Raw genomic sequence first — 57,478 nt, 5'->3', positions numbered from 1 at the left:
ACATACAAATTTCAAAATAACACCCATAATAAGCGCGACAATCGCATGCTTTTGCTGATTAATCCCTTGAAGAATTGCCGCTGTTACTGTAAATAAAGCAAATAACAATGCAACTGGTGCATACCACATTAATACTTGTCCACCTAATGGATCTGAGTCATAGAAAGCAGTGTAAATTGGATATGCAAGTGTTGAAATACCGATAACTGCTGGCAATGTTAAAAACATATTTGCTTGGAATGTTTGTGTAATTTGTAATTTCAAATAGCGGTATTGTTTTTCAGTAAATGATTTTGTAATTGCTGGTACAAGCGTTAAACTAAACGCTGTTGCAAGTGATACAGGAATCATAATTAACTTATGCGTCCACATTGTGAAAATACCAAGCGCTCGCTCTGCGATATCACCTTGACCAATCGCCTGCATAATTGAGTTAAATGTCAATGTATCAATTTGTTGATATAAAGGAATTGTTAACCCAATTACAACGTAAGGAATCGCATATGCGAATAACTCTTTAAACAATTGAACAGTACTTACTGTTGATTCTGGTACAGTTTGTTCAATTAAATATTGATCCAAATATTTTTTACGTTTTAACCAGTACCAAATTAACACACCGAGTGCTCCAACCGCTGAAACGAACGCAGCAAATGTCGCTACTCCAACTGCTGTTGCAACTGTACCGCCAAGTACTTTAATAACGATAAAACTACCAGCTAATAAAAAGACGATACGAATAATTTGTTCAATAATTTGTGAAACGGTAGTTGGTCCCATAGACTGGTGACCTTGGAAATAACCACGAATTAAACTCGCTGCTGGTACAACAATAAGTGCGAAACTTACAAGACGAATGATCGTCGTAACTTCTCCTACATTATTGTGTATACTTTGTTTACCAAGCATCGCTTCTGCAAACAGTGGCGCCGTCATGTACAGTACTAGGAACGAAAGAACTCCTGTTACTATCATCATAACCATTCCCGAGCGGAACATTCTCCGGCTCGTTTTATAATCGCCAAGCGCATTATATTTGGAAACAAATTTTGAAACAGCAAGCGGCACACCTGCCGTTGCGATACTTAAAAAGATCGTATATGGAATGTATCCATATGTATAGAGCGTTCCGCCTTCTGTGCCTACTAATGCATGAAACGGAAAGACGTAAATCATGCCTAAGAACTTTACTAAAAATGTCCCTAGCGTAACAATAAGCGTTCCGCGCAGAAATTTCGAATCGGACATACAAAAATCCTCCTACATCTACATAAAGTGAAACTATAATTAGTTGGAGACTTCTCTCCTACTCCTTATTAGTTGAACCATTCGAGCATTTACAGGCTAACAGACTCCCTATTTACTTCTCCTAAATCTTGAGGTTTTAGTCTTATCGCCTACAAATAGCAGGATAGTGCTGAACTCTAACTTTTGTATTGTACCACAATTCTCTCATTAAGCAGTACTTCACTCTATTTTTCTTTTAAGGGAAAACATGCTATTCTTTTAGGCAGGAAATGTAGAAAATGAGGTCGATATATTATGCATTATGATGTTATTGTCATCGGCGGCGGTCCTTCTGGGCTAATGGCTGCAATTGGTGCTGCAGAAGAAGGCGCAAATGTCTTACTTCTTGATAAAGGAAATAAACTTGGGCGTAAACTTGCGATTTCTGGTGGCGGACGCTGCAACGTAACAAACCGTCTACCACTTGATGAAATTGTTAAACATATACCAGGAAACGGTCGCTTCTTATACAGCGCTTTTTCTATTTTTAATAATGAAGATATTATTACATTCTTCGAAAATCTCGGTGTTAAATTGAAAGAAGAAGACCACGGTCGCATGTTCCCTGTGTCAAACAAAGCGCAATCTGTTGTAGACGCACTTTTAACACGATTAAAAAACTTAGGTGTAAAAATCCGTACAAATACGCCTGTTGAAACGATTGAATATGAAAATGGTCAAACGAAAGCAGTTGTACTGCAAACAGGCGAAGTGTTAGAAACAAATCACGTCGTTATCGCTGTTGGCGGAAAATCTGTTCCTCAAACTGGTTCCACTGGAGACGGATACGCTTGGGCTGAAAAAGCAGGTCATACAATTACAGAATTATTCCCAACAGAAGTACCTATCCTGTCAAACGAGCCGTTTATACGTGATCGCTCATTACAAGGTCTTGCTTTACGTGATATAAACTTAAGCGTATTAAACCCGAAAGGAAAAGCTATCATTTCTCACAAAATGGACATGCTCTTCACTCATTTTGGCCTATCTGGTCCTGCTGCTCTTCGTTGTAGTCAATTCGTCGTGAAAGCACTGAAAAAGTTTAAAACGAACACAATACAAATGAGTATTGATGCATTGCCAGAGGAAAATAGTGAGCAATTATTTCAGCGCATGCTGAAACAAATGAAAGAAGATCCGAAAAAAGGAATTAAAAACGTTTTAAAAGGTTATGTCCCTGAACGTTACTTCCTATTCTTATTAGAAAAAAATGAAATTGACGGTAGTGAACAAGCTGGACAAGTTTCTCACGAAAAGATTCGTGCACTTGTGAAAGACTTTAAAGAGTTTACTGTGAATGTAAATGGTACGCAGTCAATTGAAAAAGCATTCGTTACTGGCGGAGGTGTATCCGTGAAAGAAATTAATCCGAAAGAAATGTCTTCTAAATTCACGAACGGCTTATATTTCTGCGGAGAAGTTCTTGATATCCACGGTTATACTGGTGGCTATAATATTACATCAGCCCTTGTTACTGGTAGAATTGCTGGAACGACAGCTGGAGAAAACGCGAAAATGCAATATTAAAAAAAGAAACAGGGATTCCTGTTTCTTTTTTAATATTGCCATGAAATCATTATCGGCAATTCCACAGATATATCAGCGATTCTGTAATTATATCGGCGATTTTCCAAATTTATCAGCGATTCTACAACTTATATCGGCGATTTCTCAAATATATCGACTTACCGACAAGAAGCGACAAACATCTGCTCCATGTAACTTTCCATTGCTTTTTTGTTGCTTTATATACCTTAGTACCTTTATATTTTATATTGTTGAATATTTAAAAAAGGGTAAGGGGAAAACAAATGAGAAAAAAAGTCATGATGTCTTTAATGTTAATGACGTTTCTTTCTGCAGTAGAAGGAACGATTGTTAGTACAGCAATCCCTCGTATAACGAGTGATTTGTCAGGCGTCGAACTTGTTAGTTGGGTATATGCAATTTATATGCTTGCAACAGCTGTTTCGACTCCAATATACGGAAAGCTCGCTGATTTATTTGGTCGTAAAAAGGTTTTACTGATCGGGGCTACAATCTTTTTAGTCGGTTCTGCACTTTGCGGAGTCGTTACATCGATGGAACAATTAATTTTCTTCCGCGCGCTTCAAGGTATCGGTGCTGGTGCTGTTATGCCAATCACAATGACGATTATTGGAGACTTATATAGCGAAGCGAAAGACCGCGCGAAAGCACAAGGTTGGATGAGTGCCGTTTGGGGTGTATCCGGTGTTATCGGACCGTTAGTAGGTGGATTTTTAGTTGATTCCCTTTCTTGGCGTTATATCTTCTTCTTAAACGTTCCATTCGGAATTATCGCTTGCTTAATGATTGTAATTTACTACAAAGAATCTATTAAGCCCGCTAAACACCATATCGACTATCTTGGTGCGACAGTCTTCTCATTAAGTACAATCGCTCTACTATATGCATTATTAACAGGTAGCAGTAAGCAAAACTGGGGAGACATAACAATTATCGGCCTATTAATCTTCGCCGTCGTTTCATTTATTATTTTCTTATTCATCGAGAAAAAATCTCCGGAACCATTAATTCCGCTAGCACTTTTCTCTAACCGTACATTATCTACGATAAATATATTAACTCTTATTGCTGGCGCAATGATTATTAGTATTACTGTGTATCTTCCAATTTGGAGCCAGGGTGTTTTAGGAAAAAATGCAACAGAAGCTGGACTCATTTTAATGCCAATTCCTGTTATGTGGACATTTGGGGCTATGTTCTCGGGTAACTTAGTTGGTAAGTTAAAAACGAAACAAATTATTTTACTTGGAGCTAGCATCTTATCAGTTGCTACGTTCTTATTATTTACACTATCAACAAATTCACCATCGTTCCTTATTTATGTAGCAGTCGGATTATTCGGCTTAGGAATGGGGCTTGTGACACCGATTTACATGGTAACAATTCAAGCAGCCGTGCCAGCTCATACACGCGGGACAGCTGTTGGTTTAAATACATTTATTAATACATTTAGTCAAACGTTAGGTGCTGCAATATTCGGTACAATCTTTAATACGATGATTCACGCACGTGGTATTAAAAATCTTGATCTTGTATCTGGTGGACATGGCGGTACTACAGCAAACGTAGTAACCGAATCACAATCCGCATTAGCATCAAGCGTACATGTCATTTATATGAGCACTTTCGTATTAGCAGTATTTACATTAATTATTGCTTGGCTTTTATTAAAGCCAGCTACACAAACAAGTGAGCAACAATAAAAAGGATGACCATTTTGGTCATCCTTTTTTTATTCTTCATTCTCCACAATATGTTTCAGCATGGATAATTTATTATCCCAAAAACGTTCATAATACGAGAGCCACTGTTGTAATTCTTCTAATGGTTCTGGATGCAAACGATATATCTTCTCTCTTCCGCTTTTTCTTCCACTTACTAAATTCGCTTCCGAAAGAATATGAAGGTGCTTTACAACCGCAGTACGACTCATCGGAAAATAATCCGTTATTTTGGAAATCGGTAACTCTTTGTCACTTAATAACCGTATTACTTCTCGGCGGGTTGGATCAGCAATTGCTTGAAATACATCATATTTCGCTGCTGACGAGGACACTTAGCCTTCGACAACCTTTTTCAGTTTTTCATTTACAATCGCTACCCAACCACCGCTCATTCTATCGCGAATAATAGAGCTCTTCGCATTCGCTTTCGGAAGAATTTCATCAGGATGTTTCCAGCCGCCGTGAATTAACGTAAATTCTGTTTTGTTATCTCCTAAGTCTTTCAAATTAAATGAAACAACCCAGCCATCTGTATCCCATGAGAAAGATAAATGGTTTGGCTCATCAATTTCTAACACTTTACATGGTGATGGCCCAAATGGCGATTGCACATGAAATTCATGCCCTACCTCTAATACAAAATCATTTGGCATAAACCATGACGCAATCCCTTCTGCAGTTGATACTACACTCCATACCTTTTGAAGAGACGCGTTAAAAATGATTGTTTGTTTAATATCATTTAATGTATTTTGTTGTTCCATTTTCATTCTCCTTTACTCGGCGTTATAACATAACACCTTTTGGTTTCACTTCGATAATATAACACCTTTTGGTTTCATGTCAACGCTAATTCTTTTACTGTTGAGAAATTCTCAACATTTTTTCAACAGGACAAACACCCTCTTAGCATTTCCTCATAATATACTCACAAAGGCAATACAAAATAAAAACTTCTCTCAACATGAAACTCCATCATTCATATTGAAAGAAACGCCTTACTTATATCATGCGTACTTCGTCTCTCCTCCTTCCCTCAGGGACAATACGCGAGATATGACAAATCAGAAGGAATATGCCCACCATTTGAGTAGGTAGTTATTTCTCTTCTCCTCAACATTTCCTTAGGAGCGAAATGACTACCGACTCACTTTTTTCAAACAAAATAAAAAGGGGTTGAACGCTATGTTCTATTGCATTAACTGCTCTGATATTCACCATGAAAAACATCCGAATGATAAAGTATTTAAAAACGGTTTTTATATTGATCCATTTTTAGGTGATCGTTATCACCTTGGTATGTGTAAAGATGCCCAAAATCATGAAACAGGGGAGCCTCTTTTAACGACAAAGAAATTAGGCACACCCCAATCTATTATGAACGTATTACCGACACATGTTGTCCCAACATAAAGCATAAAAAAGAGCTGGGTGAGCCAGCTCTTTTTTATGCTTTATAAACGATCATTGCTGAAAAACAATAAATTTGGTTTTCATCGTCGTTAATGGAAACACCAACTTGATACTTAATATCTACAAAGTTGCTATCATCAATCTTTTTCAAAAAAACATTTACAGCGTCTTCTAAGTCTTTTTCGTGACTTTCATCAAATACTTTCACACGAATCATGTTAACACCGTCCTAGATCGCAGCCCTCCGCCGCTTGATTATTGCCACGGTGCGTATCTATGATGCGATAAAACTTTCCATTCTCATATATATATCCGTCTTCTAACACATATTCTTTATCTTCAGTATAGACATAAAACTTACCTATCATAAATTTACTCGTATATAATTCCAAATAATTTTGTCTAAATTTAGCTACAACTTTATTTGTAATATCAATTTTTATTGTGCGCCCCACCTTCTCTCCCTCCTTTGCAAAGAACGGATTTAGGTATATTGTATTAGCGCTTTTACATTTTATGCTTAAAAATAAGTGGATATGCCTTCTTTCTTCACCTGTACTATTTTTCTAAAAAAATCACTATAAATAAGGTCCCAAAAAAAACATAAAAAAGCACTTTATCTTATTGACTCGAATATAAATATTATGTTATTATATAAAATTTGACATCTTTACATACGTATGCTATCATTAAAAGTGGTTACCACATATGGAGGTGGATGATTTGTTTCAAATTGGTGATAAAATCGTTTATCCAATGCACGGTGCAGGAATCATTGAAGCAATTGAAGAGAAAGAAATATTAGGTACTTCACGTCAATATTGTGTGATACGCATCATTAGTAAAGATATGCAAGTAATGCTTCCGATGGAACAATTAAAAAAATCAGGTATTCGTTATATCGTTGATCGAGGTACGTTAGATGATATACTTCTTGAATTTCAAAACGGGGAGTCAGACCCATCACTCTCATGGAAACAAAGATATACAATGAATATGGAAAAAATGAAAAACGGCAATCTGCAAGATAGCGCAGAAGTTGTTCGGGATTTACTTCGCCGCAATAAAGAGAGAGCATTAAATGCGAGCGAAAAACAAATGCTAGATAATGCACGAAAAATGATGATTAGCGAAGTCGCGCTCGTACAAAATGTTACTGAACATCAAGCAACAGAATTTCTTCAAGATACAATTAATCACTAAATTTAAAATAGCTGGCCGCTATTTTTTTTGTAAAAAAAGGACGAAGAGTTTTATCTCTTCGTCCTTTTATATTACCCACGCCCAGCTTGAAACGATGGATATAACGTCATTCCACCATCTGCAAATAGCGTAATGCCCGTTACATAACTCGCCTCTGAAGAAGCGAGCCAAGTTGCTACTGCTGCAATTTCTTCAGGGTTTCCAATGTAGCCCATCGGTATCATACTTTCTACATCAGCACGTTTTTTAGGATCAGCAAATTTTTCTGCATTGATCGGCGTATTAATTGCACCTGGTCCTATATTATTTACTCGAATACCTTTTGGCGCATATTCTAGCGCTAACGTTTCTGTCATCAGTTTAATGCCACCCTTACTCGCTGCATAGTGCACAAATAGTGGCCACGGAATTTTCTCATGAACACTAGACATATTAATGACAGACCCTTTAATGTCATGTTCTACAAAATATTTAATCGCTTCTCTACTTCCTAAGAAAGCACCTGTTAAATTTGTATTAATTACCTTATTCCAATCTTCAAGTGGCATTTCATGCGATGGTACTGCATTTTCTATCCCTGCATTATTAATCATAACGTCAAGCGTACCAAATTCTTTCACAGCAGATTGAATGAGATTCACAACATCTGATTCGACGGTTACATCACCTTTTACAGCAATCGCTTCTCCGCCTACCTTTTTAATTTCTTCTAACACATCATTTGCTTCTGATTCTCGTGAGCGATAATTAATAACCACTTTCGCTTTTTCCTTAGCAAACCTTACTCCCATCGCCCTACCAAGACCTGTTGCTGATCCTGTAATAACGACCACTTTTCCTTCTAAATCACTATACATTTCAATACCTCCTTTAACTTTTTGCTATACCTAACATAATTCCGGCTGCAATAATAAAAACGATACCGACAACGATACCCGTTAATTGGCGTTTCGTTTTCTTTTCACCTAATATAAGGATCCCACCAAGCGTGGAAATAATAATCCCCATTTGCGATAGCGAGAAACTTGTTGCGACTCCAACACGCGGCTGCGAAATGAATAAAAACATATTTCCAGCTGCCCAAATTAATCCTGGAATAATATTTCGGATTGCATATTTATTAAATGGATGATGTTTAAAGGTAAGCAAAATCCCTCCTAATACCATACCAACTGCTTGTGGTAATAAAGCTGACCAACCATCTACGTTAAATAGTCTAATCACTACTACGTAAACTAAATAACCGACTGTTGAAATTAATAAAATTATGATACCTCTTTTAAAATTTGCTGCTTGCTCTGCATTCTTTTCTTCTTCACTTTGAAGTGACGTTAAAATAACACCGACAATAATACAAACGAGCGCTAAAATCCCAAGGACGACCGATATTGTCGTGGACCATTCATGAAATACGATAACGCCAAATAAAGTCGTCGCAACTAATTGAAGTCCTGTTGAAATTGGCATCGTCCTCGAAACGCCCATTAAATCAATACTTTTCAATTGATTCGCCTGACCAAGCGCCCAAAATAAGCCTGACACAACTCCAACCCCAATCACGGTAGGTGTTAATACTGGCTTCATAAAAATATAAACAACAATTGAGAAAATAAGTGCTCCAAACGTTGTTCCAAGCGTTTGACTATACGGTCCCCCGCCCAGTTTTACGTTAAATAACACAATACTCCCCCAAAATATAGCTGGTAAAATTGCTAAAAATATATCCATCGCCCATTACCTTTCTCTGTAAAATGTCATAAATTTAAACTTTAATCATCCCGCAAATAGCGGAATAAGTTACCGCTCTCAATCATTAGAATGAGCTTTCATTTTTTCTTTTTTGCGAGCACAAATCTTTTCTACAATATCATTAGAAACATTTTTTTCTCGCTCCACATTTTTTACCTTTATATGATCTAAATAATCCTCCAAAGTAAGTGTAACTTTGTCATTTGGCGGATTATGCGCCCCTTGAAATGTAAGAAATTGTAGCGTCACTTCAAATCTAGGAACAAATTCATCTTTCCTGCCGAGACGCTTTATATTTATAACTGCATCACATTCATATTGATCTTCTGTCACTTGTCTAATAACCGAATAGTACCTATTCAATAACGCACTCTCTAAAAGCTGTTCTCTTGATTCTTTCGCGAAAGAATCGCTTGGAGAAGAGAAAAAGATAGAACATATCGCTGTAATAATTACACATATTTTTTTCATAACGTCCTCCTTATCCTATAAGTTAGTGTTCTCAAAAACGCCATAAAAAAACGACTTCCCCTACTTAGGAAAGTCGTTTTAATGAATCCAATATTAACCACCACTCACTGGTGGTATAAGTGCAACCACATCACCATCTTGGACCCTGTCATCTTCATTTGCGTATTCTTCATTAATCGCAACCATAATTGGCTCTGAAACTGGTACATTATATTCTTTCGCAACAACATCTTTTAACTCTGCAACCGTAATATTTTCTTTCTCTATTTGTAATTCACTTGTCCCTGCTTCTTCTTGCAAGTGCGCAAATAACAATACTCTAATCATACTTATAGCTCCTTCCCAGGCTCTCCCGCCGGATATGGTGTTTTTTCTAATTGATCACCAATCCATGAGTCACCATCTTCCCAAAACTCCTTTTTCCAAATCGGAACAATTTGTTTTATGCGTTCCATAATATATTCATTTGCTTCATAAGCCGCTTTACGGTGTGGTGTTGAAACAGCAACAACAACCGCTATATCAGAAATTTGCAACGTACCGATGCGATGTGTAATCGCAACATATGTACCCGGCCATTTCTCTTTCACTTCCAGACCAATTTTCTCTAGCATCTTTTCTGCCATCGTCTTATAAGCAACATACTCTAAGTATAATGTACGACGCCCTTTCGTAAACTCTCTAACCGTTCCAATAAATGTTGTAACAGCACCGCATTCACGTCGAATCACTTTCTTCGTTACCTCTTCAATCGAGATTTCTGTATCAATTACTTCATAATATGTATTTGTCATTTCGCACTCCTAACCATTTGTAAAAACCAGTCTATGTACAACTCTTCTTCTGTTATATGAAATACTTTATATTCTTCTCGTATATTTGCCGGGACATCATACCACGTAATAATCGCCACTATATTTTCTACTTCATGTAAAAGTTCAACGTCTTCCGCAGAACGAAGTAACACTACTTTCGGGTAGTTCTCTTTTTTATAGCCCTCTATTAAAATTGTATCCACTTCAAAAAACTCATATAAGCGAATAATTTCTTGCAAGGACCATTTCTTTCTTAGTGAAGAAAGTGAAAGCAATCCAGCACCTTCTACACTACTTACGACAGCACCAGCTTTACGGTGCCTTTCGCTATCTTTTTGCGCTACTTCTGGAAAACCTCCGTGCCCGTGATGTTTAATTGTAGCAACTTTCATTTCACTTTCAGCTAACACATGCACAATTTTCTCTACAAGTGTCGTTTTTCCGCTATTTTGATATCCTACTATTTGTAAGATTGAAGGGGCTTTGCCCATGGCCAATCACATCCCTCAGAGTGCTCTAACAATAATACGGATACTTTCATTCCGGTCTCAAATCCTCTCGTTCCTCCAGGTAACACGATAAAAGCATTCGCATCTGCAAGTGAAGATACCGCACTCGATTTATCTAAACCAACCGGCATCGCTTGTAACGCTCCGTCCACAATTGTTACGTTCGCTCTTACGAAACGAGTAAATGGATTTGGCTTTGGAAAATCTTTTTGTAAAATAGCATCCGCTCTATATACGTGAGGTTCCTTCGCATACAAATATGTTTTTATAATTGGATGCACAAATAATTCAAAGCCTACATAACAAGCAGACGGATTTCCTGATAAACCGAAGAGTAACTTCCCATCAACTTCAGCTACTGTCGTTACACTTCCCGGTCTCATCGCTATTTTATTAAAGAGTACATTCGCCTGTAACCTTTCATAAATAGCTGGTAAATAGTCATAATCTCCTACTGATACACCGCCTGTTGTAATTAAAATATCGACCTCATCCATCGCTAATTGAACAGCTGTAAAACATGCATCTAGCTCATCGGCGAGTTGACCATAATAACGAACTTTCCCGCCAGCTTTCATAATTTGAGCTGCGATCATATACGAGTTACTATTTCTAATTTTCCCCGGCTGTAACGGCTCATGTACTTCTAGTAATTCACTTCCTGTTGTTACAATACCGACAACAGGCTGTTTTACAACTTTCACAGTGCTATATCCAAACGTTGCTAATAAGGCCGCAACACCTGGATTAATTGCAACACCTTTCTTAACGAGAACTTGATTTTGTTTTATGTCTTCTCCTTTAAACGACACATTGTCACCGTTATTAAAAGGGCGTTTTAACTTCATATATGTTTTCCCGTTCTTCTCAAACCCTTCTGTCAGCTCGAGCATTACGACTGCATTACATTCTTCTGGAATAGCTGCTCCTGTCATAATACGAATCGCTTTAAAAGCTCCTACTTCTTCTAAAAAAACAGACCCCGCCCCGATTTCTCCTATTACTTCAAATTCAATTGGATTCTCTTGGGTTGCTCCTTTCGTATCTTCTGCTCGAATGGCGAAACCATCGTAAGGGGAACGATCAAAATGAGGAACGTCATGATCTGAGACAACATCTTCCCCGAGAATTCTCCCGTAACTTTCCGTAATAGAAATTTCTTCTACTTCACCATGCTTCGCATATTTCATTACCCGTTCTACTGCCTCAGCAACTTGAATTGGAATTCGTTTTTCTACCATCGTTTCTCACCTCATATTTGCAATTTTTTTTATCTCGATTAAACTTTATGTATTCAATAGAAATTACTTCAAGGAGGAATTCCATGTCTTCATTTACACATTTTAATGACCAAGGACGCGCAAAAATGGTTGATATAAGCGACAAAAAAACAACCGTTCGAACAGCAATTGCGTGCTCTAGCATTGTCGTTACGAAAGAAATTTACGATAAAATCTCTCACAATGAAATTGGGAAAGGTGACGTATTAGCAGTTGCGCAAATCGCAGGCATTATGGCTGCGAAACGAACTTCTGATATTATCCCAATGTGCCATCCTTTATTATTAAAAGGTGTTGACGTTTCTTTCGATTGGAAACAATCAGAAGAACAATATCGTTTACTCATTGAAGTAAAAGTTAAAACAGAAGGTAGCACCGGTGTTGAAATGGAAGCTTTAACAGCTGCTTCCGCTACCGCTCTTACTGTGTATGATATGTGTAAAGCTATCGATAAAGGTATGATTATCGGCGAAACGTACTTACTTGAAAAAACAGGTGGAAAAAGTGGAGATTATACGAGAAATTCATAATCCTCTCTCCGTTGAACCTAAAGGATTTCCTTTAGGTTCAACCTATATATCTTGCATATAAACTTTTCGCTACATTCATATCATTCGTCCCATGAATAAACGCCCTGCCATCTGTAAATAAAACAAAACGATATTCTTCTACCGGAAATGATAATAAATAAGGTGTCGCCTTTATCTCTACGCTTCTTTGTAAGCGCTTTTTAATTTCTTCTAAATTAAAATTCTTCCGCACACCCGGGCGAATTTGTACTGTATTTCGCCCACATAACACTTCTGTTTTTGTTTGTGCTTCAAATGTTAAACTCGGATATGTACGTAACCTTCCGCAAGATAAACAAGTATCTTTTTTCTGCCTATTCACTTTAAATGCCATCTGTTGATTATTCCAAAGATCAAACGATAACATCGTTTCACGAAGCGCCCCAAAGTCTTCTACTAATATTTTCAGCGCTTCCGTAATTTGATGCGCAACTACTAATTGTACTGCCGGTTGTATAATACCAGCTGTGTCACATGTTGCTCCGCTCGCCGGATGCTCCATTAAACAGCGAAAACACGGTGTTTTCCCTGGTAAAATTGTATACGTTACTCCGTAACTCCCGACGCAACCACCATATATCCATGGAATATTATACTTTTGTGAAATATCATTAATGAGAAGACGCGTTTCAAAATTATCTGTCGCATCTAATATTAAATCTACATCACGCACTAACTCTTCCATTTCTTGCACCGTTACATCCGTCACAACCGGATTTATTTCCACCTCAGAATTAATCGATTGTAAATGTTCTGCAGCCGCTATCGCCTTCGGTTTATACTGCTTTGCATCTTCTTCCGTATATAGTTGTTGTCTTTGTAAATTACTCCATTCTACATAATCCCGATCAGCAATCGTTACTTTTCCAACCCCTGCTCTAACAATCGCTTCTGCATTTGCCGCACCGAGAGCACCAGCACCAATAATAAGCACATGCTTCTCTCTTATTTTTCTCTGTCCTTCTTCTCCAACACCAGAAAATAATATTTGTCTTGAATATCGCTCCTGCATGCGATAGCCCCCTTTCTTATCCTCCTATATAAGACATTTCGATTTTCGGACGATTTTTTGCACTTTCTTCTGTCCGTTCATCCGAATACCTATCTTTTCTATTCATCCATACATCTTGTATAACACTTAATAACTCCTCATCCGAAAGATTTCCTCTAAGAAGTTCTCTTACATTCAAACCCTCTGTCGCAAATAAGCACGTATAAAACTTTCCATCTGCCGAAATTCTCGCCCTCGTACAAGAGGCACAAAATGACTCAGAAACAGATGTAATAAAACCAACTTCAACATTTGTTCCAACGTACCGATATCGCTTTGCAACTTCACCAAAGTAATGGGCTTCAGCTGGCTCAAGCGGATACACCTTATGAATCATCTCAATCAATTCTCGTTTTGTAACGACTTGATCAAAATTCCACCCATTTGTACTACCAACATCCATAAACTCAATAAACCTAAGCGTGATTCCTTGCTCTTTAAAATACGCAGCCATCGGTAGTACTTGATGATCGTTCATCCCTTTTTTCACAACCATATTTACCTTTACTTCCAAGCCCGCCTCTTTAGCTGCTATAATTCCCTTAATTACCGGTTTCGTATTAATATTTCGACCATTAATATTCTTAAATATGTCATCATCTATCGCATCTAAACTAACATTCACTCTATGTAATCCAGCTTCTTTTAATGCCTTCGCTTGTTTCGTTAAATGAATAGCATTTGTCGTTAACCCTATATCTATTAGCCCATCAATTTTCACAAGACGTGCAATAAGTTTTGTTAAATCTTTACGAAGCAGTGGCTCACCGCCAGTAAGTCTAATTTTCCGTACACCGATGCTAACAAATAATTTTGCCAAACGCTCAATTTCATCAAAAGTTAGTAAAAACTCGTCTTTCAAAAAAGCATATTCTGGCCCAAATATTTCCGCTGGCATACAATATGTACATCTAAAATTGCAACGATCAATGACAGATATACGTAAATCTTGAAGTGGGCGTCCAAAAAAATCTTTAACCATCTCCTGCATCGCCACCCTCCCTTTCTGCCAAATTTCTTTCTTTTCATTCTATTATAATATATTTTCGAACTGCGATGTTTTTGCTCAAGTGAATAAAGTGAAACTTTAAATAATTAGAGGGTATCCACTCCCCCTGGTTAACGAGGTTTACTTACAAATACAAGGATAAAAAACCTTGAAACATAAAAGTTTCAAGGTTTTCTGCTTATTAACTTAATCTAATAATAGTTAGAGTAGCCCCTGGCGTTGCCGTAGATAATGTAGCTACTGCAACTACTCCAAATAACTGTAAGCTAACAGCAGCTCCAGCAGGCAAGTTAGTGATTATTGTTGCACTAAATGAACCAGTAGCGACTGTCGGGGCATTTATCGTTCCCGCAAGCGGACTGCCATTTACAGTTATACGAGAACTTACAAGTAAACCTGCCGTTAAATTAATTGTATAGGCTATATAATAGTTTCCTGCATTCGCAACTGTAAATACAGTATTTCCCCCACTAACGGTTATTCCTGGGCCAATATTTTGATTGTTCGGTAATGGTACGTTCGTACCACCTAATAAAACGGAAATAGCGGTTCCTGATGTATTATTCGCAAACGCATACGTTGCAGTTGTACTAACTCCAGTCGCCCCGGTCGCTCCAGTGGCTCCAGCTCCGGTTGGACCTGTATCTCCAGTTGGACCTTGTGAACCGGTTGCTCCTGTAGCCCCCGTTGGACCTTGAATTCCTTGTGGGCCTTGGATTCCTTGTGGGCCTTGAATTCCTTGGAGACCTGTAGCTCCGGTTGCTCCTGTAGCTCCCGTTGGACCTTGAATTCCTTGCGGGCCTTGAATTCCTTGGGGGCCTTGTGGGCCGGTCGGGCCTATGTCACCTTGCGGACCTTGGATTCCCTGTGGGCCTTGTGCCCCGGTTGCCCCCGTCGCTCCTTGGATTCCTTGAGGACCTTGTGGACCTTGAATTCCTTGTGGGCCGGTTGGACCTATGTCGCCTTGTGGGCCTTGAATTCCTTGGGGACCTTGTGCTCCAGTTGCCCCCGTTACTCCTTGGATTCCTTGCGGACCTTGAATACCTTGGGGACCGGTTGGACCTATCTCTCCTTGAACACCTTGGATTCCTTGCGGACCCTGTAAACCCGTCACTCCGGTTGCTCCCGTTGCTCCTGTCGCTCCTGTCACTCCAGTTGAGCCTGTCGCCCCGGTATCTCCTGTTACTCCTGTCGTACCTGTTGCTCCTGTCGGGCCAGGTGGTCCACCTGATGGACCTGTCACTCCTGCCGGACCTGATGGCCCCGTTGGGCCGGTCGGTCCTGCTGGTCCTCCTGACGGGCCAGTCACCCCTGTTGGACCGGTTACTCCTGTTGGACCGGTAGTTCCTTCTCCCGTCGCTCCGGTTGCCCCCGTATCTCCTGTTGCTCCCGTCGGACCTTGTATCCCTTGAATCCCTTGTGGGCCTTGCACTCCTTGTGCACCTGTTGCTCCTTGAATCCCTTGTATTCCTTGCACTCCTTGTGCGCCCATCGGACCTGTTGGACCAATCGCCCCTTGTATTCCTTGCACTCCTTGGGGGCCCTCTGGACCCGTTGCTCCTATTTCCCCTTGTATCCCTTGAATTCCAGTTGCTCCTTGTGCTCCAGTTGCTCCCGTTATCCCTTGCACACCTTGTATTCCCTGTATTCCTTGTGGACCTTGTGGGCCTGTTGCTCCTACCGGTCCTTGAATGCCTTGTATCCCCTGAGGACCCTCTGGACCCGTTGCTCCAACTGGCCCTGGCACACCTTGGATTCCTTGCGGGCCCTGAAGTCCCTCTGGGCCTTCTGGACCTGTTGGACCTATCTCTCCTTGTATCCCTTGGATTCCAGTTGGACCTTGTGGCCCAGTCGGACCTATGTCACCTTGCGGACCTTGGATTCCCTGTGGACCTTGTGCTCCTGTTCCCCCTGTCGCTCCTTGGATTCCTTGAGAACCTTGTGGGCCTTGAATTCCTTGTGGGCCGGTTGGACCTATCTCTCCTTGTGGGCCTTGAATCCCTTGCGGACCTTGATCTCCAGTGGCCCCCGTTATTCCTTGAATTCCTTGGGGACCTTGAACACCTTGGGGACCCGTCGGACCTATCTCTCCCTGCACACCTTGGATTCCTTGCGGACCTTGCAAACCCGTCACTCCGGTTGCTCCCGTTTCTCCTGTCGCTCCTGTCACTCCAGTTGAGCCTGTCGCCCCAGTATCTCCTGTTACTCCTGTCGCACCTGTTGCTCCTGTCGGGCCAGGTGGTCCACCAGATGGACCAGTTACTCCCGCCGGACCTGATGGCCCCGTTGGGCCGGTCGGTCCTGCTGGTCCTCCAGATGGGCCTGTTACCCCTGTTGGACCGGTTACTCCTGTTGGGCCTGTAGTGCCTTCCCCTGTCGCACCTGTTGCTCCTGTATCTCCTGTTGCCCCCGTCGGACCTTGGATTCCTTGAATTCCCTGTGGACCTTGCACTCCTTGTGCGCCCGTCGCTCCTTGAATTCCTTGTACTCCTTGCACACCTTGGGGACCCATCGGACCTGTTGGACCAATCTCCCCTTGAGCACCTTGCACTCCTTGGGGACCCTCTGGACCCGTTGCTCCTATTTCCCCTTGTATCCCTTGAATTCCAGTTGCTCCTTGTACTCCAGTTGCTCCCGTTATCCCTTGCACACCTTGTATTCCCTGTATTCCTTGTGGACCTTGTGGGCCTGTTGTTCCTACCGGTCCTTGAATACCTTGTATCCCCTGAGGACCCTCTGGACCCGTTGCTCCAACTGGCCCTGGCACACCTTGGATTCCTTGCGGGCCCTGAAGTCCCTCTGGGCCTTCTGGACCTGTTGGTCCTATATCACCCATCGGACCTTGTATCCCTTGAACTCCCTGTGGGCCTGTTGCTCCTGATGGCCCTGGTACTCCTTGGATTCCTTGTGGACCTTGATCTCCTGTTGCTCCTGTGGCCCCTTGAGGCCCTATAGCCCCCTGTATTCCTTGTTGCTCCCGTTGCCCCTTGAATACCTTGAACTCCTTGTATTCCTTGTTCACCAGTTACTCCCGTCGGACCAGGAATACCTTGAATACCCTGCGGACCTTCTGGACCTGTTGGCCCAATTGGCCCTTGAATCCCTTGGATTCCTTGCAAGCCCTGTGCTCCCGTGCTTCCAGTCGGACCTGTACTTCCCGTTGCTCCTGTTACCCCTGTACTTCCTGTAGCCCCAGTATTCCCCGTTGCTCCAGTCGCACCTGTACTTCCACTTGGTCCACCACCCGGACCTGTCGCACCAGTCGGCCCCGTCGGACCAGGAGGTCCTCCTGACGGGCCAGTGATCCCTGTTGGACCGGTTACTCCCGTCGGACCTGTTATCCCCTGACCAGTCGCTCCGGTTGCACCTGTATTTCCACTCGGTCCTTGTGTTCCTTGTATCCCTTGTGCTCCTTGTATTCCTTGTGGACCAGTTGCACCCGGTAACCCTTGGACGCCTTGAATTCCTTGAGGTCCCTCAGGTCCCGTCGCTCCAATTGGCCCCTGTAATCCCTGTATCCCTTGTATACCTTGTGCCCCAGTCGCTCCCGTTGGACCAATCGGACCTTGTAACCCTTGCACCCCTTGAGGTCCTGTCGCTCCAGTTTCTCCTTGTGGTCCTCTCAATCCTTGTGGCCCCTGCTGTCCTTCTGGTCCAGTTGCACCTATTGGCCCAACTGATCCTTGTATCCCTTGCACACCTTGAGGTCCTGTCGGGCCCATCTCCCCCATCGGACCTTGTAACCCTCTCGGTCCTTGAGGACCAGTTGGACCCCGTGGACCTGTTGGGCCAGTAATCCCTATACCTGTAAATCCAGTTGGAACAGGAGGGAAAGTAGGCCCAATAAGTTCGGGGGGAATTCTAAAATTAGAGCTTAACGAATTTTGCCCCCCATTATTATCACGTTTCTTCACACTTTCACCACCTACAAACCGTCTTTTTCATAATAAATAAACCTCTTCTTAATCTATTTACAAAAATAATTTCCAAGACTATTTTTATTTTAAATAATAAAAACTCCCTTAATTCCTTAAGGGAGTCCAGCAACTGAATCCATATTATCTGTATTAGGGACAGCTTGTGCTATACCCGATGCATTTACACTTTGCCCCATATTTATTCCTGTTACAGTACCAGCAGGAGTGCCTCTTGTATATGTTGTCGTCACCGAATCACCCGGCTGTAAACAAAGCTTTGTCTCCGTCCCTATTACTGTAACAACATCAATCCAAGTACATCCCATCGAACCACTATATGATTTCGAAGCAGTAAATGAAGTATCACTCAAATTATCACCGGTAAATATATTTCCAGTATTATTAACAATAACAAATTCTTTTATATGCGCAGGCATAATTACACTCTACCTTTCCTTTATGAACCTAACGTACGTGTACTTGTTGCCAAAGGCGGAAGAAATACCGATGTTCTAATCACCGCTTCTGGCTGCCTTTTTCCATTTAAAAAAATAGCCGCACTCGATCCTCCAGCACCTGCATATACTTTTGCCACAGCTAAAGGCGAGATATCATAACAGTCACCGACATTAACAGCGCCTGTATTATTAATAATTTTCACTTTCCGCAAATTAATCCCCATTGACCCCTCCTCCTTTTTTATACTGTATGCAAAAGAAAAAAACTTGAAACAGACTCGTTTCAAGTTTTTAACTATTAACTATTTCGTTTCACCTTCATATTGAAGCATACCGCCAACCATATTCACTGTTTTAAATCCTTGCTCATTTAAATAATGACATACATTTTCACTGCGCATTCCTGAACGACAAATAAAGATATATTCATTCTCTTTATTAAAGAAATCTACTTTATGTGGGATATCGCCCATTTTAATATGTACAGCTTCTGGAATCTTTCCTGCCGCTACTTCTTCATCTTCTCTTACATCTACTAAAAATAACGTTTCTCCATTTTCTAAACGCTCTTGTACCTCTTCTGTAGTAATTGTATTAACTTCTGTCATATGTAGTTCCTCCTTATATACAATAAAACCTTTAGTTTCTTTTTCACAAACATTCTCTACCAATTTTAGCACGCAAAAGAAAGAACGCAAAGAATCGAAAAACTATTTCTCAATTTTCTCTAAAAATTTATTCTTTACAAACATAACTAGCACATTGTATCCTCAATATACTTGTTTTATGAAAGGAGTCGATTAAAATGACGCTTTTTCTTTTCATTATGGGCATTGTGTTCTTACTCGCTGCAATTATTGCTCTTAGTATGAAAAATAATAGAAAAATAAACTCCCCACAAGAAATGTCATTCTTATTTCTATTGCTTAGCATAGCGTTTTTCGGTATAGCAATCGCTACATATATTTTCCGTCTACAAATTATGTAAAAAAAGGTGCCTACTACAAACATTGCACCTTTTCCCCATCATTTGTCTTCTACACAAAACTAGATACTTTCCGATTCAAAAATTCATAAACTTTCTTTTCAAATAAATGAATATCAAATGCTCCTGCCATATGCCCATTTATACTTTCTATCTCATACACTTCCGCATATTTTCCTTGTTTTTGCAAAATATCTACCATTTTATAATTATAACGAGACGGCTGAAGCAAATCTTGTTTACACGGAATCATAAGTACATTCGCTTCTATGTTAGAAAGAGATTCTTCTAGTGAAGAAAACCCATGTGCAATATCATGCAATAAAACTGCCTTCGCAGTATACATCCATGAATTTGCATCTACTAACTCTATACTTCTATATGTCGCTTTATTTATCTCTTTTTCAAATGATGTTAATGTAGAAAACTTTTTATAAGGTTCTATCTCTATACTATTACGAGGAAATGCCATTTCATAAAAATGCTCATCAAACGCGTTCATAAACATCATTCTATTTGCTAAATGAAGCCCTTTTATCGGCTGCTCTTCCCCGTATTTTCCATCTTTCCAACTTGGATCCAGTTGAATTGCCTCAATCGCATTTTGTGCTACGTTTACAGACGTTATAATTGGATTTTGTGGGTTCGTAATAACGCCAATCATCCGCTCTACCATATGTGGATAGTGAACCGCCCATTGTTGTGCAATCATTCCCCCCGCCGACGGTCCGATTACAGCGTGTAACCTTGAAATTCCCATACCTTTTATTAACTCATATTGCATACGAGCTACATCAAGAAATGTAAAAACCGGAAAATCCATAGCATATTCTTCTCCAGTTTCTGGATTAATCGATTTCGGTCCTGTTGTAATCACATATGGATTCCTCGCCTGCACATTACAAAGATTATCCGTACATATAACAAAATACTTATTTGTATCAATTGCTTTCCCAGGTCCAATGAGCCCATCCCACCAACCAGACTCCTCATCATGCACTGTATATTTTCCTGCCGCATGACTTGTTGCACTAAAATAATGACAAACCAAAATCACATTTGACCTTTCTCTATTCAACGTACCATATGTCTCGTATCCCATTTGAACAGGAATTTCCCTGCCATTTTCAAACGTAAACTCTTTTAACACAAACTTCTCCTTTTTTACAATTTGCACAGACTCTCCCTCTCCCCGTTATAGTATGAACTGCTTACTAAAGATTTTTTTCTATGCAAACTAATCTCCTTCTTCTTTTCATAAATAAATGAATAATATACAAAATTAGCCACAAAATAGCACTATATTACAAGATTAAAGAGGGCGTACATATGATTTGGAATTGGTTACGTAAGAAAAAAAAATCAAATACACCAGAAGCAAACGAAACAGATAACTGGGAGCAGCATTCTAACAATCAAGAGGATGATAACAAAGAACAGACTAGAAGTATGAAACATAATAAAGATAAAAATAACGAGAAACAAGATTCCTCTCAGGATAAGCAACAAAGCTCTAAACAAGAGGACTCGTCTCAAGAGAAACAACAAAGTGCTAAGCAAGAGGATTCCTCTCAAGGTAAGCACCAAAGTACTAAACAAGAGGATTCCTCTCAAGATAAACAACAAAACGCTAAACAAGATGAAACTTCTCAGGATAAGCAACAAAACTCTAAACAAGAGGATTCCTCTCAAGATAAACAACAAAGTGCTAAACAAGAGGATTCCTCTCAGGATAAGCAACAAAGCGCTAAACAAGAGGATTCCTCTCAGGATAAGCGGCAAAACGCTAAACAAGAGGATTCCTCTCAGGATAAGCAACAAAACGCTAAACAAGAGGATTCCTCTCAGGATAAGCAACAAAGTGCTAAACAAGGTGATTCGTCTCAAGGTAAACAACAAAGCACTAAGCAAGATGACCCTTCTCAAAATAAGCAACAAAGCTCTGGAGGTAATAGTATTTATGACTTTACAAAACCAGAGAAAGACCGTATTCATTCTCTACAAGATTTAATAGAGAAACTCAAAAAGTCTAGTGATTTTATTAATTACCATACATCTGACGATGAAACGATGCCTTATTGGATTTCTTACTATCGCCCTTCACTTGATGGAGAAAAATTACAAAAGTATTTAATGCCCACTCTTTTAGAACGACCTAACGCATCACTAGAAGAGCTGAAGGAACATATCCCGATGAGCGGCATTACAATTACGAACGACTTACAAAAAATTGAGGATATGGTTTTAAAGGGGCATGCGATTATTCAATTGAATCAGCAAGATCAAAAATGTATGCTTGCAAACATTGCAATTGATAATTATCGTGCACCAACCCCTCCTTTAAACGAATCAACTGTTATTGGTCCGCAAGAAGGTTTTGTAGAGGATATTGATACAAACATTAATTTAGTTCGAAAACGTCTTCCTGTTTTGGATTTACAAACAAAAGAAATGATTATCGGCGAGTTTTCCAAAACAAAAGTTGTCATGATGTATTTAGACAACCTTGCTGAAAAAGATAATGTAGATTTTCTAGAAGAATCATTACGCGCTCTTGAGTATGATCAAATTAATGATAGTGCTTATATACAAGAATTGATGGGTGAAAAATCGATCTTCCCTCTCTATATTAATACAGAACGCACTGATAGAGTTACAAAAGCACTAATTGATGGAAAAATCGCTATTTTCGTTGATGGTTCTCCAAGTGTTTTACTAACACCTGTATCCTATTTCGATTTTTTCATTTCACCAGAAGACTATAACGTCTCCTGGATGTACGCTACATTTTCAAGGATTTTAAGATTAATTGCCGTTCTATTTTCAATTTGCGCTACACCATTATACGTTGCAGTTTTAAATTATCATTATGAACTTATTCCAAGTGATTTACTTGAAACTTTGATTTTATCAAGGGCACAAGTACCATTCCCACCTTTAATTGAAGCGCTCTTTTTAGAACTTGCAATTGATTTATTAAGAGAAGCCGGCGCAAGGTTACCAATGAAAGTTGGTCAAACGCTCGGTATTGTAGGCGGTATCGTAATCGGGCAAGCATCTGTACAAGCTGGTTTAACGAGCAATATTTTATTAATTATCGTTGCCTTATCAGCACTTGCTTCCTTTATTACACCTATTTATAAAATGGGTAACGCTGTTCGATTACTACGCTTTCCTTTTCTTATGTTTGCAGAAATAGGCGGATTGTTCGGGATTTCTCTTGGATTTATCTTCTTATTTACTCATCTATTCAGGCTTACTTCTTTACGCAAGCCATACGCTTTGTTTTATCCAACAAGACAACAATCTGTTAAAGATTCTTGGATTCGTTTTCCTTTAACAATGATTGATACAAGAGATGTACAAGCAAGACCACAACATGTAAAAAAAGCAGCGAAAGGAATTTCAACAAAACATAGATCAGACTTTGATGATTAAGAAATGAGGTGCATTCGATGAGTAAAGTTCAAGAAAAATATCAAATATCTCCTGTCTTTGTTTTCTTCTTAATTCACGGTGCACAGTTCGGTGCTGGAGTTCTCGGATTCGCTCGAATTATCGCAAAAGCCGCTGGATACGACGGCTGGATGGGAGTTATAATCACGGGAATTTTCATCCATATTATTATATGGATGATGTATGTCTTATTAAAAGAAACAAATGGGAATTTAGTTGATTTACATCGGCAAACATTTGGAAAATGGCTAGGAAATGGCATTAGCATCATCTTTATGGCTTATTTTTTAATCGTTAGTATTTCAGTCATCCGAACATATGTTGAAATTATTCAAGTATGGATGTTTCCTACCGCTTCCACCTTTATGTTAACACTCTTTTTATGCTTAGTTAGCTATTACATTATCTCTTCTGGATTTCGTGTAATTACCGGTATTTGCGTCATCTCTGTTGGTGGTACATTAGGATATTTATTTCTAAGCTTATTCGTTTTGAAATATTCACATTGGGATAATTTACTACCTATATTCACACATTCTTTTTCAGACATTTTAAAATCCGCTCAACTGTCAATCTACAGTATGACCGGTTTTGAGATTTACCTCATGGTGTATCCATTTGTGAAAAAGCCTATGCAATCTCATAAATACGCTCAGCTTGGAGCACTATTTTCAAATCTTCTATATCTATTTAGTACCCTTTTAGCCTTTGCATTTTTTAGTGAGAAGCAATTGTTAAAAACAATATGGGCACAACTTTCTATGACCCAAGTCATTCAATTACCATTTATAGAAAGACTCGAATATATTGCAATTTCAGGCTATGCACTCGTTATTATTTCAAGTTTTATCCTCCCTTTATGGGCGTCAATGAGAGGAACTCATGAAATATTCCGTGTAAAACAAAGGGGTGTTTTAATTGCTTTTATCTTTATCACTCTCATTGTTTCGCAACTTTTAACAAACAGACACGATATTAATAACTTTATTAGTAATGTATCAAAAGTTAGTTTTTGGCTCATTTATGTATACATCCCAATCCTATTTATTATTGTGTGGGTGAAAAGAAAATGGAAAAAATCAAAAGCACAAGCAAATTAATACTTATTTCTTGTATAACATTCTTCAGTCTAATTGGATGTTTACAAAAAAATATTATCGATGATGTACAACTTATTCAAGGAAGCGTTTTTGATGTCGCAAAAGATAATAAAGTAAAAGTGACATTCGTTTGTCCCATTCAAAAAAAAGGAAATAAAGTTCAAGTTTTTGAAGGCAGTGCAAATGCGGTAAAACAAGTAAAAGCAGACACATCTTTAGAGTCTTCTCAACCTTTTGCTAGTGGACAAATGCGTGTCGCTCTATATACGATAAGACTTGCCAAAACAGGAATGTCTACTTCATTCGATACATTACTCCGAGATGTGAATATAGGGAACGCTTTATATGCTGCTTTATTAGATGGGAATGGTACTGAACTTTTAAAAGGCAAATATTCGACTTCATACAACGTTGCAATTTATATAAAAAAATTGCTAGAACATAACATGGAGACCGGACCTTTACCAGCGGATAATCTACATATAGGAGCATTTCGCTATTATCAAGAAGGAAAAGACTACTATATTCCCATTCTAAAGAAGCATGGTGATAAAATAAAAATTACCGGAATTGGCCTTTTTAAAAAGGATAAATATATCGGTAAAATTGCGGAAAAAGATATGTTCATATTTAAAGGACTATTAGAGAAACATAAATTAGATTCACATGAATTTAAAACAGATTCTGCGTACGTAATGATTAATAATATTCGTTCTGTTCCAACTTACGATATAAAAATTAAAAACGGAAAGCCTTCTTTTTTCATTCACGTTCGTCTTGACGCACGTATTCAAGAACTATCAAAACAAATTAACTTAGAAAATAACAAGAACACAAAAAACATTGAAAAAGATGTCCAAAAACAATTAGATAAACAAGCTGCTAAGTTAATTAAGCAATTTAAATCTTTAGGCGTCGATCCGCTCGGACTAGGTGCAAAGTATAAACAACATTATCGCCCATTCAAATTAGAAGAATGGAGACAAATGTATAAAGATGTTCCGGTTCATATAAAATACACCGTAAATATTACAAATTCTGGTGTCATTGAATGAGAAATGATTGAACTCCTCTCTCCAGCATGATACAACGGAGAGAGGAGTTTTTTATTATCAAATAGAGAGAGAAGATATTTATGGGGGAGCTTATGTCTAAAAAATTAGTAAAGCCTATTTTAAATGGTATTTTATTTCTCGGCGTCTTTTTATTTGCTCATACATACTTAAAAAATGTTTCCTTCACACGTTACTTGCTTGTCGTTATACCAATGTTACTCGTCGGTATTTTTGGCATCGATCTTATTTCATCGCTTTTAATAAAAAAAGAAGAATAACGAGCGAACATCTTATTTCGATAAGATGTTCTTTTCATTTCATAATCACCTTATGTTACAATAAACTTCGGCATAACGTAAGAAAGGATGAAACAACATGACAAACGAAAAAGGTTTAGATAAAGGATACGAACTTGTTGCGAAAATGCATGAAGTATTCGGACATCCTGTGACAAATACTCCAACAAAATTAACAGAAGAGCGTGCAAAAATCCGTGCAAGTTTTATGCAGGAAGAACTAGAAGAATTTCTAGAGGCAACGACTGTTGAAGATCAATACGATGCACTGATTGACCTTATTTACTTTGCATTCGGAACGTTTGCAGAAATGGGCGTACGTCCAGATAAAGGATTCGAAATTGTAAACAACGCCAACATGGCAAAACTATTCCCTGATGGGAAGCCTCGATTCCGTGAAGGCGACGGTAAGATTCTAAAGCCAGAAGGCTGGCAAGCACCGGAACCACAACTTCGTGCTGAAATTGAACGTCAGCGTCAAGAAGCTGAAAAAAACTGCTAGGATTTCCTAGCAGTTTTTTATTATGGCTTTTTTTCTGCAAATCATTAATGACCCACGTGCCCTGCGTGTCCTGCTGCTCCACTAATACTAGCTGCTCCTGCTGCTGCCCCTGCTCCTCCTGCTCCAATTCCACCTGTCCAAGGAGAAGATTGTTGCTGTTGTTGATATTGCTGATATTGTTGATGATGTTGGTGCTGTTGACCTTGGTGTCCATGATGTTGGCCTTGGTGCCCATGATGACCGTGTTGGCCTTGGTGCCCATGATGACCGTGTTGGCCTTGGTGCCCATGATGACCGTGTTGGCCTTGGTGCCCATGATGACCTTGATGACCTTGGTGATGGTGGTGACCTTGGTGTCCATGATGTTGGCCTTGGTGGTGATGTACATGGTGACCATGTTGGCCTTGGTGAGTTTGATAAAGAACAGCTTGCGGATGAATGTGGTGGTGACCTTGATGATGTACTTGTTGTTGGTGATGACCATGATGGCCTTGGTGACCTTGATGGTGATGATGACCATGATGGCCTTGGTGACCTTGATGGTGATGATGACCGTGGTGGCCTTGTTGGCCTTGATGGTGATGATGACCATGATGGCCTTGGTGGCCTTGGTGGTGGTGATGTACATGATGACCGTGGTGGCCTTGGTGATGGTGATGTACATGATGATCGTGAACACCCTGTGGATAACCACCTACTCCTCCTGCCACTACACCTACTCCCGGTACAGGGAATCCTGTCTGCACTCCTCCAACGAAAGAAGGAAATGTAGTTGGTCCCCCTACTGGAATTCCTGTCTGTACGCCAGCTACTGATGTTGGAAATCCTCCTGTTACTGTAGGCATTCCAGCCCCTGATGTCGAAAATCCTCCCATTAATGTAGGCATTCCAGTTTGCATGCCAGCTACCGATGTTGGAAATCCTCCTGCTGCTCCACCCATCCAGCTCGGAATTCCACCGTATCCTTGTTGTCCTCCTCCCATTAACATCATTTGTTCATAACTATCCGATCCACCCCCGAAGAAACCATGTGGTGCATTATTGTCCATCCCTTTCATTCCTTTCACCTCTTCTGCTCAATTTTACCTACCTTTTTTATCATATTTCCTAGTGAAGAATAGGTGTTTGTCTTTATAAGAATTCCTCAACAAACAAATTAAAGGAAAAGATGCAAAACGCCTTTAAAGTAAACTTCTTTATAAATTAAAAACTTATATAAAAGTGATCCAAAGATTATTTTTTACACAAAAAAGCTCAGAGTATAAATACTCTGAGCTTTCATTTAGAATAAATTAGTTTGCAACAACGTTAACAAGTTTTCCAGGAACAACAATTACTTTACGAACTGTTTTCCCTTCAATTTGGTCTTGAATTGCTTCAAGTGCAAGTTGTTCCATTTCTTCTTTTGATGCGTCTTTACTCATTGTTAGTTTTGCGCGAACTTTACCCATAACTTGAACAACGATTTCAACTTCATCTTCTACAAGTTTAGACTCATCAAATGTTGGCCAGCTTGCATATGTGATTGTTTCATTGTATCCAAGTTTGCTCCATAGCTCTTCCCCGATATGAGGTGCAACTGGTGCAATCATTTTTACGAAACCTTCTACATATTCTCTTGGAAGTGTTTCAGCTTTGTATGCATCGTTGATGAATACCATCATTTGAGAAATCGCTGTGTTGAAGCGAAGCTCTGCATAGTCTTCTGTTACTTTCTTCACTGTTTGATGGTAAGCTTTTTCAAGCTCTTTATTTGGTGCGTCAGTAATTTTCTCACTTAATTCACCGTTATCTTGAACGAATAGACGCCATACGCGGTCTAGGAAACGACGAGCTCCGTCAAGACCATTTTCAGACCAAGCGATTGAAGCATCTAATGGTCCCATGAACATTTCGTATAGACGAAGTGTATCTGCACCGTGGCTTGCTACGATATCATCAGGGTTTACAACGTTACCTTTTGATTTACTCATTTTCTCGTTGTTTTCACCTAGAATCATACCTTGGTTGAATAATTGTTGGAACGGTTCTTTCGTTGGAACTACACCGATATCGTATAATACTTTATGCCAGAAACGAGCATATAGTAAGTGAAGTACAGCGTGCTCTGCACCACCGATATAAATATCAACTGGAAGCCATTGTTTTACTTTTTCAGGATCTACAAGTGCTTCGCTATTGTTTGGATCGATGTAACGTAGGTAATACCAACAGCTACCAGCCCATTGCGGCATTGTATTTGTTTCACGACGACCTTTTTTACCAGTCTCAGGATCAACAACATTTACCCACTCGTCAATGTTAGCAAGTGGTGATTCACCTGTACCTGAAGGACGGATGTTTTCTGTTTTCGGAAGAACTAATGGTAATTCCTCTTCTTTCACAGCTGTCATTGTACCATCTTCCCAGTGAATTACTGGAATTGGCTCACCCCAGTAACGTTGACGGCTGAATAACCAGTCACGTAGACGGTACGTTACTTTTTGATTTCCTGCGCTCGTTACTTCAAGCCATTCAATCATTTTTGCGATTGCTTCTTCTTTATTTAATCCATCAAGGAATGCTGAGTTTACGTGTGCACCATCACCTGTGTACACTTCTTTCGTAATATCTCCGCCTTTTACAACTTCCTTCATTGGAAGATTAAATACTGATGCGAATTCATAATCACGCTCATCGTGAGCTGGAACTGCCATTACAGCACCTGTTCCGTAAGTTGCAAGAACATAGTCAGCAATCCAGATTGGTAATTTCTCACCGTTTACTGGGTTAACTGCGTAAGCACCAGTGAATACACCAGTTTTTTCTTTCGCAAGTTCTGTACGCTCTAGGTCACTCTTCATTTTTACAGCGTTAATGTAAGCTTCTACCGCTTCTTTTTGTTCTGCTGTTGTAATTTCTGCAACAAGTGCATGTTCCGGAGCAAGTACACAATATGTTGCACCAAATAGTGTATCAGGACGCGTTGTGAAAACTGTGAACTTCTCATCTGTACCGTCGATGTTGAAGTGTACTTCTGCACCTTCAGAACGACCGATCCAGTTACGTTGCATATCTTTTAAACTTTCAGGCCAATCAAGCTCATCTAGATCTTCTAATAGACGATCTCCGTAAGCTGTAATTTTTAACATCCACTGTCTCATCGGACGACGCTCAACCGGATGTCCACCACGCTCACTCTTACCGTCAATGATTTCTTCGTTTGCAAGTACTGTACCAAGTGCTGGACACCAGTTTACAGGTACTTCATCAACGTAAGCTAAGCCTTTTTCAAATAGTTTTAAGAAGATCCATTGTGTCCACTTATAGTAGTTTGGATCTGTTGTATTTACTTCACGGTCCCAATCATAAGAGAAACCTAATGATTTAATTTGGTTACGGAACGTATTAATATTATGCTCTGTAAATTCAGCTGGGCTGTTTCCAGTATCAAGTGCATATTGCTCTGCTGGAAGACCAAATGCATCCCATCCCATTGGATGAAGAACGTTATACCCTTGCATACGCTTCATACGAGATAAAATATCTGTCGCTGTATAACCTTCTGGATGTCCTACGTGTAGGCCTGCACCTGATGGATATGGGAACATATCTAGTGCATAAAATTTTGGTTTTTCTGTCTCATCTGGCGTACGGAATGTTTTATTCTCTTCCCAGTACCCTTGCCACTTCTTCTCAATGTCTTGATGATTAAAGCTCATGAGATACCCTCCTTGAAATTCTATTTATTTTCACCGCCCAAAATACAAAAAACCTCTCATCCCTAGAAAGGGACGAGAGGTTATAGATTCCCGCGGTACCACCCTAAATTAATGTACAAATATACATTCGCTTAGATCCGTAACGTGGATTAACGGCAATTGCTACTATTAGTTTCACAACTGCAACTCAAAGGCGAGTTCATAACGAAACGTGGATTGACTTGCACCGACCGTCAACTCTCTAAACCAGCTTCTATTACTACTACTCCTTCTCACTGTTATTACACATATAAGTTAAGTGAACTATCCTTCACCTAGTATCTCTTAAGAGCTTACTTAAAGCGAGGACTTCTCGGTTAATCGTTACTCTTAATAACTAACGAATTTATCTTAAGACAGCCGAGCTATCTCCCTTGTTCTAAAGGTTGTTTTATTTAAATATATTCTAAAACATGTGAACATGTTCCGTCAAACTAAACTGCAATTTTTTCTTCAACTGTTTCTTCTACTTTTACTCGTTTATCATAAATACTCGTTGCTATAAGCGCTACTACAAGCATTACCATGATTGCTATAAACAATACTTCCATATTGTATAAATCCACAATTGCTCCGCCAACGACCGGCCCGAACATTTTCCCTACAGTCGCCGCACTATTTACGACCCCTTGATAAAACCCTAATTTATCTTTTGGTGCAAGTATATTTGCAATCGTTGGAACCGCAGGCCATACAAATAACTCACCAATTGTTAATGTTACCATCGCAATGAGGAACATCGTAAATTGCTGCGCTTGACTTAACACAATGAATGACGCCGCAAAAATGAAAATTCCAATGATAATTTGTTGCTTTAAAGAACGCTTCATCCAGCGAATTAACATACTAACTAACGGCTGCGCACAAACGATCATCGCTCCGTTTATCGTCCATAATAAACTATAGTGGCGAAGGCTAATATTCAATTCTTGCATATGTGTTGCAATCGCTCCTTGCCACTGTACGTATGTAACCCAGCATAAAGCATATGCTACACATACGATAAGAAGTGCTTTGAATCCAGGTGTAAGTGACCAACCTTTTTTCGTCTCGACTTCTTTTTGCACTCCTGGCTCTTTCTTGTCTTCCATACCACGGAATCCAATAAAAGCAATTAAGAAGAAAACAAAGTATAAAATAAAGTTCGCTAAGAAAATATAATCAAAACGATATGAAGCAACTAAACCACCGCACGCTGTTCCAATCGCAATACCAACGTTTTGTCCAACGTACATCGCATTAAACGCTCGTCTTCCGCCCTCTGGCCAAACCGTACCAACCATCGCGTACATCGATGGGAAGACCATCCCAGAACCGAAGCCGATTAACGCTAGCCACACAACATATAACGGCCAACCGTGGAAGAACACAAGACCTAAAATCGATACAAGTGTAATGACAATCCCTACTAAAATTGATTTATAACCGCCCCATTTATCAAATAAAACACCGCCGAGCAAGTTTCCGATTACACCAGTAAGCGAGTTGATCATTAATACCATTCCGGCCACAGATAAAGATTTGCCTAGGTGATCATGCAAATAAATTGTATTAAAAGGCCATAAAAAAGAAGCACCCGTGACATTAATAATCATCCCAGCTACTAATAGCCATACTTTCCTTGGCATAGTTTCCCCTCCTATTCTATTTTTTTCGTTCATATATATAACAGTAAAATTGTAGTCGTTTTTAAATAGGAAGGCAACTGATTAATAGTTGATGAAATTCAGATAATGGTTTTGCGGTAAATGAAATTATATTGATTACTTCTTGGATTATATCAGCGATTATTAAAATATATCGACTTACCGACAAAAAACGACAACAGTAACAATATATAAAAGGGTAGACTGCATGAAATTTTCATGCAGTCTACCCTTATTTGTACTATCCAACTTCTTTTTCTCGCTTCGCACTTTCTTTAGCGCTCCATTTAAATATTTTATCTAGTAAGGAATATATTCTCCCAGATTCTTTTGTTAACAAAGGTCCTAACGATGCTAATATTAAAACATACAAAGCTGAGAATGGTTTAATCGTTGCCATTAAGCCGCCCGCAATTCCAATATTCGCGACGATAATGGAAAATTCTCCGCGTGATACAAGTGTTAAACCGATATTCGTAGAAGCCTTATGCGATAACCCAGCTTTACGCCCCGCAACCATTCCAGCAGTAAAATTACCGATAAGAGTAATGAAAACTGCTCCTAATGCCAACCACACTGCTCCGCCAAGTGAAAATGGGTCTATACTTAAACCGAAGCTGAAAAAGAATATAGCTCCAAAGAAATCACGAAACGGAACGACAAGCTGTTCAATTCGATCACTATGCTCTGTTTCAGAAAAAACGAGTCCTAGTAATAATGCTCCAATTGCCTCTGCAACATGAATCGTTTCTGAAAATCCTGCTACAAAGAATAAAATAGCGAATATTACGATAATAAAAATTTCATTGGACGAAATATCTAACATTTTATTTAAGAATCGTGTAGCTTTTCTAGCAACTACAAAGAATAGTAGCATATACCCTACTGCGATTAAAATAGATGTAAGAGCACCTACAAATGACGTTGCCCCTCCGAGTACTAATCCTGAAACGACTGATAAATATACCGCTAAAAAGATATCATCAAACATAATGATTCCTAAAATTAGCTCCGTCTCTTTATTACCAGATCTTCTTAAATCAACAATTACTTTCGCAACAATTGCACTCGATGAAATTGTTATGATCCCAGCAATAATTAATGTTTCTAATAAGGGGAAACCCATTATATATCCGTAAAGTAAACCTAATATAAAATTAAGCGATATATGAACAGTTCCCCCAAAAGCAATTGATTTTCCTGATTTAATTAATTTTTTAATTGAGAATTCTAAGCCTAAATAGAATAAGAGGAATATAACGCCAACACGGCCGAGGAAGGAAATAACTTCTCCACTTTCAATAAATCTTAAATCGATAAGCCCTAAATCTGGGGCATGTGGTCCCACTAGCATACCGAGTATAATGAGAAACGGAATAATCGAGAACTTTAACTTTGCAGCGAGAATAGCTGCAAAAGCGACTAATACTAACGCAGTTCCAACTTCAAAGATTAAAGTATCCATCGATTATGAATCCCCTCCTACTGAAAGCAACTCATTAATAATTCTTTTTACTTCATGTCTTTCGCCTGATAATACGAGCATATCGCCAGCTTCAATGATAGAATCTGGGCCTGGATTAAAGAACTTCTTCATATTCTTTTTCAAAATGGCAATAATCGTTACGTTATATGTGTTTCGAACATGTAAACTACCAATTGTTTTTTGTACAACTGGTGCATTATTTTCCACCTTAAACCACTCAATTGATAATCCCTCAAAAGCCATTTCAATCGTATCTAAAGCTTGTGGCCTATATACCATTCCGCCCAATATAGCTGCAATTTGTCTCGCTTCAGAATCACGAAGAGAGACACTTGAAATACTCTCTTCATGATCAGCATCAAAATGGTACATTTCTCTTCGGCCATCATCATGAATAACGATAACCATCTTTTCATTACCTTTTGTAATCACTTCAAACTTACATCCAATACCCGGCAGTTCACTCTCTCTAATATTCATATTTTCCGCCTCCTAATTTTTTAGTTACGGCTTTTATAAATCGACATCAATCTCCGTTTTAAAGGTCTCATCCTTTGAGATACCTAAATACTTTAGTGTCTCTGATGGAGTCGCGTGATGAAAATGTTTTTGCAATAGCGCAATCGCTATCCCTCTTTTGTACGCATGAAATCCGAACGTTTTTCGCATTGAATTCGTTCCGATTTTACCAACAACTCCAACTGCTTCTGCAGCATTATGAATTACACGATACGCTTGTTGGCGCGTAATTGAATTTGGCGTTTTATTAGATTGAAATACGTAATTTTCTCTTTTAACGCCAATAGATTGTACGTAATCTAAAAGCGCTTCTTTTACTTTTGTATTTAAATAAATATCTTGTTTAAATTTTTCATCTTTCACAGGAAGAGCATAAAACTCTTTAACAGTCCCGTCTTCATTTAATACATCTTCAAATTTCATGCTAAGTAGTTCTGTAATTTTTAATCCTGTGTTAATTCCAATAACAAATAAAAGATAATCTCGCTGGGAGTGCTCTTTTAAATATTTTTTCATAGCCTCAATTTGGCTTATATCTTTTAATGCCTCTACAACTTCCATACATGTATTCTCCTCATCTTATGAACGGTAATTTTCTCATTATGTTGTCCATTTTACCTTATCATGCTATGAGATTTCCATGTGTTATCCATTATTTTCACAATATACTCAGGTGGTTCTGAAAACTTTCAATGTGGAAACTTACGATTGTATAAATACGTTGCGGTAAAAAAATGTGGGGATAAAAGTTCAGCTTCTTTCTACAGATTGGATTCCTCCTTTCCTTATACAGCTACTTCTACTTTTATATTACGTTACTTACTTACATTATATTATACATTTCAGTAACATTAAAGTGTTTTTTTCTGAAAATAATAAAAACCGAGCGTTTTTGCTCGGTTTTTATTATTAGTCTTCTTTCGGAAGAACAATTCCTTTATACAATTGAACGGTAATGAAGTAATAAATCGCATAAATAACTACGAAAATTACAATTGGTACCCAAATACGGAAGTACGGATCGATTAAAATAAATCCGAAAATATTCATACCAACTAATACGTGAGCGATACCCACAATTGCTGGGAATAAGAATACTAAGAATAACTCTTTATAAATCGATTTCGTTAGTAACTCACGGCGCACACCGATTTTACGAAGCATTTGATAACGCGTAATATCTTTTGATGCACCAGAAAGAATTTTAAACATAAGGCAGCTTGCCATCATTGCTAAGAACGCAATTCCAAGGAAGAATCCCATAAATACTGTTCCACTCGCAATGCCATAGAACCCACTATAAGCTTGATATTTACTATCCATTTGTTCAGCTTTTACATTTTTATATTTATCTAGCTGCAACTCATCAAGTTTTTTCCATTCTTTTTTATATGTTAAAAAATCATCTGTTTTTCCGATAAATGCTATACCTTCTTTACCATTTATCCCATCGTACATTTTTTGATCTACAATTTTAATTGCATGATCATTGTATAAATAATATGGATGGATTGTACTAAAAGCATCTGTCCATTCCGCTGAAAGTTCTTTAGTATTCGCATCTTTTTGATTCATCTCTCTAGAAACTGCACCTACCGGTAGTTCCTCTGAAACTTTTTTCGTATTTACTAAATCCTTCATAGACTTCATCTTTGCCATATCTTTTACGAAAGGACGATTTTTCTCTAAATCTTCTTTTACATAGTAAACGTATTTATCATCAACTTTATAACGATATTCGCTTTTCTCTTTAAATGTAATACCATCTAAAATTTTCTTTTCTTCAGCTGTTGGATTATGAACTACTGAATCATATATTACTAAACCATCTACCATTTTTATAACGTTATTTTTGAACGCCATACCGCCCGAAATTGCACCAGCTCCAAGCGCAACTAACATTGCCACTGTTGCAAGTACTTTCGTTAAACTATTAATTCGGAAGTTTAATTGTGCAAATGTAAAAGCATTAAGTCCTTTTTCACTACGCTTTTTATTACTTTTTAACTTTTTAATAATGACTGGAAGAAGTGAGCCAAATAGCATGTAAGTACCAGCTGTCGTTGTAATTAATGCAATAAGGATTCCCATCTCTTTTAGTTTTTCCATATAGATCATAGATGCATAACCTATACCTAATAAAATAACAGCAAGGAATGCCACTACAACTGTCTTTTTACCTTTTACTGCAACACGCTCTGTTTGTGCATCTGCATGTACTAGTTGCAATACAGAAATACGTGACAATTTAATACTGTTCATAATTGCTGATAATACAAATAGTGCAAAGAAGAAGATGCAAGTAACAGTCATAGATGGTAGATAAAATGCTTTATACCCTTCACCAGCAAATTCAAGCTGTTTCATTAATAACTGTCCAATACCTTCTGCAAGTCCTACTCCAACTGCAATCCCGATTGCAAGAGACGCAGCACCTAATACGATTGTTTCAATAAACATAAGTAATGTAACTTTATGTTTTTTCGCACCTAACATCATATACATACCGAACTCTTTTTGACGAAGAGATAATAAGAAAGAGTTTGCATATAAAATGTAGAAGAACGTTATAATTGCTAATAAAAATGATCCTGCTTGGAATACGAATCCAATAGATTTAATCACTGAATTAGATTCTAAAAATGCTTTATTCAGTGCTAACGTTTGGAACATGTAAAAAATTGAAATCGACATGACAAGACCAACAAGTAAGACGATATAATCTTTCAGCTTACTTTTCAGCCCCGACATGGAAAGTTTAAATAACATACTGGAACCTCCTTTCTTACGCCTTTTGTGTACCTAAATCTGCAAGTACATCTAAAATTTCTTTGTAGAACTCTTCACGCATACCACCGCGATGAATTTCTTTATATAGCTCACCATCTTGAATGAATAAAATACGCTGACAGTAACTTGCACTATATGGATCATGCGTAACCATCATAATCGATACGCCTTGATCTTTATTTAAGTTTGTCATCGCATCAAGTAAACTCGTTGCATTTTTAGAATCAAGCGCTCCTGTTGGCTCGTCCCCTAAAATAATTGCCGGCTCATGCACAAGTGCACGCGCTGCTGCTGAACGTTGTTTCTGTCCACCAGATACTTCAGATGGATACTTTTGAAGTATTTCTGTAATCCCTAACATATCCGCTACTTTTTCTACTTTCGGTCCAATATTACGTGATGCGACACCTTGAAGAGAAAGTGGAAGTGCAATGTTTTCATAAATAGATAAGTTCTCTAATAAGTTAAAATCTTGGAAGATAAATCCTAATTTTTGCGAACGGAAATCTGAAAGCTCACCTTGCTTCATTTTCGTAATATCCGTTCCCGCAATTTCAACAACGCCGCCCGTTGCCTTATCTAACGTTGAAATTACATTTAATAATGTCGTTTTACCAGAACCAGATGGTCCCATAATTCCAACAAACTCACCCTCTTGAATTGAGAATGAAACACCCTTTAACGCGTGTGATTGGTTCTCACCTTTTTTACCGTACACTTTTTGAACGTTTTTCACGTCTACAACTGGTTTCGTCATATATATCCTCCTACGCTTGTTTTTCCATTACCTATTTTGCGCTTTTTAGAAGTGAACTGCTATTTGTTAACATTACATTTACCTTACACTTTTGTAATATAAAAAAGGTGTGCTTGTAAGTTTGGCTTTTACTACTTTAAATATTAGTGACATATTGAATCGGTAAATGAAATTATATCGGCGATTTTTCAAATATATCGGCGCAACTACAAAAGCTGAAAATAAAAAATGGGCTGCTCCACAAAAGGAACAGCCCACTTCTCTCTTTATTTCTTTAAAGGTGTTACCGTCCAGTACGTAATAACACGCCAAATCCATTCTAATGGACCCATTTTAAAGATTTTCATCCAAATTACGCTACATACAATTTGAATTGCGTAAATTGCAATACATACATATAACGTCTGCATATAAGTTAAATTTCCTGCAAAGTTAAATACACTTCCTGCGATTAAAATCATTGCAGTTTGTCCGATATAATTTGTTAAAGCCATACGACCGTAGTATTTCAATGGTGCTAATAATGTTTGAACTGGTTTTAACTGAAGTAATAAAATTAATGCTCCTACATAGAAAGCTGAAATAATTGGTCCAACTGTAATGCCAATTTTTAAGAATTGACCTGCAGCGTCCACTGTTCCATCCTCATTCATGAGCATCATATTTACAAATGGTTCGGCAGGAACGTGTCCATATTGATACCATAACGCGACAACACTTAAAACAAACATAATTCCTGTAAAAATAGCGACTTGTTTAATTTTTGCTGAAAGATTTTCAAATACTTTATACTGCCCCGCAGCAAGACCTAATAAAATTAACCCTAATGGTAATAATTCCTTAGCTGCCATAATACTAAAAGCTACCGTAAGAATAAGACCAATTACTACATTCACTTCTTTTTTCGCTTTATAAAACGGTAAAACGATTAACCCACAAATTGCGTATAACGCTAGTGCTTCTCCAGGCTGAAACATTTGATGAATTAAACCAAAAATAAATAATGCTACTAAGCGACGTAAAAATAAAACATAGCCATTTTTCCCTTTCGCAATCGCTCTTGAAATAAAGATATAGAATCCCACTCCAAATAAGAATGAGAAGATTGAGAAGAAACGACCTTCTACAAATAAGTATAAAAATCTTTGATAGCTAGCATCCACTGTATTAGGATCTGGAATTTTAATGTTAAGTAATGCGAGAATATTTACTAAAATAATTCCCAGTAGTGCAAAGCCACGAATGTAATCTAACTCATCAATTCGCTTGTTTGTAATATTGTTCCCCATAAAGCAACTCCTTGTATAAAACTTAATCCTTCCTTACTCTACTGGAGAAAGCTGCTCGCAACTATCGACAAACCTTACATAAATCTTACATTATTGTCATATAGCAAAATAAAACCAGGTCATATTGCGACCTGGTCTACTCTGATTGTTTCGACTTTTGAGGTTGTCCTTTTTTACTATTACGCTGTTTTACTTGAACAATCGGATCAAGTTCATTCGAAAACTCAGCGTTATGTCCATTTTGTGTTTTTTGCTCTGGGTTATTTTGATCTGAACGTTTCGCCATTACATTCACTCCTTATTAGTGCGGTGTAATAATCATTTGATGTTGCAATTGGCGAATTGCCATACGTGCTCTATTTAATTGCTCACGTTGCTCATCATTCGCATGTTGTTGCATCGTTTGTAAATCGTTATATGCTTGTTCTAATTGCAACTGCGCATCCGAATACTCCATCGTATTATAATGCTCTTGTCTCATACCTTGATCTAATTGTTCTTTCGCATATTCCACCGCTTGTTCCGCTTGTGTAATATACGATTCAAGTGATTGACGCTCTGCCATAATTGTCCCTCCTTGCTTCAATTCCCCTTTAGTGTGTCCCTTCCTTATGAACCTTATGAGTATGTTATAATGGATTTTGTGTTATTTTGACTCGGCTTAGGAGGGAAAGTAATGAAGGTTCAAAACCCTTTTCCATATACAAACGACAATAAACGTTATCATACATGGAATTATCATTTACGAAATGAATTTGGTGAAAAAATCTTTAAAGTTTCATTAGATGCTGGCTTCGATTGCCCGAACCGTGACGGTACAGTTGCTTATGGCGGTTGTACATTTTGCAGTGCTGCTGGATCTGGTGACTTCGCTGGCGATCGCCGCGATGATGTTATAACGCAATATCATGAAATGAAAGAAAAAATGCGCTCAAAGTGGAAAGACGGAAAATGTATCGCTTATTTCCAGGCGTACACAAATACACATGCACCACTTGAAGTGTTAAAAGAAAAATTCGAACCGCTTCTAGCAGAAAAAGACGTTGTCGGTCTTTCTATTGCGACTCGTCCAGATTGTTTACCGGACGATGTTGTTGAATATTTAGCGGACTTAAATAAACGCACTTACCTTTGGGTTGAACTCGGACTACAGACTGTTCATGAACGTACTGCAAATCTTATTAATCGCGCTCACGATTATCCGTCTTATGTGGAAGGTGTAAATAAATTACGTAAGCACGGCATTCGAGTTTGTTCTCATATTATTAACGGCCTTCCACTTGAAGATTACGACATGATGATGGAAACAGCACGTGAAGTAGCGAAGCTTGACGTACAAGGAATTAAAATCCACTTACTTCATTTATTAAAAGGAACGCCAATGGTGAAGCAATATGAAAAAGGACAACTCGAATTCCTTTCTCTTGAGGATTACGTAAGCCTCGTTGTTGACCAACTTGAAATTATTCCAGAAGACGTAATTGTGCACCGCATCACAGGTGACGGTCCGCCTGATTTAATGATCGGTCCAATGTGGAGCTTAAATAAATGGGAAGTATTAAATTCCATCGATGCAGAATTTGTACGCCGCGGAAGCTGGCAAGGAAAATATGCAAATGAGGAGAAACAAAAATGAAATTAGAACGTGTATTACCGTTTGCTCGCTCGCTTCTGCAAACGGCAGTAAAAGAAGGCGATTACGCTGTAGATGCAACTTTAGGAAACGGCCATGACACTTGCTTCCTAGCTGAAATCGTTGGAGATAACGGAAAAGTATTTGGATTTGATATTCAAAAAGAGGCGATTGAAAGCTCAACAACTCGTCTAAAAGAAAAAAAACTTTTCGAACGTACTGTTTTAGTTCACGATAGTCACGATACACTTCTATCCGTATTACCGGAAGACGCACAAGGAAAAATAACAGGTGCAATTTTCAACTTAGGTTACCTTCCTGGCGGAGACAAACATATCGTCACAAAACCGAACTCAACAATCTCGGCGATCGAGCAATTATTAGAAGTAATGGCGCCTGAAGGTATCATCGTCCTTGTCATTTACCACGGACATCCAGAAGGACAAGTAGAACGCGACGCTGTACTTAAATTTGCCGAAGAATTAGACCAAAAACAAGCACACGTACTGCAATACGGCTTCATTAACCAACAAAACAACCCGCCATTTATTGTGGCGATTGAGAAACGATAATATATCAACGATTTTTCAATTATATCTATCGTAACTCGGGATATATCAACGATTTTTTCGATATATCTATCATAACTTACAATATATCAACGATTTCTCGGATATATCGATTGTTCGACAAAACATAACAAAAAAAGACGTGCATTCACTGCACGTCTTTTTTTATTCTCCTATATAATGGATATATACATTCTTAAAGGAGACGAAACAATGATCGGAATACTAGCAGGAATGGGTCCAAAATCAACTGGACCATTCGTCGATACAGTTGTAGCAAGGTGCCAAACAATATACGGAGCAAAGTATGATATGGACTTTCCTCATATGATGATTTACTCGTGCCCAACACCGTTTTACATGGATCGCCCTATTGATCACGAAGCGATGAAAAAAGCAATTATTGACGGAGCACAAAAACTTGAAAGTACTGGCGCAAGCTTTATTGCTATGCCGTGTAATACGGCGCATCTTTATTTTGAAGAATTACAGCGTTCGCTTTCTATCCCGATTTTAAATATAGTCGATGAAACGTTACAAGCAATTCCTGAAAATACAAAAAGAGTCGCTCTTCTCGCAACAGAAGCAACTGTTCAAGCTAGGATTTACCAAGATGGGATTGCAAAGCGTAATATAGAATACATTCATCATGAAAAATGGCAGGAAAGCATTAATCAAATTATTACTTACATTAAATCTGGAGAGATTGAAGAAGCTCGCGAATTGTGGAATGCGCTCGTTTTACAACTGAGAGATGAAGTAGATACTGCAATTATCGCGTGTACCGATTTGAATGTGGTGGCGAATGAGGATTTTGTTGATTCCTCTCAATATCTTGCTGAAGCGGTTGTTGAAATGTATTTATCAAATAAGAAGAAACATTTATAAACGTTGAAAACCCTAAAAACTTTTAACTTTCTTCACAATTCTTTCAAAGTAATCACACTTAATCTCGCTATATTAAATAAGTAGTTATTCATATAGGGAAGGTTAGGGGAACTGAAAGTATGAAACAAAATCGTTCGCTTCATTACATTTTTTGGCGTTGGCATTTTTATGCTGGACTTTTTATTACGCCGCTTCTTATTACTTTGTCACTGAGCGGAATTGGGTATTTATTTCGGGAGGAAGTTGAAGATTTCATCTATAAAGATTTATATTTTGGAAAGAGCGCTCAAACAGAATCTATTTCGATGGCTGATTCTATTTCCTTAACAGAGAAAAAATATCCACATTATAGCGTGGCGAAAATTAGTGAGTTTAATGGGGATTATAATACGAGACTTACGATTGCAAATGAGTATACTGGGCAACAAAAATATGTGTATTTAGATAGTAATAATCAAATTGTTGGGGATCAAAACGCAAGTGAAACGTTTGCCAATATAATGAGGGAATTACATAGTTCTCTTTTAGTTGGTGGCACTGTCGTCAACTATACTGTAGAACTTGCAGCATGCTGGACAATCTTTTTAATTGTAACCGGATTGTACATGAGTATACGCCAATTCAAAAACACACCATCATCCAATAAGCGAGAAAAGGCAAAAAGACGTCATTCTATTATCGGTATTATATTTACAATTCCTCTCTTTCTGCTAATCGCATCTGGATTGCCATGGTCAGGATTTATGGGGAACCAAATTTATAAAATTGCATCTTCTAATGAATCACTCGGATATCCAAAATTGTACATGGCACCGCCTGAATCAAAGGTAAAAGAATTGCCGTGGGCAACAAGAAAAGAAGCTCCTCCTGAATCGAATTCAAATGAACCGAAAGCAATTTCTGTCGATGAATTACAAAAAGGAATTGAAATAAAGAAGCCATATGTTATTTCACTACCAGCTGATCCGAAAGGTGTATTCACTGTTTCGAAATCGAGCGGTTCTGGTATTACAGGGATGCATGTTGCACCAAGTGAAGAGATAACAGCTTACTTTGATCAATATAGCGGGGAACTCATTTCAAAAACGGACTATCGTGATTATGGATTACTTGCACAATGGTTCACTTACGGTATCCCACTTCACGAAGGACATTTATTCGGATGGCCAAATAAAATATTATGCTTACTAACGACATTATCTCTATTACTTCTTATTTATTACGGAGTAAAAATGTGGTTAGCAAGAAAGCCAAAAGGAAAATTAGCAGCACCTCCAAAGCAAAGAGATAAGAAAAGCGTACTCGTTTTCTTTATCATGATGGTTATATTAGGCGCTGTCATGCCTTTATTCGGACTATCTGTTTTAGTTATTTTTGCGATTGAACTTCTCATATATGTATTTTCAAAAATACGATCATAATAAAAAGAAAACCACTCTACATGAGTGGTTTTCTTCATCACTGCGCCATTTTCTTTCGGTACATCTTCCCGTTCCAATAGAAGAATCTTGAAGTGAGGCCTCCGTACTTTACAATGCGCCGTGCCATTTTGTGCATATTCTTTTGTGCTGATACTTTTTGATCTGATAAATAAATACCAAGTAATCCTCGGCTTATAAGACGATGAAACTTCGCATGAGGCAAATCACCAATGCTCTTCTCTGCTTCTTCTACAAAGTGTTTCATACGATCTAATATAGCTTGCTCGTTTTCATAATAACTACAGAAATTCAAATCTCCGCCTATGCGGTCTTCTTCTTGATCGATGAAATAATCAAGTAAGATATGAAGTCCTTGTACGTAAGGAAAGTATCCTTGTCTAATTTTCGCAATATCTTCATCATGTAATTCATCATGAAATGCATATGCTACAAGGCAGAAAATTCCAAGCGTAGAACCGGCACATGCTGAAAATTCAAACCAGCTCATCTCAGGTAAGTTTTCTTTATGTGCTTCAAACCATGTTTTCAGGCGCGGTTCTCTCTCTTCTAACTTCACGTGTTTATGAATTTGTAAATCACAATAATAACAAGCAAGTTCATGGAGAACAGGAGCGATTTTGTCATAGTGCTTCGTTTTCTTTAAAACATCTTGGCACGTTTCAACAAGTTCATCTAAATAACCACCATCATCTTGATCATCACGGTAACGATAATAATTACCGCCACCTTCCACTTCAGGTGATAGTGCCATTAACATTGATTCATGTAGCGCGGCAAAATCATTTGGATCAAGTGATGTACTGCGATCACATAAATTATCTAAATAGTCACTGATTGTTTGATACGCTACGATAAAACGAATACATTCCTCTCGGTGTTCATTTGCTAGCAGCGATAAAATGCCACCACCCTCACAATGAAACGTTTTATGCTCAATACTTGCGATTGCCTGACTATGAAGCTCATCATTCGGAATATGGTAGGCACGCTCTTTCCACATCGCTAGCTCATGGTGTACAACCGGAAACACATCACGGTATACTTTCGCCATGAGCGTTATGGGATTACTCGGTACGTTCACTTCTTCCTTCATCTCCTCTATTAAATGTACAAATAATGATTTATTTGTTTGTTTTTACTATATTATTGACATGTATTTCAGTAAATGACTGAATATAATTCAAAATTTCATCACGCTCATACTCATTTAATAACTCGTGATAACAATTCGGCCATTCTTTATATGCCTTATCACCTATTTTAACATTATCAAACCACATGCGGACACGTGTTTTATCTACAAGTTTATCCTCACATGCTTGCATTAGCAAGAGCGGAACGTCTGGAAAATCGTCTATTTTTTTATGAGCAATTTCGATAGACTTAATCAATTCACTATACCAACGTACTGATACTTTGCGCAAGAACAATGAATCATTCTCCATTGCATCTCTCACTTCATGATTCCTTGTTGACATTTCCACCGTAAGATTCGTTGCAAATTGCAATTTTGGAGCCACAACATTTAATATTTTTGAAGCAAATTGAAGCGGAGCAGAGGGTCCAGTCACTACCCCTAAACAAGGCGAACTCAAAATAATACCCTCTACATCTTCTCTCTTCGTTTCTTGCATCATACGAATGACGATAAGACCACCCATACTATGACCGAATAGAAAAATAGGTAACCTATACTTTCTTGCTTCTTTCACCCATAATTTAACTTCCTCTATGTATTCATCAAATGAATCAATATGTCCTCTATTTCTTGAAGTTGTTCCATGTGATGGAAGATCCCCCATCACGACGTGGTAGCCGATGTGATTCCACATTTCCGCAACGGCTTCGTAACGTCCGTGATATTCCATTGCGCCGTGCACGATAACAATGACAGCTTTTGCTTCCTCTGCTTCATAATTCCACATACGGACCTCCTCCATTTCACTCTTTCTCATAATTTGATACACTAAAACTAGTCTCTAGGAAAGGAAGACTTTACATGATATATCCTTACAAAGAAAAAAATCCGAAAATTGCGAGTAGTGCTTTTATCGCTGACTATGTTACGATTACAGGCGACGTTTCCGTTGGCGAGGAATCAAGTATTTGGTTTAATACAGTCATCCGTGGTGATGTGTCACCAACAATAATTGGAGACCGAGTAAATGTACAAGACCAATGTACACTCCACCAAAGCCCTCAATATCCTCTTATTTTAGAAGATGATGTTACAGTTGGGCATCAAGTTATTTTACATAGCTGCCATATTAAAAAGGATGCTTTAATTGGAATGGGATCCATTATATTAGATGGTGCTGAAATTGGTGAAGGAGCTTTTATCGGCGCTGGAAGCCTCGTTTCACAAGGAAAGAAAATTCCACCAAACACGTTAGCTTTCGGTCGTCCCGCGAAAGTCATTCGTGAATTAACAGAAGAAGACCGTAAAGATATGGAGCGTATTCGTACGCAGTATGTTGAAAAAGGTCAATATTATAAATCACTACAAAAATGATTTTACTGCTGCCATAATACTGGCAGCTTTTTTATATAAAAACTAACTTTTTCTTTACAAAACATTATTACTCCCTCAACAAAATCTTATTAAAATAAAAGCTAATATCTCCATATATATGTAAACGAGGGAGGAGAATTTTCATGAAGGTCAGTGGATTATATAAAATAGAATGTTACATTTTTAAAGGAATTAATCGCTACTTTGATCAAAAAACATTAAATATCTTTTTCAGCAATATTACCCATATCGGTGGTGCTACTTTCTCCATTGCACTTACACTTTTCTTTTTAATTTTTGCAAAAGGGACTTTACACCAAGCAGCAATCGCTACTGCTATTTCTTTAGCAATTAGCCATATTCCTGTACAAATATTAAAAAGGTGGTATCCACGAAAACGTCCTTATTTAACAATTCAGGATGCGAAATATCCAGTCCATCCATTAAAAGACCACTCTTTCCCGTCTGGTCATACAACAGCCGTTTTCTCTGTCTTCATTCCATTTATTTGCTATAATCCAAGCTTACTTGCTTTCCTATTACCGTTAGCATTATGCGTCGGTATTTCACGTATTTATTTAGGACTTCACTATCCGTCAGATGTGTTCGTCGGCATGTGCCTTGGCACTTGCTCTGGCATCATCTCTTTTTATCAATTCATCCCACTTTTCACATAAAGGAGTGATATGATGAGAGTCGCCATTTTTACCGATACTTTTACGCCACAAGTTAACGGGGTTGCGAAAACGTTAGAACGATTAACAAGTTACTTTCAGAAAGAACAGATCGCCTATTCTGTTTTCGCCCCTCAGCATACAGCTGAAGATAATTTCGTAGCTAATGTGAACAAGATGAGAAGTATCCCGTTAACAATATTATATCCAGAATGTCGCTTTTCTTTTCCTACTCCGCGTATTAAACGGGAACTTCATTCCTTTAAACCTGACATTATTCACATTGCCACACCTTTCAACATGGGACTTTGTGGACTGTATTACGCCAAAAAGTTAAACATCCCAGTTGTCGGTTCTTATCATACTGATTTCGATGCGTATTTACGCTATTACAAAATTGAATTTCTCTCCAATATGCTTTGGAACTATTTAAAATGGTTTCATAGTCATATGCAAAAAAATTTTGTTCCCTCCTCTGAAACATTACATCAATTAAAAAATAAAGGCTTTCAGGCCCTCTCCATTTGGGGACGTGGTGTAGATTGCACACTCTTTCATCCAGCTTACAATACAGACCTATTCCGAAAAAAATATAATATTACAGCGAAGTACGTTCTTTCCTATGTAGGACGAATTGCTCCTGAAAAAGATATTGATACGTTGCAAAACCTTATCGTTAAAACATCGCATACTCGAAACGACATTCATTGGCTCATCGCAGGAGACGGACCTCTAGCAACAAATTTGCGTGAAGCTGTTCCACAAACAAATGTCACTTTTACTGGCTATTTACAAAGTGCAGATTTAGCTGAAGCATATGCTTGTTCTAACATAATGGTATTTCCATCAGCTACTGAAACATTCGGAAATGTCGTACTTGAATCACTCGCATGTGGCACACCTGTCATTGGTGCAAATAGTGGCGGGGTTAAAAATATTATTACAGATGGAAAAACGGGAATTCTTTGTCCCCCTAAAAATGAGGATGCATTTCTATCATCCATTTATTCTTTATTGCAAAATGAAGAAAAACTTGAGCAGATGGGAATAGCAGCTTCATCTTTTGCAAAATCAAAAAGCTGGGATGAGATCTTTCGCGGCTTACTTAACCAGTATGAAGAAGTCCTTCAGCATACCGCATCAGAGTTACTTGCTTGAACAGAAAAACTCCCTTCAAAAAACGAAGGGAGTTTATTACACACTTGTAAATTTTAGTTGAATGAATGATACATAAGGTGAAATATCATTTATTTCCATATTCATTATAGCAAAAATAAACATAACTAAACAGACTTGTAATAAAAACCCATAAAAATTAATATATGGTTATACAGTGTTTTTGCTGTATAATGATTTTAAGAATTCCCCTTAAAATCAACTTACTCACATACCTTTATACAGCAATTGTTCCCCAATTCTGTATATCAAAAAAACCTTTCATTCATTTGAAAGGTCTTTTTGAGCCTGCACATATTCTTCTTTCGTATTTACATTTATAAACCAACCCGCATTCACTTGTACATCTTCTCCAGAAACATACTTCACATTACATTGTGATAAAAGCTGCCCCATACTTCTTTTTTCTTCCTGAAGTAAAGCATAAATCTTTTCTTTCACGCGGTTATGATACGCTGCAAGTAGCGGCTGTTTTCTTCCATTAATAATAGGTACAACCGCATCATATTCATTGCTCGTTTGCTCCAGTAAAATGGTAAACCATTCATGCGAAACATTTGGCGCATCGCAAGGCATAATAGCATACCAATCTGCTTCTATGTATTCCATACCTGATACAATGCCGGCAAGCGGTCCATTTCCTTTATAGCGCGGAATGTCTTCTATAACAGGTACTTGTACGAATTGCTCTACTCGCTCTTTTATATCAGAATGACTGATGACTACAACTTCTTGGAGCGCACTTGTCATCTCTTTCAAAATATGCTCAATAAAAGTACTACCTTGCCAGCTCGCTAACGCTTTCGGCTCACCAAATCTACTCGACATACCGCCCGCTAATACAATTCCAGCCCACCTACTCATTGGCGATGTAGCTCAAATGTAATATGGCCTAATTCCGGTAAAATTAATTTATTCATCGCAAGGCGAACCGCCCCGCTCGATCCTGGCATCGAGAAAACTACTTTGCGCCCAATTGTACCCCCAATCGCTCTACTTAACATTGCGCTGCTCCCGATATCTTCTAAATAACTAATCATGCGGAACAACTCACCAAACCCGACAATCTCTTTATCTAATAGAGCTGACACTGCTTCAATTGTTACATCACGCTTCGTAATACCAGTACCGCCATTTGTTAATACAACATCTACATCTTCCTTATGATAACCAGCTAACACTGCTTGCTGAATACTTTCTTTATCATCTTTTACAATTTCATAAGAGGTTACTGTATGGCCCGCTTCTTTTAACAATTCATGTAATAGTTGTCCGCTCTTATCCGTTTCTTCCGTACGTGTATCGGAAATCGTAACAATCTTGCAACGCACTTCTTTTGGAGCTTGTTTTTTATGTTCAGTTACACTCATTTTTTATCTTTCCTTTCTTAAAGACTTTTCTTCATTTTATCATACATATCTTTACACAATTATGTATGAAGCCAATCATGCGCCATGATACAATATAAGTATACTAACCCACAAAAAGGAAAGTGCACTTTCTTATACTCCTAGACTACACATCTTTAGTTACTCTTTATATTTTCTACATAATAGAATTCAATTTTAAAACTTGTACTAAAAAATAAATTGGAGGTCTACATAGTATGGAACTTTATAAAAAATTAACAACAACATTCATCCTCTTATTCATCGCTTCCATCACTGTCGGCTTTTCCTTAAAAGGTGCAATTCCATACGCTACATTAGTAAGCATTATATTCGCGACACTATTTTTACTAAGTAGTGCCTTTTGCGCAGGTAAAGTACGTCAAATGAAAGGTTGATCACGTATGTTCCAGAAGAAACCCATCCTTTGTAAATCATGTAAAAAGGAAATACAAACGTATGAAAAGGCATGGATTCATATGCCATTTCCAGCAAGTGGCATGACTAATATGAAAAAGTATATTGAGCTAGAAGGCGAAGTATATTGCAAATCATGCATTCAAATTGTAAGTAAAACGAAATAAAAAAAGCTTTGCGCTCACCGCGCAAAGCTTTTTTTCATATATTATAGACCAGCTTGCTCTTTTAAAGCTGCAGCTTTGTCTGTACGTTCCCATGAAAGATCTACATCAGTACGTCCGAAGTGGCCGTAAGCTGCTGTTTGTTTGTAAATTGGGCGACGTAAGTCTAGCATTTTAATAATACCAGCTGGGCGAAGATCGAAGTTGTTACGAACTAGTTCTACTAGTACGTCTTCAGATACTTTACCTGTGCCGAATGTATCAACTGAAATTGATACTGGTTGTGCTACACCGATTGCGTATGCAAGTTGTACTTCTGCTTTGTCAGCAAGACCAGCTGCTACGATGTTTTTCGCAACATAACGAGCTGCATATGCTGCAGAACGGTCAACTTTTGTTGCATCTTTACCAGAGAATGCACCGCCGCCATGGCGAGCGTATCCACCGTAAGTATCAACGATGATTTTACGTCCTGTTAAACCAGCATCACCTTGTGGTCCACCAATTACGAAGCGGCCAGTTGGATTAATGAAGAATTTCGTTTCTCCATCCATTAATTCTGCTGGTACTACAGCTTTAATTACGTGCTCTTTTAAGTCGCGATCGATTTCTTCCCATGTAACATCTGGGTGATGTTGTGTAGAAATTACGATAGTATCAACACGTACTGGTTTACCATTTTCATCATACTCAACTGTAACTTGCGTTTTTCCATCTGGACGTAAGTATGATAATGTATCATCTTTACGTACTTCAGTTAAACGGCGAGCTAATTTGTGAGCAAGCGAGATTGGAAGTGGCATTAACTCTTGTGTTTCATTACATGCGAAACCAAACATTAAACCTTGGTCTCCTGCACCAATTGCCTCAATCTCAGCGTCAGTCATTTGACCTTCGCGTGCTTCTAGCGCTTGGTCAACACCCATAGCGATGTCAGCAGACTGCTCATCGATAGATGTTAAAACAGCACAAGTTTCTGCATCGAATCCGTATTTTGCGCGTGTGTAACCAATGCCTTGAATTGTTTCACGAACGATTTTTGGAATATCTACGTAAGTAGAAGTCGTAATTTCCCCCGCTACCAATACTAAACCAGTTGTTACAGTTGTTTCACAAGCTACACGTGCATTTGCGTCTTTTGATAAGATCGCATCTAAAATTGAATCAGAAATTTGGTCACAAATTTTATCTGGATGTCCTTCAGTTACAGACTCAGATGTGAACAGATGACGTTTTTTTGTCATGTGGTAAACCTCCCTACAGTAATTGTATATATTGTACGGAACTCATCCTTAATTTGCCACAAACTGCGACATACATTTATTCTCCCACACAAGCATACAGAAAAACCTTTCCTACTTTACATAGAGGAAAGGTTTAATTTGCTACTTGCATACTGCTTTTTGCCCTTCGCTCTTATCGTTCGAGACCTGTAGCCTCGCACAGGTTTTAGCACCTATTCACCTGCATTTATCAATACAAGTGAGGTTGCTGGGCTTCATCGGGCCTGTCCCTCCGCCAGCTCGGGATAAGAGAGTATCCGTCCCAACCTATACTAAAGAAATGATATTCATTTGTCAATTAATATTCACATTTTCCTGAAAGTTTTTCTCAATACGCCTGAAATGAAATATTAATAGGGAAATAATGCATTCACACAAACAAAAAGAAATAAATAGTATACATTATTTATATAATTGTGTTATACTCTTGTTGGGGATTACGAGAAATATTTCATTAAATGAAAAGGATGGTATATAAATATGAGTACTGTGAATGTCCAAATTGGTTTACACGAATTATTGAACGGAAGCAATGCACAGATTCAACTAAGTGTTCCGCAATTAGTGGAAAAAGTATTAATGCGAAATGAAGGGAAATTAACTTCGACTGGTGCCGTTTCTGCTTCAACTGGAAAATATACAGGACGTTCTCCTAAAGATAAATTTATTGTGAAAGAAGCATCGGTTGCTGACAAAATTGCTTGGGGAGCTGTGAACCAACCGATTTCTGAAGAACATTTTAATAAATTATATACTAAAGTTTTAGAATACTTAAAAGAAAAAGAAGAGTTATTCGTCTTCAAAGGATTTGCAGGCGCTGACCGCAATTACCGCCTACCAATTCAAGTTATTAACGAATATGCATGGCACAATTTATTTGTACATCAATTATTCATTCGTCCAACTGAAGAAGAATTAACAACTCATGAATCAGAGTTCACAATTGTTTCTGCACCGAATTTCAAAGCTGATCCAGCTGTTGACGGTACAAACTCTGAAGCATTCATTATGGTTTCATTCGAAAAACGTATCGTACTAATTGGTGGTACAGAATACGCTGGAGAAATGAAAAAATCAATCTTCTCTATTATGAACTTCTTATTACCTGAACAAGATATCCTTTCTATGCATTGCTCTGCAAACGTAGGTGAAGAAGGCGACGTAGCACTATTCTTCGGTTTATCTGGAACAGGTAAAACAACATTATCTGCTGATCCAAACCGTAAATTAATCGGTGATGATGAGCACGGTTGGTCTGATAACGGTGTATTCAATATTGAAGGCGGTTGCTATGCAAAATGTGTAAACCTTTCTCACGAGAAAGAACCACAAATTTTCGATGCAATCAAATTTGGATCTGTTTTAGAAAACGTTATCATTAATGACCAAACGCGTATCGCCGACTACAACGATACTACTTTAACAGAAAATACTCGTGCTGCATACCCTATGCATGCGATCGACAATATCGTACTGCCAAGTGTTGCTGGACACCCAAATACAATTATTTTCTTAACTGCTGATGCATCTGGCGTATTGCCTCCAATCAGTAAGTTATCAAAAGAGCAAGCTATGTATCATTTCTTAAGTGGTTACACTAGTAAACTAGCAGGAACAGAGCGCGGCGTTACATCTCCGCAAGCTACATTCTCAACTTGCTTCGGTTCACCATTCTTACCACTTGATGCATCTCGCTACGCTGAAATGCTTGGTGAAAAAATCGAGAAACACGATGCGAAAGTATTCCTAGTAAACACTGGCTGGACTGGCGGCGAGTACGGAGTTGGTAAACGTATGAACTTAGGTTATACTCGTGCAATGATTCAAGCAGCATTAAGCGGCGAACTTGCAAAAACTGAAACAGCTAAACATGACATCTTCGGTCTTGAAGTTCCACTTCACGTACCAGGTGTACCTGACGAAGTGTTAATGCCTGAACAAACTTGGGCTGATAAAGCTGCTTACAAAGCAAAAGCAATCGAGCTTGCAAATGAATTCAAAGAGAACTTCAAAAAGTTCGAAAGCGTTTCTGAAGATATTATTAACTTAGGCGGTCCAATCGCTTAAATTAAAACTTTCTGTTGGAATAACCCTTTACTCATATGAATAAGTGTCGTGTAACCGTAAAGTTTCGCGTACTCACCGACAAAACCCAATGCGGCTTAACGGTTACACACACTTACATAAAAAAGAAGCTTACGTGAAAACGTAAGCTTCTTTCTATATCTTATATAAAGTGAAATGCTAATCTCTTCATCTGTGACCTAGATTATAAAATTACAGCTTCGAATATATACATTATATCCCTACTCGCTACATCTCTCGGGTTTCACATCGTATGGGGTTAAAAAAGGCCCTGACCGCTTCTATTCGTGGCTGGATCATCTATTCCATCTAAAAAGAAGTCTTTTATCTTTTTATCTCTTTTAGCTCTTTGTTAGTTCTTTCTCATCTTTCATGCTATAGTATCCTAAATTCACAACGATTAAGAAATAACCACCCATAATCCCTACTGCAAATGCCCACATAACCATGTGGTGCTCAATTTCGTACATAATAATAGCACCCAAAATGGCAGCTGCAAAACGGTTAAACATACCGAGTGTCGGTGCTTTCGTCTTCTTTACAATACTATCTCCAAGCTTCTCAATTCTTCTCCCTAAAAGCCAAACGCAATACATACTTACAATAAGCCCAATTCCAGCGCCTAAAAAGTGTGCTGAAAACGGTGTTAACATCCAACCTAGTAACAAAATACCTAGTATATAATACGATTGGATTTTAAATGATCTTAGTGACATACTAATCATGCTGTACCTCTCTTCATTCGTTCTTATCTATCCAACAAAAAATTTCTTTCAAATTCATATTCCTTACATCCATTTCACTCAAATTAAAAACAACATAAACAGTATGTTTATGTTGTTTAAATGTTTTTAGAAAATAATATTATACAAGATTTCAAACATTATATTCTCATATTTTGTGACGGTTTTTCAAACTTTTTTCGTCCATTTATGAAAAAAATGATATCAATCTATGAACATACGGATATGATGTAATAAGTACACAAATAAAGGGGGCGTCTAATGATTTATTTTTTAATGGCTCTCATTCACCTCATTATCCCTGCACTTATCGGACTTTCATTGTATTGGTACACGAAAAACCATAGCATTTTTTACGCTGTCCTCGGTGTTCTTCTTCCAGGTATTATTCTTATTACACTCTTCCGTATTCCATTTTTAAACTTAATCCCACTTATTACTGCTATCTTATTTCTCATCTTCTTACCAAAAATAAAAAAATAGGAAAGCAGATCATAGGTGATCTGTTTTCCTATTTTGATATAGGTTCCCCTGCAATAGAATGAACTTTTACTTTCTCCGATTTCACAAACCATAGACCGACAAAAATGATAATTCCACCGATGATCTGTTGAAACGATACATATTCATTTGCCCAGACAGCTGCAAATAAAACAGCTACAAGCGGCGTTATATACATATATACCATCGTATGTGACGCCCCAATTTTTTGAACACCAACATACCACATTACTAGACCAAATACTGTGACAAAGAAAATAGAATATAGTAAAGCAAATTGTGTCATTCCGTGAGTAATGTGAAATGGCATGACAAACACATGCGGACCACTTAACAATAATAGCGGAATCGCACCCACTAATGCAGACCATGCTGTAACACGTAATGCTGAATATTTTTTAATTAATGGTCCTGCTAAAACAGGATAAAGCCCCCAGCATATGGATGTAATAAGTCCAATTCCATTGCCATAAAAAGAACTAGTAAGTGAATGTCCTGCTACTAAAACTAATGCTGCACCAACAAAAGCAATCATAGAACCGATTAACTTTCGAGAAGAAAAATTTTCTTGTTTCAGAAAAATCGCAAATACAGTTGTAAAAATAGGTGAAATAGAAATGAGTAAAGAGGCATTTGTAGCGGATGTATATTTGACAGTTTCCATAAATAACGTTTGATACAGTACAATACCTACAACGCTAACGATGATTAGTCTAGGTATATCCTTTCGCTCCATATAAACCGACTTTTCAATAAAAAAGGTAAGAAGTAACAGGAGCGGTGCCGCCGCCATCATACGAAGTGCAGTAAATTCAATTGCTGTAAATTCTAAAAATCCATACTTTGCAATCGTATAGTTAATCCCCCAAATAATAACAACACTTAAAATTAATAACTCAATTCCCCATCTTCTCATGCGTATCCCCTCCGCAAAGAAGATTATACAGAAAATTCAATCACATGTACATTTCATTATGTGAAAAAATCTTTTTACTATTGGGACGTTTTGGTAAATGAAATTATATCGGCGATTTTCTGAATATATCGGCGCAACTCCATTTATACCGGCGATTCCCCAAATATATCAGCGCAACTCCATTTATATCGGCGATTTTTTCAATATATCGACAATAATAGCGACTTATAAAATAAAAAAATGTGAGTCCAAAATACATTTTGGACTCACATTTCCTTTACTATACTCGAACGTGTAATTTCATATTTGGATTATAAAACTGGCTTGGGCTCTTCAACTGAAAAGTTCCTCCACCTTCATGCCAATCAACCGTTAACTTATCGTCCATAAATACAAGCTTTGTACGATCAGCGATAAAATTCATTGTGCTTGATTCAATATCCACATCGCGCTCATCTTTTTCTGCTACAGCTACTAAATCGATGATTCCGCTCATGACACAACCGCAACCCTCATTATCATAAAATAACTTTATATATTTCGCTTCGCTTGGAATCGTATCCATAATCTTTTTATATGCTGCTTCTGTTACAGTAACGTACATATGTTAATCTTCATCCTCTCTTCTCTTATCATTCATATATTGTATCACCATTTTTCTTAAAAGTTATATACAGAAAATTAAGACTAATATACAATGTATGTGATAAAGTTTCAGCAATCGAGCTTTTATGAGTAGTTCATGCAGGAGAAAGGATGTTTACTATCTGTGTTCAAACTACAACGATATCCTATGTTATTAGGTCTATTTAGTAGTTTCTTCATTTCTAGCGGAATGCTATTACAGCATGTACTTCCCTATTCTCCTTCTATTGGCTGGATTCTAGGTTTTATTTGTTTCCTACCCGCTTCTTATTTTGCTACGAAGAATACAAACAACTCATAAAGCAAGAATCATCTTAAGGAGGATTATTAAACATGCCAGCCTTAAAAAAAATAGAGCAATCACTCGATTACTTATTTCAAATTGAAAAATACGGGAAAGATAGTGCCTTTAGTCGATTTATCCCAGCCGTATATGATCCTATCAAATTTCCTTGGCAACAATTTTTTGAAGCAAATTTTGTAGATTTATTTAACGGCCTTATGATGCACGGATCTGAAAATGTAAACAAAGTATTTTTAGCTGTATTCCCTACAGATGACGTTCTTGAAACATTCATTTCACAATCCACACCTGGTGATTTACTCTTTATGCACCATCCCCTTGTAATGGAGTGTGGTGATCCGCTTGGAAGATCAGGCCGCGGTTTCATACCAATTCCTGAAAAATATTTGCAAGGAATAAAAGAAAAACAACTTTCTATATATACATGTCACGTACCAATGGATTTTCATCAAACACATGGAACGAGTATTTCAATTGCAAAAGCATTAAACGCTACTGTAGTGGACGACTTTGCATATGGAGGTCCAGAACAAGAACCAGTTGGCCTTATTTGTGAAATAGATGAAACATCAACAGAAGCACTCCAAAAACATCTAAAACAACTCTTCCAGATTCCTTACACAGACTTCGAAGGTAAACGACATGATTCCATCAAAAAAATCGCAATTATCGCTGGATGTGGCGATGTTGTATCTTTAATGAAGGAAGCAGAAGAAAAAGGTGCTGAAGCATATATTACAGGAGAAATCCATTGCCATATCGACAATGATTACGGCCGACATAAATACTCGCTCATTATGGATTATGTAAAAGAAACGAATATGTCTCTAATTGGCGTGTCACACTCTGCCTCTGAATATTTAGTAAAAGAGACATTGATGTATGATTGGTTTAAAGAGAATTTTGATGTGGATGTTATTTTGCTTCCGCAGGAGAAATGGTGGCTCTAACACTACTTAATTCTCCTCCCGCTATCTTTTGAAATCTAGACACAAAATACGATCTGCCACACAAAATTATAGAATTCATAATATATATATAGTAGTTCTATTTTAAAAACTAGATTTTGAAAATATAGAAAGGAGAACATATATGTACCCACGTAATTATTTTAGTTGCGACGGCAGGCGCAACAGCGGTTCTAACGGAAACACTGGGCCCACGGGGAACACCGGACCCACGGGGAACACCGGATCCACGGGGAACACCGGACCCACTGGGAACACCGGACCCACTGGGAACACCGGACCTACTGGTAATGCTGGACCTTCCGGAGCGGGTTTCCAAAGTACTACCACCTTCAGTCTAGCAGCGGCTCCCAACTATAAAAAAGGACAAGTTGTCACTTATACGGGCAGCGGCTATGTTGTAAAAAAAGATGCACCTCAAGGGTTTCCTAATATATCTCCAGATTATATCGTATTAGTAGAAAGTGGACCTACCGGTAGTACCGGACCTTCCGGCATCACTGGCCCTACGGGGAACACCGGACCTACTGGCATTACTGGGCCTAC

Annotated in this window: 61 protein-coding genes, 2 pseudogenes, 1 riboswitch and 1 other annotated feature (1 of these 65 running past the window's edge); of the genes and pseudogenes, 25 read left to right on the top strand and 38 right to left on the bottom strand. The window is 38.2% G+C overall.

The features are described 5' to 3' along the window. Positions 1–1,248, bottom strand: partial view of a putative polysaccharide biosynthesis protein gene (locus BM089_RS10015; RefSeq protein ID WP_001284026.1) — the 5' portion only. 405 nt of this gene lie to the left of the window's left edge; the window shows 1,248 of its 1,653 coding nt (coding positions 1–1,248); the start codon lies at positions 1,246–1,248; the stop codon falls past the left edge of the window. A gap of 294 nt (positions 1,249–1,542) precedes the next feature. Here BM089_RS10015 and BM089_RS10010 point away from each other — a divergent pair, with 294 nt between their 5' ends. Together BM089_RS10010 and BM089_RS10000 are read left to right on the top strand one after the other, a co-directional pair. After that, positions 1,543–2,814: a BaiN/RdsA family NAD(P)/FAD-dependent oxidoreductase gene (locus BM089_RS10010; protein WP_025118400.1), complete on the top strand. Its 1,272-nt coding sequence runs from the start codon at positions 1,543–1,545 to the stop codon at positions 2,812–2,814. A 284-nt stretch (positions 2,815–3,098) separates the two neighbouring features. Continuing rightward, complete coding sequence (locus BM089_RS10000) at positions 3,099–4,538, top strand: MDR family MFS transporter (RefSeq protein ID WP_001228030.1); 1,440 nt, start codon at positions 3,099–3,101, stop codon at positions 4,536–4,538. A 29-nt stretch (positions 4,539–4,567) separates the two neighbouring features. Here BM089_RS10000 and BM089_RS09995 read toward each other — a convergent pair whose 3' ends face one another. Both BM089_RS09995 and BM089_RS09990 read right to left on the bottom strand, forming a co-directional pair. Then, positions 4,568–4,891, bottom strand: a complete 324-nt coding sequence (locus BM089_RS09995; RefSeq protein ID WP_016512230.1) for an ArsR/SmtB family transcription factor — start codon at positions 4,889–4,891, stop codon at positions 4,568–4,570. Further along, positions 4,892–5,323 carry an SRPBCC family protein gene (locus tag BM089_RS09990; RefSeq protein WP_016512229.1) on the bottom strand — a complete coding sequence of 144 codons (432 nt, stop codon included), beginning with the start codon at positions 5,321–5,323 and terminating at the stop codon, positions 4,892–4,894. Between the two features lie 421 nt (positions 5,324–5,744). Between BM089_RS09990 and BM089_RS09980 the strand changes: the two genes are divergently transcribed. Further along, on the top strand, positions 5,745–5,972 hold the full coding sequence (locus BM089_RS09980) for a DUF3973 domain-containing protein (RefSeq protein WP_000498988.1): 228 nt from the start codon (positions 5,745–5,747) through the stop codon (positions 5,970–5,972). Positions 5,973–6,006: 34 nt separating this feature from the next. On the opposite strand, the gene BM089_RS09975 is transcribed toward BM089_RS09980, so the two are convergent. Both BM089_RS09975 and BM089_RS09970 read right to left on the bottom strand, forming a co-directional pair. Then, positions 6,007–6,189, bottom strand: a complete 183-nt coding sequence (locus BM089_RS09975) for a sporulation protein Cse60 (RefSeq protein ID WP_000621751.1) — start codon at positions 6,187–6,189, stop codon at positions 6,007–6,009. A gap of 1 nt (position 6,190) precedes the next feature. Then, complete coding sequence (locus BM089_RS09970; protein WP_000533806.1) at positions 6,191–6,427, bottom strand: DUF2553 family protein; 237 nt, start codon at positions 6,425–6,427, stop codon at positions 6,191–6,193. A gap of 253 nt (positions 6,428–6,680) precedes the next feature. Here BM089_RS09970 and BM089_RS09965 point away from each other — a divergent pair, with 253 nt between their 5' ends. Next, positions 6,681–7,175: a CarD family transcriptional regulator gene (locus BM089_RS09965; protein ID WP_090976859.1), complete on the top strand. Its 495-nt coding sequence runs from the start codon at positions 6,681–6,683 to the stop codon at positions 7,173–7,175. Between the two features lie 71 nt (positions 7,176–7,246). On the opposite strand, the gene BM089_RS09960 is transcribed toward BM089_RS09965, so the two are convergent. The 7 genes from BM089_RS09960 to moeA all read right to left on the bottom strand — a co-directional run bounded on the left by BM089_RS09960 (position 7,247) and on the right by moeA (position 11,960). Further along, positions 7,247–8,032, bottom strand: a complete 786-nt coding sequence (locus BM089_RS09960; RefSeq protein WP_053563527.1) for a glucose 1-dehydrogenase — start codon at positions 8,030–8,032, stop codon at positions 7,247–7,249. Between the two features lie 13 nt (positions 8,033–8,045). Further along, positions 8,046–8,903: a glucose uptake protein GlcU gene (glcU, locus tag BM089_RS09955; protein WP_000350865.1), complete on the bottom strand. Its 858-nt coding sequence runs from the start codon at positions 8,901–8,903 to the stop codon at positions 8,046–8,048. 78 nt (positions 8,904–8,981) lie between these two features. After that, a complete protein-coding gene (locus BM089_RS09950) occupies positions 8,982–9,395 on the bottom strand; it encodes a DUF3888 domain-containing protein (protein ID WP_090976857.1) in 414 nt (137 codons plus the stop codon). Positions 9,396–9,488: 93 nt separating this feature from the next. Then, positions 9,489–9,722, bottom strand: a complete 234-nt coding sequence (moaD, locus tag BM089_RS09945; protein WP_000621772.1) for a molybdopterin converting factor subunit 1 — start codon at positions 9,720–9,722, stop codon at positions 9,489–9,491. 2 nt (positions 9,723–9,724) lie between these two features. Then, positions 9,725–10,189: a molybdopterin synthase catalytic subunit MoaE gene (gene moaE, locus BM089_RS09940; protein ID WP_000185943.1), complete on the bottom strand. Its 465-nt coding sequence runs from the start codon at positions 10,187–10,189 to the stop codon at positions 9,725–9,727. Next, complete coding sequence (gene mobB / locus BM089_RS09935) at positions 10,186–10,701, bottom strand: molybdopterin-guanine dinucleotide biosynthesis protein B (RefSeq protein ID WP_090976855.1); 516 nt, start codon at positions 10,699–10,701, stop codon at positions 10,186–10,188. Before mobB ends, moaE begins: the two co-directional genes overlap by 4 nt. Further along, positions 10,671–11,960 (bottom strand): molybdopterin molybdotransferase MoeA, encoded by a 1,290-nt coding sequence (moeA, locus tag BM089_RS09930; protein ID WP_090976853.1) that lies wholly within the window; start codon positions 11,958–11,960, stop codon positions 10,671–10,673. The genes mobB and moeA overlap by 31 nt, the downstream gene beginning before the upstream one ends. An 83-nt stretch (positions 11,961–12,043) precedes the next feature. Here moeA and moaC point away from each other — a divergent pair, with 83 nt between their 5' ends. Beyond that, positions 12,044–12,529: a cyclic pyranopterin monophosphate synthase MoaC gene (moaC, locus tag BM089_RS09925; protein ID WP_048558777.1), complete on the top strand. Its 486-nt coding sequence runs from the start codon at positions 12,044–12,046 to the stop codon at positions 12,527–12,529. Positions 12,530–12,566: 37 nt separating this feature from the next. Here the strand turns inward: moaC and BM089_RS09920 are convergent, their stop codons facing one another. The 6 genes and pseudogenes from BM089_RS09920 to BM089_RS09895 all read right to left on the bottom strand — a co-directional run bounded on the left by BM089_RS09920 (position 12,567) and on the right by BM089_RS09895 (position 19,611). Continuing rightward, entirely contained in the window at positions 12,567–13,580 is a 1,014-nt protein-coding gene (locus tag BM089_RS09920) for a molybdopterin-synthase adenylyltransferase MoeB (RefSeq protein WP_075716899.1), read from the bottom strand. Positions 13,581–13,596: 16 nt separating this feature from the next. Then, a complete protein-coding gene (gene moaA, locus BM089_RS09915; RefSeq protein WP_075716900.1) occupies positions 13,597–14,610 on the bottom strand; it encodes a GTP 3',8-cyclase MoaA in 1,014 nt (337 codons plus the stop codon). Between the two features lie 199 nt (positions 14,611–14,809). Then, positions 14,810–18,542 (bottom strand): annotated as a pseudogene (locus BM089_RS09910) (BclA-related collagen-like exosporium protein). Between the two features lie 116 nt (positions 18,543–18,658). Further along, a complete protein-coding gene (locus BM089_RS09905) occupies positions 18,659–18,982 on the bottom strand; it encodes a hypothetical protein (protein ID WP_001110850.1) in 324 nt (107 codons plus the stop codon). Between the two features lie 20 nt (positions 18,983–19,002). Further along, positions 19,003–19,227, bottom strand: a complete 225-nt coding sequence (locus BM089_RS09900; RefSeq protein ID WP_000512463.1) for a spore germination protein — start codon at positions 19,225–19,227, stop codon at positions 19,003–19,005. Positions 19,228–19,305: 78 nt separating this feature from the next. Continuing rightward, positions 19,306–19,611 carry a rhodanese-like domain-containing protein gene (locus BM089_RS09895; RefSeq protein ID WP_000141254.1) on the bottom strand — a complete coding sequence of 102 codons (306 nt, stop codon included), beginning with the start codon at positions 19,609–19,611 and terminating at the stop codon, positions 19,306–19,308. A gap of 197 nt (positions 19,612–19,808) precedes the next feature. Here BM089_RS09895 and BM089_RS09890 point away from each other — a divergent pair, with 197 nt between their 5' ends. Beyond that, the gene (locus BM089_RS09890) at positions 19,809–19,991 is read left to right on the top strand and encodes a hypothetical protein (RefSeq protein ID WP_000171889.1); all 183 of its coding nucleotides are present in this window, start codon (positions 19,809–19,811) and stop codon (positions 19,989–19,991) included. A gap of 49 nt (positions 19,992–20,040) precedes the next feature. On the opposite strand, the gene BM089_RS09885 is transcribed toward BM089_RS09890, so the two are convergent. Continuing rightward, entirely contained in the window at positions 20,041–21,165 is a 1,125-nt protein-coding gene (locus BM089_RS09885) for a homoserine O-acetyltransferase family protein (RefSeq protein ID WP_001167624.1), read from the bottom strand. Positions 21,166–21,317: 152 nt separating this feature from the next. Between BM089_RS09885 and BM089_RS09880 the strand changes: the two genes are divergently transcribed. From BM089_RS09880 to BM089_RS09860, 5 genes are all read left to right on the top strand, one after another. Then, positions 21,318–23,426 carry a spore germination protein gene (locus BM089_RS09880; protein WP_090976852.1) on the top strand — a complete coding sequence of 703 codons (2,109 nt, stop codon included), beginning with the start codon at positions 21,318–21,320 and terminating at the stop codon, positions 23,424–23,426. A gap of 17 nt (positions 23,427–23,443) precedes the next feature. After that, entirely contained in the window at positions 23,444–24,544 is a 1,101-nt protein-coding gene (locus BM089_RS09875) for a spore germination protein (RefSeq protein ID WP_000049081.1), read from the top strand. Continuing rightward, on the top strand, positions 24,514–25,599 hold the full coding sequence (gene gerHC / locus BM089_RS09870) for a spore germination protein GerHC (protein WP_000411387.1): 1,086 nt from the start codon (positions 24,514–24,516) through the stop codon (positions 25,597–25,599). The genes BM089_RS09875 and gerHC overlap by 31 nt, the downstream gene beginning before the upstream one ends. 92 nt (positions 25,600–25,691) lie before the next feature. Beyond that, on the top strand, positions 25,692–25,877 hold the full coding sequence (locus BM089_RS09865) for a hypothetical protein (RefSeq protein ID WP_000038781.1): 186 nt from the start codon (positions 25,692–25,694) through the stop codon (positions 25,875–25,877). Positions 25,878–25,974: 97 nt separating this feature from the next. After that, positions 25,975–26,397: a pyrophosphohydrolase domain-containing protein gene (locus BM089_RS09860; RefSeq protein ID WP_000180554.1), complete on the top strand. Its 423-nt coding sequence runs from the start codon at positions 25,975–25,977 to the stop codon at positions 26,395–26,397. Between the two features lie 44 nt (positions 26,398–26,441). Here the strand turns inward: BM089_RS09860 and BM089_RS09855 are convergent, their stop codons facing one another. The 11 genes from BM089_RS09855 to BM089_RS09800 all read right to left on the bottom strand — a co-directional run bounded on the left by BM089_RS09855 (position 26,442) and on the right by BM089_RS09800 (position 39,189). Continuing rightward, positions 26,442–27,455 carry a hypothetical protein gene (locus BM089_RS09855; protein ID WP_090976850.1) on the bottom strand — a complete coding sequence of 338 codons (1,014 nt, stop codon included), beginning with the start codon at positions 27,453–27,455 and terminating at the stop codon, positions 26,442–26,444. A 234-nt stretch (positions 27,456–27,689) separates the two neighbouring features. Beyond that, entirely contained in the window at positions 27,690–30,098 is a 2,409-nt protein-coding gene (leuS, locus tag BM089_RS09850) for a leucine--tRNA ligase (RefSeq protein WP_000009442.1), read from the bottom strand. Between the two features lie 65 nt (positions 30,099–30,163). Further along, positions 30,164–30,383: a binding site (T-box leader), on the bottom strand. Between the two features lie 188 nt (positions 30,384–30,571). Continuing rightward, entirely contained in the window at positions 30,572–31,765 is a 1,194-nt protein-coding gene (locus tag BM089_RS09845; protein ID WP_090976848.1) for an MDR family MFS transporter, read from the bottom strand. A gap of 259 nt (positions 31,766–32,024) precedes the next feature. Next, the gene (locus tag BM089_RS09840) at positions 32,025–33,248 is read right to left on the bottom strand and encodes a cation:proton antiporter (RefSeq protein WP_000380176.1); all 1,224 of its coding nucleotides are present in this window, start codon (positions 33,246–33,248) and stop codon (positions 32,025–32,027) included. 3 nt (positions 33,249–33,251) lie between these two features. Beyond that, complete coding sequence (locus tag BM089_RS09835) at positions 33,252–33,749, bottom strand: cation:proton antiporter regulatory subunit (RefSeq protein WP_001026053.1); 498 nt, start codon at positions 33,747–33,749, stop codon at positions 33,252–33,254. A gap of 33 nt (positions 33,750–33,782) precedes the next feature. Next, positions 33,783–34,349, bottom strand: coding sequence for a tyrosine-type recombinase/integrase (locus tag BM089_RS09830; RefSeq protein ID WP_000454206.1), 567 nt, complete (start codon positions 34,347–34,349; stop codon positions 33,783–33,785). Between the two features lie 348 nt (positions 34,350–34,697). After that, complete coding sequence (locus tag BM089_RS09820) at positions 34,698–36,557, bottom strand: FtsX-like permease family protein (protein WP_050822136.1); 1,860 nt, start codon at positions 36,555–36,557, stop codon at positions 34,698–34,700. Between the two features lie 16 nt (positions 36,558–36,573). Then, the gene (locus BM089_RS09815; RefSeq protein WP_000165836.1) at positions 36,574–37,335 is read right to left on the bottom strand and encodes an ABC transporter ATP-binding protein; all 762 of its coding nucleotides are present in this window, start codon (positions 37,333–37,335) and stop codon (positions 36,574–36,576) included. 266 nt (positions 37,336–37,601) lie between these two features. After that, positions 37,602–38,624, bottom strand: a complete 1,023-nt coding sequence (locus tag BM089_RS09810; RefSeq protein WP_090976846.1) for a DUF418 domain-containing protein — start codon at positions 38,622–38,624, stop codon at positions 37,602–37,604. A gap of 136 nt (positions 38,625–38,760) precedes the next feature. Next, positions 38,761–38,910 carry a hypothetical protein gene (locus tag BM089_RS09805; RefSeq protein ID WP_001129340.1) on the bottom strand — a complete coding sequence of 50 codons (150 nt, stop codon included), beginning with the start codon at positions 38,908–38,910 and terminating at the stop codon, positions 38,761–38,763. A gap of 15 nt (positions 38,911–38,925) precedes the next feature. Beyond that, complete coding sequence (locus BM089_RS09800) at positions 38,926–39,189, bottom strand: YtzC family protein (RefSeq protein WP_000840869.1); 264 nt, start codon at positions 39,187–39,189, stop codon at positions 38,926–38,928. 111 nt (positions 39,190–39,300) lie between these two features. On the opposite strand from BM089_RS09800, the gene BM089_RS09795 reads away from it, so the two are divergent. The 4 genes from BM089_RS09795 to BM089_RS09780 all read left to right on the top strand — a co-directional run bounded on the left by BM089_RS09795 (position 39,301) and on the right by BM089_RS09780 (position 43,135). Continuing rightward, complete coding sequence (locus BM089_RS09795; RefSeq protein WP_000868033.1) at positions 39,301–40,260, top strand: tRNA modification radical SAM protein MnmL/YtqA; 960 nt, start codon at positions 39,301–39,303, stop codon at positions 40,258–40,260. Continuing rightward, complete coding sequence (locus tag BM089_RS09790; RefSeq protein ID WP_090976844.1) at positions 40,257–40,829, top strand: tRNA 5-(aminomethyl)-2-thiouridylate-methyltransferase MnmM; 573 nt, start codon at positions 40,257–40,259, stop codon at positions 40,827–40,829. Before BM089_RS09795 ends, BM089_RS09790 begins: the two co-directional genes overlap by 4 nt. Before the next feature lie 210 nt (positions 40,830–41,039). Next, positions 41,040–41,714 carry an aspartate/glutamate racemase family protein gene (locus tag BM089_RS09785; RefSeq protein ID WP_090976843.1) on the top strand — a complete coding sequence of 225 codons (675 nt, stop codon included), beginning with the start codon at positions 41,040–41,042 and terminating at the stop codon, positions 41,712–41,714. 119 nt (positions 41,715–41,833) lie between these two features. Further along, complete coding sequence (locus tag BM089_RS09780; RefSeq protein WP_025118654.1) at positions 41,834–43,135, top strand: PepSY-associated TM helix domain-containing protein; 1,302 nt, start codon at positions 41,834–41,836, stop codon at positions 43,133–43,135. 37 nt (positions 43,136–43,172) lie between these two features. Here the strand turns inward: BM089_RS09780 and BM089_RS09775 are convergent, their stop codons facing one another. Then, positions 43,173–44,237: a tetraprenyl-beta-curcumene synthase family protein gene (locus BM089_RS09775; protein ID WP_001102475.1), complete on the bottom strand. Its 1,065-nt coding sequence runs from the start codon at positions 44,235–44,237 to the stop codon at positions 43,173–43,175. Between the two features lie 40 nt (positions 44,238–44,277). Then, complete coding sequence (locus BM089_RS09770; RefSeq protein WP_025118653.1) at positions 44,278–45,081, bottom strand: alpha/beta hydrolase; 804 nt, start codon at positions 45,079–45,081, stop codon at positions 44,278–44,280. A 74-nt stretch (positions 45,082–45,155) separates the two neighbouring features. Between BM089_RS09770 and BM089_RS09765 the strand changes: the two genes are divergently transcribed. The 3 genes from BM089_RS09765 to BM089_RS09755 all read left to right on the top strand — a co-directional run bounded on the left by BM089_RS09765 (position 45,156) and on the right by BM089_RS09755 (position 47,500). Continuing rightward, positions 45,156–45,668 (top strand): gamma carbonic anhydrase, encoded by a 513-nt coding sequence (locus tag BM089_RS09765; RefSeq protein WP_000640208.1) that lies wholly within the window; start codon positions 45,156–45,158, stop codon positions 45,666–45,668. A 143-nt stretch (positions 45,669–45,811) separates the two neighbouring features. Next, positions 45,812–46,345 carry a phosphatase PAP2 family protein gene (locus BM089_RS09760; protein ID WP_000868582.1) on the top strand — a complete coding sequence of 178 codons (534 nt, stop codon included), beginning with the start codon at positions 45,812–45,814 and terminating at the stop codon, positions 46,343–46,345. A gap of 12 nt (positions 46,346–46,357) precedes the next feature. Further along, on the top strand, positions 46,358–47,500 hold the full coding sequence (locus BM089_RS09755) for a glycosyltransferase family 4 protein (RefSeq protein WP_001261652.1): 1,143 nt from the start codon (positions 46,358–46,360) through the stop codon (positions 47,498–47,500). Positions 47,501–47,779: 279 nt separating this feature from the next. Here BM089_RS09755 and BM089_RS09750 read toward each other — a convergent pair whose 3' ends face one another. Further along, on the bottom strand, positions 47,780–48,382 hold the full coding sequence (locus BM089_RS09750) for a molybdenum cofactor guanylyltransferase (RefSeq protein ID WP_090976841.1): 603 nt from the start codon (positions 48,380–48,382) through the stop codon (positions 47,780–47,782). Continuing rightward, positions 48,379–48,888 (bottom strand): MogA/MoaB family molybdenum cofactor biosynthesis protein, encoded by a 510-nt coding sequence (locus tag BM089_RS09745; protein ID WP_000117130.1) that lies wholly within the window; start codon positions 48,886–48,888, stop codon positions 48,379–48,381. The genes BM089_RS09750 and BM089_RS09745 overlap by 4 nt, the downstream gene beginning before the upstream one ends. A 236-nt stretch (positions 48,889–49,124) precedes the next feature. Between BM089_RS09745 and BM089_RS09740 the strand changes: the two genes are divergently transcribed. Both BM089_RS09740 and BM089_RS09735 read left to right on the top strand, forming a co-directional pair. Further along, on the top strand, positions 49,125–49,304 hold the full coding sequence (locus tag BM089_RS09740; RefSeq protein ID WP_000424799.1) for a hypothetical protein: 180 nt from the start codon (positions 49,125–49,127) through the stop codon (positions 49,302–49,304). Positions 49,305–49,310: 6 nt separating this feature from the next. After that, positions 49,311–49,490, top strand: coding sequence for a hypothetical protein (locus BM089_RS09735; protein WP_090976839.1), 180 nt, complete (start codon positions 49,311–49,313; stop codon positions 49,488–49,490). 41 nt (positions 49,491–49,531) lie between these two features. Here BM089_RS09735 and metK read toward each other — a convergent pair whose 3' ends face one another. Beyond that, positions 49,532–50,731: a methionine adenosyltransferase gene (metK, locus tag BM089_RS09730; RefSeq protein WP_000163117.1), complete on the bottom strand. Its 1,200-nt coding sequence runs from the start codon at positions 50,729–50,731 to the stop codon at positions 49,532–49,534. Between the two features lie 169 nt (positions 50,732–50,900). Continuing rightward, positions 50,901–51,022: riboswitch (SAM riboswitch) on the bottom strand. Between the two features lie 228 nt (positions 51,023–51,250). Between metK and pckA the strand changes: the two genes are divergently transcribed. Then, positions 51,251–52,837, top strand: a complete 1,587-nt coding sequence (pckA, locus tag BM089_RS09720; RefSeq protein ID WP_053563510.1) for a phosphoenolpyruvate carboxykinase (ATP) — start codon at positions 51,251–51,253, stop codon at positions 52,835–52,837. Positions 52,838–53,196: 359 nt separating this feature from the next. Here pckA and BM089_RS09715 read toward each other — a convergent pair whose 3' ends face one another. Next, entirely contained in the window at positions 53,197–53,580 is a 384-nt protein-coding gene (locus BM089_RS09715) for an ATP synthase subunit I (protein WP_000624926.1), read from the bottom strand. A gap of 279 nt (positions 53,581–53,859) precedes the next feature. Between BM089_RS09715 and BM089_RS09710 the strand changes: the two genes are divergently transcribed. Continuing rightward, positions 53,860–54,081, top strand: a complete 222-nt coding sequence (locus tag BM089_RS09710; protein ID WP_000639042.1) for a hypothetical protein — start codon at positions 53,860–53,862, stop codon at positions 54,079–54,081. 28 nt (positions 54,082–54,109) lie between these two features. On the opposite strand, the gene BM089_RS09705 is transcribed toward BM089_RS09710, so the two are convergent. Continuing rightward, entirely contained in the window at positions 54,110–55,015 is a 906-nt protein-coding gene (locus tag BM089_RS09705; RefSeq protein WP_053563509.1) for a DMT family transporter, read from the bottom strand. A 280-nt stretch (positions 55,016–55,295) separates the two neighbouring features. After that, on the bottom strand, positions 55,296–55,619 hold the full coding sequence (locus BM089_RS09695; protein WP_000289570.1) for an iron-sulfur cluster biosynthesis family protein: 324 nt from the start codon (positions 55,617–55,619) through the stop codon (positions 55,296–55,298). Positions 55,620–55,784: 165 nt separating this feature from the next. Here BM089_RS09695 and BM089_RS31050 point away from each other — a divergent pair, with 165 nt between their 5' ends. From BM089_RS31050 to BM089_RS31490, 3 genes and pseudogenes are all read left to right on the top strand, one after another. After that, complete coding sequence (locus BM089_RS31050; RefSeq protein WP_090976837.1) at positions 55,785–55,961, top strand: hypothetical protein; 177 nt, start codon at positions 55,785–55,787, stop codon at positions 55,959–55,961. 32 nt (positions 55,962–55,993) lie between these two features. Next, positions 55,994–56,914 carry a Nif3-like dinuclear metal center hexameric protein gene (locus tag BM089_RS09685; protein WP_088338487.1) on the top strand — a complete coding sequence of 307 codons (921 nt, stop codon included), beginning with the start codon at positions 55,994–55,996 and terminating at the stop codon, positions 56,912–56,914. 142 nt (positions 56,915–57,056) lie between these two features. Further along, positions 57,057–57,478, top strand: a pseudogene (locus BM089_RS31490) (collagen-like protein); the annotation flags it as partial.

It is taken from the genome of Bacillus sp. 5mfcol3.1, from assembly GCF_900114335.1.
GTDB lineage: Bacteria > Bacillota > Bacilli > Bacillales > Bacillaceae_G > Bacillus_A > Bacillus_A thuringiensis_S.
The sequence above is the reverse complement of the archived record's forward strand: the minus strand, read 5'-3'. Positions and strand labels throughout refer to the sequence as shown.

What these genes read in the sequence shown, in the direction of transcription:
- BM089_RS09760 (WP_000868582.1), top strand. Translation starts at nt 45,812, where the DNA reads ATGAAGGTCAGTGGATTATATAAAATAGAATGTTACATTTTTAAAGGA.
- BM089_RS09755 (WP_001261652.1), top strand. Translation starts at nt 46,358, where the DNA reads ATGAGAGTCGCCATTTTTACCGATACTTTTACGCCACAAGTTAACGGG.
- BM089_RS09865 (WP_000038781.1), top strand. Translation starts at nt 25,692, where the DNA reads ATGTCTAAAAAATTAGTAAAGCCTATTTTAAATGGTATTTTATTTCTC.
- BM089_RS09780 (WP_025118654.1), top strand. Translation starts at nt 41,834, where the DNA reads ATGAAACAAAATCGTTCGCTTCATTACATTTTTTGGCGTTGGCATTTT.
- BM089_RS09695 (WP_000289570.1), bottom strand. Translation starts at nt 55,619, where the DNA reads ATGTACGTTACTGTAACAGAAGCAGCATATAAAAAGATTATGGATACG.
- BM089_RS09740 (WP_000424799.1), top strand. Translation starts at nt 49,125, where the DNA reads ATGGAACTTTATAAAAAATTAACAACAACATTCATCCTCTTATTCATC.
- BM089_RS09920 (WP_075716899.1), bottom strand. Translation starts at nt 13,580, where the DNA reads ATGCAGGAGCGATATTCAAGACAAATATTATTTTCTGGTGTTGGAGAA.
- BM089_RS09860 (WP_000180554.1), top strand. Translation starts at nt 25,975, where the DNA reads ATGACAAACGAAAAAGGTTTAGATAAAGGATACGAACTTGTTGCGAAA.
- moeA (WP_090976853.1), bottom strand. Translation starts at nt 11,960, where the DNA reads ATGGTAGAAAAACGAATTCCAATTCAAGTTGCTGAGGCAGTAGAACGG.
- pckA (WP_053563510.1), top strand. Translation starts at nt 51,251, where the DNA reads ATGAGTACTGTGAATGTCCAAATTGGTTTACACGAATTATTGAACGGA.
- moaD (WP_000621772.1), bottom strand. Translation starts at nt 9,722, where the DNA reads ATGATTAGAGTATTGTTATTTGCGCACTTGCAAGAAGAAGCAGGGACA.
- BM089_RS09790 (WP_090976844.1), top strand. Translation starts at nt 40,257, where the DNA reads ATGAAATTAGAACGTGTATTACCGTTTGCTCGCTCGCTTCTGCAAACG.
- BM089_RS09980 (WP_000498988.1), top strand. Translation starts at nt 5,745, where the DNA reads ATGTTCTATTGCATTAACTGCTCTGATATTCACCATGAAAAACATCCG.
- BM089_RS09840 (WP_000380176.1), bottom strand. Translation starts at nt 33,248, where the DNA reads ATGGATACTTTAATCTTTGAAGTTGGAACTGCGTTAGTATTAGTCGCT.
- BM089_RS09810 (WP_090976846.1), bottom strand. Translation starts at nt 38,624, where the DNA reads ATGGGGAACAATATTACAAACAAGCGAATTGATGAGTTAGATTACATT.
- BM089_RS09895 (WP_000141254.1), bottom strand. Translation starts at nt 19,611, where the DNA reads ATGACAGAAGTTAATACAATTACTACAGAAGAGGTACAAGAGCGTTTA.
- glcU (WP_000350865.1), bottom strand. Translation starts at nt 8,903, where the DNA reads ATGGATATATTTTTAGCAATTTTACCAGCTATATTTTGGGGGAGTATT.
- BM089_RS09875 (WP_000049081.1), top strand. Translation starts at nt 23,444, where the DNA reads ATGAGTAAAGTTCAAGAAAAATATCAAATATCTCCTGTCTTTGTTTTC.
- leuS (WP_000009442.1), bottom strand. Translation starts at nt 30,098, where the DNA reads ATGAGCTTTAATCATCAAGACATTGAGAAGAAGTGGCAAGGGTACTGG.
- BM089_RS09905 (WP_001110850.1), bottom strand. Translation starts at nt 18,982, where the DNA reads ATGCCTGCGCATATAAAAGAATTTGTTATTGTTAATAATACTGGAAAT.
- BM089_RS09845 (WP_090976848.1), bottom strand. Translation starts at nt 31,765, where the DNA reads ATGCCAAGGAAAGTATGGCTATTAGTAGCTGGGATGATTATTAATGTC.
- BM089_RS09830 (WP_000454206.1), bottom strand. Translation starts at nt 34,349, where the DNA reads ATGGAAGTTGTAGAGGCATTAAAAGATATAAGCCAAATTGAGGCTATG.
- BM089_RS10000 (WP_001228030.1), top strand. Translation starts at nt 3,099, where the DNA reads ATGAGAAAAAAAGTCATGATGTCTTTAATGTTAATGACGTTTCTTTCT.
- metK (WP_000163117.1), bottom strand. Translation starts at nt 50,731, where the DNA reads ATGACAAAAAAACGTCATCTGTTCACATCTGAGTCTGTAACTGAAGGA.
- moaC (WP_048558777.1), top strand. Translation starts at nt 12,044, where the DNA reads ATGTCTTCATTTACACATTTTAATGACCAAGGACGCGCAAAAATGGTT.
- BM089_RS09855 (WP_090976850.1), bottom strand. Translation starts at nt 27,455, where the DNA reads ATGAAAGGGATGGACAATAATGCACCACATGGTTTCTTCGGGGGTGGA.
- BM089_RS09960 (WP_053563527.1), bottom strand. Translation starts at nt 8,032, where the DNA reads ATGTATAGTGATTTAGAAGGAAAAGTGGTCGTTATTACAGGATCAGCA.
- moaE (WP_000185943.1), bottom strand. Translation starts at nt 10,189, where the DNA reads ATGACAAATACATATTATGAAGTAATTGATACAGAAATCTCGATTGAA.
- BM089_RS09770 (WP_025118653.1), bottom strand. Translation starts at nt 45,081, where the DNA reads ATGTGGAATTATGAAGCAGAGGAAGCAAAAGCTGTCATTGTTATCGTG.
- BM089_RS10010 (WP_025118400.1), top strand. Translation starts at nt 1,543, where the DNA reads ATGCATTATGATGTTATTGTCATCGGCGGCGGTCCTTCTGGGCTAATG.
- BM089_RS09745 (WP_000117130.1), bottom strand. Translation starts at nt 48,888, where the DNA reads ATGAGTGTAACTGAACATAAAAAACAAGCTCCAAAAGAAGTGCGTTGC.
- BM089_RS09975 (WP_000621751.1), bottom strand. Translation starts at nt 6,189, where the DNA reads ATGATTCGTGTGAAAGTATTTGATGAAAGTCACGAAAAAGACTTAGAA.
- BM089_RS09965 (WP_090976859.1), top strand. Translation starts at nt 6,681, where the DNA reads ATGGAGGTGGATGATTTGTTTCAAATTGGTGATAAAATCGTTTATCCA.
- BM089_RS09785 (WP_090976843.1), top strand. Translation starts at nt 41,040, where the DNA reads ATGATCGGAATACTAGCAGGAATGGGTCCAAAATCAACTGGACCATTC.
- BM089_RS09710 (WP_000639042.1), top strand. Translation starts at nt 53,860, where the DNA reads ATGATTTATTTTTTAATGGCTCTCATTCACCTCATTATCCCTGCACTT.
- BM089_RS09950 (WP_090976857.1), bottom strand. Translation starts at nt 9,395, where the DNA reads ATGAAAAAAATATGTGTAATTATTACAGCGATATGTTCTATCTTTTTC.
- BM089_RS09890 (WP_000171889.1), top strand. Translation starts at nt 19,809, where the DNA reads ATGACGCTTTTTCTTTTCATTATGGGCATTGTGTTCTTACTCGCTGCA.
- gerHC (WP_000411387.1), top strand. Translation starts at nt 24,514, where the DNA reads ATGGAAAAAATCAAAAGCACAAGCAAATTAATACTTATTTCTTGTATA.
- BM089_RS09735 (WP_090976839.1), top strand. Translation starts at nt 49,311, where the DNA reads ATGTTCCAGAAGAAACCCATCCTTTGTAAATCATGTAAAAAGGAAATA.
- BM089_RS09800 (WP_000840869.1), bottom strand. Translation starts at nt 39,189, where the DNA reads ATGGCAGAGCGTCAATCACTTGAATCGTATATTACACAAGCGGAACAA.
- BM089_RS09705 (WP_053563509.1), bottom strand. Translation starts at nt 55,015, where the DNA reads ATGAGAAGATGGGGAATTGAGTTATTAATTTTAAGTGTTGTTATTATT.
- mobB (WP_090976855.1), bottom strand. Translation starts at nt 10,701, where the DNA reads ATGGGCAAAGCCCCTTCAATCTTACAAATAGTAGGATATCAAAATAGC.
- BM089_RS09815 (WP_000165836.1), bottom strand. Translation starts at nt 37,335, where the DNA reads ATGACGAAACCAGTTGTAGACGTGAAAAACGTTCAAAAAGTGTACGGT.
- BM089_RS09685 (WP_088338487.1), top strand. Translation starts at nt 55,994, where the DNA reads ATGCCAGCCTTAAAAAAAATAGAGCAATCACTCGATTACTTATTTCAA.
- BM089_RS09765 (WP_000640208.1), top strand. Translation starts at nt 45,156, where the DNA reads ATGATATATCCTTACAAAGAAAAAAATCCGAAAATTGCGAGTAGTGCT.
- BM089_RS09750 (WP_090976841.1), bottom strand. Translation starts at nt 48,382, where the DNA reads ATGAGTAGGTGGGCTGGAATTGTATTAGCGGGCGGTATGTCGAGTAGA.
- BM089_RS09805 (WP_001129340.1), bottom strand. Translation starts at nt 38,910, where the DNA reads ATGGCGAAACGTTCAGATCAAAATAACCCAGAGCAAAAAACACAAAAT.
- BM089_RS09795 (WP_000868033.1), top strand. Translation starts at nt 39,301, where the DNA reads ATGAAGGTTCAAAACCCTTTTCCATATACAAACGACAATAAACGTTAT.
- BM089_RS09835 (WP_001026053.1), bottom strand. Translation starts at nt 33,749, where the DNA reads ATGAATATTAGAGAGAGTGAACTGCCGGGTATTGGATGTAAGTTTGAA.
- BM089_RS09820 (WP_050822136.1), bottom strand. Translation starts at nt 36,557, where the DNA reads ATGTTATTTAAACTTTCCATGTCGGGGCTGAAAAGTAAGCTGAAAGAT.
- BM089_RS09880 (WP_090976852.1), top strand. Translation starts at nt 21,318, where the DNA reads ATGATTTGGAATTGGTTACGTAAGAAAAAAAAATCAAATACACCAGAA.
- BM089_RS09715 (WP_000624926.1), bottom strand. Translation starts at nt 53,580, where the DNA reads ATGATTAGTATGTCACTAAGATCATTTAAAATCCAATCGTATTATATA.
- BM089_RS09990 (WP_016512229.1), bottom strand. Translation starts at nt 5,323, where the DNA reads ATGGAACAACAAAATACATTAAATGATATTAAACAAACAATCATTTTT.
- moaA (WP_075716900.1), bottom strand. Translation starts at nt 14,610, where the DNA reads ATGCAGGAGATGGTTAAAGATTTTTTTGGACGCCCACTTCAAGATTTA.
- BM089_RS09900 (WP_000512463.1), bottom strand. Translation starts at nt 19,227, where the DNA reads ATGGGGATTAATTTGCGGAAAGTGAAAATTATTAATAATACAGGCGCT.